This is a genomic window from Oxalobacter vibrioformis, assembly GCF_027118995.1.
In the GTDB taxonomy this organism is placed as follows: Bacteria; Pseudomonadota; Gammaproteobacteria; order Burkholderiales; family Burkholderiaceae_D; genus Oxalobacter; species Oxalobacter vibrioformis.
The window spans coordinates 1,657,501-1,713,266 of record NZ_CP098242.1 but is presented as its reverse complement, the minus strand read 5'-3'; the positions used below and the strand labels follow the sequence as shown (position 1 = coordinate 1,713,266).

Annotated in this window: 57 protein-coding genes, 1 tRNA gene, 2 rRNA genes and 3 pseudogenes (2 of these 63 only partly in view); 27 read left to right on the top strand and 36 right to left on the bottom strand. The window is 51.9% G+C overall.

Annotation, left to right across the window (positions count from 1 at the left end; translation table 11 throughout):
* Both fdx and iscX read left to right on the top strand, forming a co-directional pair.
* On the top strand, positions 1-239 hold the 3' portion of the coding sequence (gene fdx / locus NB640_RS08550; RefSeq protein ID WP_269308306.1) for an ISC system 2Fe-2S type ferredoxin. 100 nt of this gene lie to the left of the window's left edge; the window shows 239 of its 339 coding nt (coding positions 101-339); its start codon lies beyond the left edge, outside the window; the stop codon is at positions 237-239.
* Between the two features lie 21 nt (positions 240-260).
* Positions 261-455 (top strand): Fe-S cluster assembly protein IscX, encoded by a 195-nt coding sequence (iscX, locus tag NB640_RS08545; RefSeq protein WP_269308305.1) that lies wholly within the window; start codon positions 261-263, stop codon positions 453-455.
* A 5-nt stretch (positions 456-460) separates the two neighbouring features.
* On the opposite strand, the gene smpB is transcribed toward iscX, so the two are convergent.
* Positions 461-910 carry an SsrA-binding protein SmpB gene (gene smpB, locus NB640_RS08540; protein WP_269308304.1) on the bottom strand — a complete coding sequence of 150 codons (450 nt, stop codon included), beginning with the start codon at positions 908-910 and terminating at the stop codon, positions 461-463.
* A gap of 204 nt (positions 911-1,114) precedes the next feature.
* On the opposite strand from smpB, the gene NB640_RS08535 reads away from it, so the two are divergent.
* Positions 1,115-1,549: a type II toxin-antitoxin system RatA family toxin gene (locus NB640_RS08535; RefSeq protein WP_269308303.1), complete on the top strand. Its 435-nt coding sequence runs from the start codon at positions 1,115-1,117 to the stop codon at positions 1,547-1,549.
* Positions 1,542-1,916 (top strand): RnfH family protein, encoded by a 375-nt coding sequence (locus tag NB640_RS08530; protein WP_269308302.1) that lies wholly within the window; start codon positions 1,542-1,544, stop codon positions 1,914-1,916. The genes NB640_RS08535 and NB640_RS08530 overlap by 8 nt, the downstream gene beginning before the upstream one ends.
* Positions 1,917-1,930: 14 nt before the next feature.
* On the opposite strand, the gene NB640_RS08525 is transcribed toward NB640_RS08530, so the two are convergent.
* Complete coding sequence (locus tag NB640_RS08525) at positions 1,931-2,587, bottom strand: arylesterase (RefSeq protein WP_269308301.1); 657 nt, start codon at positions 2,585-2,587, stop codon at positions 1,931-1,933.
* Between NB640_RS08525 and NB640_RS08520 the strand changes: the two genes are divergently transcribed.
* Positions 2,586-3,269 (top strand): ABC transporter ATP-binding protein, encoded by a 684-nt coding sequence (locus NB640_RS08520; protein WP_269308300.1) that lies wholly within the window; start codon positions 2,586-2,588, stop codon positions 3,267-3,269. The genes NB640_RS08525 and NB640_RS08520 overlap by 2 nt on opposite strands.
* 19 nt (positions 3,270-3,288) lie before the next feature.
* Here NB640_RS08520 and NB640_RS08515 read toward each other — a convergent pair whose 3' ends face one another.
* The 3 genes from NB640_RS08515 to NB640_RS08505 are packed head-to-tail and all read right to left on the bottom strand — an operon-like array spanning position 3,289 to position 4,859.
* Positions 3,289-3,891 (bottom strand): DUF3106 domain-containing protein, encoded by a 603-nt coding sequence (locus tag NB640_RS08515; RefSeq protein WP_269308299.1) that lies wholly within the window; start codon positions 3,889-3,891, stop codon positions 3,289-3,291.
* A 3-nt stretch (positions 3,892-3,894) separates the two neighbouring features.
* A complete protein-coding gene (locus NB640_RS08510) occupies positions 3,895-4,296 on the bottom strand; it encodes a DUF3619 family protein (RefSeq protein WP_269308298.1) in 402 nt (133 codons plus the stop codon).
* Positions 4,293-4,859, bottom strand: a complete 567-nt coding sequence (locus NB640_RS08505) for an RNA polymerase sigma factor (protein WP_269310432.1) — start codon at positions 4,857-4,859, stop codon at positions 4,293-4,295. Before NB640_RS08505 ends, NB640_RS08510 begins: the two co-directional genes overlap by 4 nt.
* A 511-nt stretch (positions 4,860-5,370) precedes the next feature.
* Between NB640_RS08505 and NB640_RS08500 the strand changes: the two genes are divergently transcribed.
* The 5 genes and pseudogenes from NB640_RS08500 (at position 5,371) to NB640_RS08480 (ending at position 12,449) form a co-directional block, all read left to right on the top strand.
* Positions 5,371-7,086 (top strand): acetolactate synthase 3 catalytic subunit, encoded by a 1,716-nt coding sequence (locus NB640_RS08500; protein WP_269308297.1) that lies wholly within the window; start codon positions 5,371-5,373, stop codon positions 7,084-7,086.
* A 2-nt stretch (positions 7,087-7,088) separates the two neighbouring features.
* Positions 7,089-7,580: an acetolactate synthase small subunit gene (ilvN, locus tag NB640_RS08495; protein ID WP_269308296.1), complete on the top strand. Its 492-nt coding sequence runs from the start codon at positions 7,089-7,091 to the stop codon at positions 7,578-7,580.
* Positions 7,581-7,626: 46 nt separating this feature from the next.
* Positions 7,627-8,643 (top strand): ketol-acid reductoisomerase, encoded by a 1,017-nt coding sequence (gene ilvC, locus NB640_RS08490; protein ID WP_269308295.1) that lies wholly within the window; start codon positions 7,627-7,629, stop codon positions 8,641-8,643.
* 148 nt (positions 8,644-8,791) lie between these two features.
* Positions 8,792-11,453 (top strand): annotated as a pseudogene (gene mutS / locus NB640_RS08485) (DNA mismatch repair protein MutS).
* A 72-nt stretch (positions 11,454-11,525) separates the two neighbouring features.
* Entirely contained in the window at positions 11,526-12,449 is a 924-nt protein-coding gene (locus NB640_RS08480) for a hypothetical protein (RefSeq protein WP_269308294.1), read from the top strand.
* Positions 12,450-12,470: 21 nt separating this feature from the next.
* Here the strand turns inward: NB640_RS08480 and recQ are convergent, their stop codons facing one another.
* From recQ to NB640_RS08450, 6 genes are all read right to left on the bottom strand, one after another.
* Complete coding sequence (gene recQ / locus NB640_RS08475; protein ID WP_269308293.1) at positions 12,471-14,294, bottom strand: DNA helicase RecQ; 1,824 nt, start codon at positions 14,292-14,294, stop codon at positions 12,471-12,473.
* Between the two features lie 34 nt (positions 14,295-14,328).
* On the bottom strand, positions 14,329-15,162 hold the full coding sequence (locus NB640_RS08470; protein WP_269308292.1) for an undecaprenyl-diphosphate phosphatase: 834 nt from the start codon (positions 15,160-15,162) through the stop codon (positions 14,329-14,331).
* A gap of 95 nt (positions 15,163-15,257) precedes the next feature.
* On the bottom strand, positions 15,258-16,490 hold the full coding sequence (locus NB640_RS08465) for an ABC transporter permease (protein ID WP_269308291.1): 1,233 nt from the start codon (positions 16,488-16,490) through the stop codon (positions 15,258-15,260).
* Positions 16,487-17,227, bottom strand: a complete 741-nt coding sequence (locus NB640_RS08460) for an ABC transporter ATP-binding protein (protein ID WP_269308290.1) — start codon at positions 17,225-17,227, stop codon at positions 16,487-16,489. Before NB640_RS08460 ends, NB640_RS08465 begins: the two co-directional genes overlap by 4 nt.
* A gap of 13 nt (positions 17,228-17,240) precedes the next feature.
* Entirely contained in the window at positions 17,241-18,794 is a 1,554-nt protein-coding gene (locus tag NB640_RS08455) for an efflux RND transporter periplasmic adaptor subunit (RefSeq protein ID WP_269308289.1), read from the bottom strand.
* A 54-nt stretch (positions 18,795-18,848) separates the two neighbouring features.
* Positions 18,849-19,094 (bottom strand): hypothetical protein, encoded by a 246-nt coding sequence (locus NB640_RS08450; RefSeq protein WP_269308288.1) that lies wholly within the window; start codon positions 19,092-19,094, stop codon positions 18,849-18,851.
* Positions 19,095-19,231: 137 nt separating this feature from the next.
* Here NB640_RS08450 and NB640_RS08445 point away from each other — a divergent pair, with 137 nt between their 5' ends.
* The 4 genes from NB640_RS08445 (at position 19,232) to NB640_RS08430 (ending at position 22,946) form a co-directional block, all read left to right on the top strand.
* Positions 19,232-19,996, top strand: coding sequence for a protein-L-isoaspartate O-methyltransferase family protein (locus NB640_RS08445; protein WP_332880209.1), 765 nt, complete (start codon positions 19,232-19,234; stop codon positions 19,994-19,996).
* Positions 19,997-20,045: 49 nt separating this feature from the next.
* A complete protein-coding gene (locus tag NB640_RS08440) occupies positions 20,046-21,353 on the top strand; it encodes a TolC family outer membrane protein (RefSeq protein ID WP_269308287.1) in 1,308 nt (435 codons plus the stop codon).
* A gap of 94 nt (positions 21,354-21,447) precedes the next feature.
* Positions 21,448-21,523: transfer RNA gene (locus tag NB640_RS08435), tRNA-His, on the top strand.
* A 178-nt stretch (positions 21,524-21,701) separates the two neighbouring features.
* On the top strand, positions 21,702-22,946 hold the full coding sequence (locus NB640_RS08430) for a tyrosine-type recombinase/integrase (RefSeq protein WP_269308286.1): 1,245 nt from the start codon (positions 21,702-21,704) through the stop codon (positions 22,944-22,946).
* 278 nt (positions 22,947-23,224) lie between these two features.
* On the opposite strand, the gene NB640_RS08425 is transcribed toward NB640_RS08430, so the two are convergent.
* The 10 genes from NB640_RS08425 to NB640_RS08380 all read right to left on the bottom strand — a co-directional run bounded on the left by NB640_RS08425 (position 23,225) and on the right by NB640_RS08380 (position 29,779).
* Positions 23,225-23,872, bottom strand: coding sequence for a hypothetical protein (locus NB640_RS08425; RefSeq protein WP_269308285.1), 648 nt, complete (start codon positions 23,870-23,872; stop codon positions 23,225-23,227).
* Position 23,873: 1 nt separating this feature from the next.
* On the bottom strand, positions 23,874-24,173 hold the full coding sequence (locus tag NB640_RS08420) for a hypothetical protein (RefSeq protein ID WP_269308284.1): 300 nt from the start codon (positions 24,171-24,173) through the stop codon (positions 23,874-23,876).
* On the bottom strand, positions 24,170-26,602 hold the full coding sequence (locus NB640_RS08415) for a DUF3987 domain-containing protein (RefSeq protein WP_269308283.1): 2,433 nt from the start codon (positions 26,600-26,602) through the stop codon (positions 24,170-24,172). Before NB640_RS08415 ends, NB640_RS08420 begins: the two co-directional genes overlap by 4 nt.
* Positions 26,595-26,783: a hypothetical protein gene (locus NB640_RS08410; protein ID WP_269308282.1), complete on the bottom strand. Its 189-nt coding sequence runs from the start codon at positions 26,781-26,783 to the stop codon at positions 26,595-26,597. The genes NB640_RS08415 and NB640_RS08410 overlap by 8 nt, the downstream gene beginning before the upstream one ends.
* Positions 26,780-27,490 carry a Rha family transcriptional regulator gene (locus NB640_RS08405; protein ID WP_269308281.1) on the bottom strand — a complete coding sequence of 237 codons (711 nt, stop codon included), beginning with the start codon at positions 27,488-27,490 and terminating at the stop codon, positions 26,780-26,782. Before NB640_RS08405 ends, NB640_RS08410 begins: the two co-directional genes overlap by 4 nt.
* A complete protein-coding gene (locus NB640_RS08400; protein ID WP_269308280.1) occupies positions 27,487-27,726 on the bottom strand; it encodes a helix-turn-helix domain-containing protein in 240 nt (79 codons plus the stop codon). The genes NB640_RS08405 and NB640_RS08400 overlap by 4 nt, the downstream gene beginning before the upstream one ends.
* Before the next feature lie 10 nt (positions 27,727-27,736).
* Complete coding sequence (locus NB640_RS08395) at positions 27,737-27,958, bottom strand: helix-turn-helix transcriptional regulator (RefSeq protein ID WP_269308279.1); 222 nt, start codon at positions 27,956-27,958, stop codon at positions 27,737-27,739.
* 179 nt (positions 27,959-28,137) lie between these two features.
* Positions 28,138-28,857 carry a hypothetical protein gene (locus NB640_RS08390; RefSeq protein WP_269308278.1) on the bottom strand — a complete coding sequence of 240 codons (720 nt, stop codon included), beginning with the start codon at positions 28,855-28,857 and terminating at the stop codon, positions 28,138-28,140.
* 155 nt (positions 28,858-29,012) lie between these two features.
* Positions 29,013-29,471, bottom strand: a complete 459-nt coding sequence (locus NB640_RS08385; RefSeq protein ID WP_269308277.1) for a hypothetical protein — start codon at positions 29,469-29,471, stop codon at positions 29,013-29,015.
* A complete protein-coding gene (locus tag NB640_RS08380) occupies positions 29,468-29,779 on the bottom strand; it encodes a hypothetical protein (protein WP_269308276.1) in 312 nt (103 codons plus the stop codon). The genes NB640_RS08385 and NB640_RS08380 overlap by 4 nt, the downstream gene beginning before the upstream one ends.
* A 342-nt stretch (positions 29,780-30,121) precedes the next feature.
* Here NB640_RS08380 and NB640_RS08375 point away from each other — a divergent pair, with 342 nt between their 5' ends.
* Positions 30,122-31,270 carry a type I restriction endonuclease gene (locus NB640_RS08375; RefSeq protein ID WP_269308275.1) on the top strand — a complete coding sequence of 383 codons (1,149 nt, stop codon included), beginning with the start codon at positions 30,122-30,124 and terminating at the stop codon, positions 31,268-31,270.
* Between the two features lie 1,466 nt (positions 31,271-32,736).
* Here NB640_RS08375 and NB640_RS08370 read toward each other — a convergent pair.
* Positions 32,737-33,868 (bottom strand): annotated as a pseudogene (locus NB640_RS08370) (IS3 family transposase).
* Positions 33,869-33,975: 107 nt separating this feature from the next.
* Here NB640_RS08370 and NB640_RS08365 point away from each other — a divergent pair.
* Entirely contained in the window at positions 33,976-34,308 is a 333-nt protein-coding gene (locus NB640_RS08365) for a LexA family protein (RefSeq protein ID WP_269310430.1), read from the top strand.
* Between the two features lie 126 nt (positions 34,309-34,434).
* Entirely contained in the window at positions 34,435-34,623 is a 189-nt protein-coding gene (locus NB640_RS08360) for a hypothetical protein (protein WP_269308274.1), read from the top strand.
* Between the two features lie 282 nt (positions 34,624-34,905).
* On the opposite strand, the gene NB640_RS08355 is transcribed toward NB640_RS08360, so the two are convergent.
* The 6 genes and pseudogenes from NB640_RS08355 to NB640_RS08335 form a co-directional block, all read right to left on the bottom strand.
* Positions 34,906-36,054: a contractile injection system protein, VgrG/Pvc8 family gene (locus tag NB640_RS08355; protein WP_269308273.1), complete on the bottom strand. Its 1,149-nt coding sequence runs from the start codon at positions 36,052-36,054 to the stop codon at positions 34,906-34,908.
* 6 nt (positions 36,055-36,060) lie between these two features.
* Positions 36,061-36,276 (bottom strand): tail protein X, encoded by a 216-nt coding sequence (locus NB640_RS08350; RefSeq protein WP_269308272.1) that lies wholly within the window; start codon positions 36,274-36,276, stop codon positions 36,061-36,063.
* Entirely contained in the window at positions 36,276-37,193 is a 918-nt protein-coding gene (locus NB640_RS08345; RefSeq protein WP_269308271.1) for a phage tail protein, read from the bottom strand. Before NB640_RS08345 ends, NB640_RS08350 begins: the two co-directional genes overlap by 1 nt.
* Positions 37,190-39,175: a phage tail tape measure protein gene (locus tag NB640_RS08340; RefSeq protein ID WP_269308270.1), complete on the bottom strand. Its 1,986-nt coding sequence runs from the start codon at positions 39,173-39,175 to the stop codon at positions 37,190-37,192. The genes NB640_RS08345 and NB640_RS08340 overlap by 4 nt, the downstream gene beginning before the upstream one ends.
* Positions 39,176-39,358: 183 nt before the next feature.
* Positions 39,359-39,496: a phage tail assembly protein gene (locus NB640_RS13055; RefSeq protein WP_408637959.1), complete on the bottom strand. Its 138-nt coding sequence runs from the start codon at positions 39,494-39,496 to the stop codon at positions 39,359-39,361.
* A gap of 119 nt (positions 39,497-39,615) precedes the next feature.
* Positions 39,616-40,747, bottom strand: a pseudogene (locus NB640_RS08335) (IS3 family transposase).
* A gap of 484 nt (positions 40,748-41,231) precedes the next feature.
* On the opposite strand from NB640_RS08335, the gene NB640_RS08330 reads away from it, so the two are divergent.
* Both NB640_RS08330 and NB640_RS08325 read left to right on the top strand, forming a co-directional pair.
* The gene (locus NB640_RS08330; protein WP_269308269.1) at positions 41,232-41,495 is read left to right on the top strand and encodes a type II toxin-antitoxin system RelE family toxin; all 264 of its coding nucleotides are present in this window, start codon (positions 41,232-41,234) and stop codon (positions 41,493-41,495) included.
* Positions 41,479-41,808 (top strand): helix-turn-helix domain-containing protein, encoded by a 330-nt coding sequence (locus NB640_RS08325; RefSeq protein WP_269308268.1) that lies wholly within the window; start codon positions 41,479-41,481, stop codon positions 41,806-41,808. The genes NB640_RS08330 and NB640_RS08325 overlap by 17 nt, the downstream gene beginning before the upstream one ends.
* Before the next feature lie 165 nt (positions 41,809-41,973).
* On the opposite strand, the gene NB640_RS08320 is transcribed toward NB640_RS08325, so the two are convergent.
* Complete coding sequence (locus NB640_RS08320; protein ID WP_269308267.1) at positions 41,974-42,567, bottom strand: SGNH/GDSL hydrolase family protein; 594 nt, start codon at positions 42,565-42,567, stop codon at positions 41,974-41,976.
* A gap of 39 nt (positions 42,568-42,606) precedes the next feature.
* On the bottom strand, positions 42,607-42,852 hold the full coding sequence (locus NB640_RS08315) for a hypothetical protein (protein WP_269308266.1): 246 nt from the start codon (positions 42,850-42,852) through the stop codon (positions 42,607-42,609).
* 179 nt (positions 42,853-43,031) lie between these two features.
* Between NB640_RS08315 and NB640_RS08310 the strand changes: the two genes are divergently transcribed.
* Positions 43,032-43,250 carry a hypothetical protein gene (locus tag NB640_RS08310; RefSeq protein ID WP_269308265.1) on the top strand — a complete coding sequence of 73 codons (219 nt, stop codon included), beginning with the start codon at positions 43,032-43,034 and terminating at the stop codon, positions 43,248-43,250.
* Between the two features lie 569 nt (positions 43,251-43,819).
* On the top strand, positions 43,820-44,404 hold the full coding sequence (locus NB640_RS08305; RefSeq protein WP_269308264.1) for a rhodanese-like domain-containing protein: 585 nt from the start codon (positions 43,820-43,822) through the stop codon (positions 44,402-44,404).
* Between the two features lie 116 nt (positions 44,405-44,520).
* Here NB640_RS08305 and NB640_RS08300 read toward each other — a convergent pair whose 3' ends face one another.
* Positions 44,521-44,967 carry a 4-fold beta flower protein gene (locus NB640_RS08300; RefSeq protein WP_269308263.1) on the bottom strand — a complete coding sequence of 149 codons (447 nt, stop codon included), beginning with the start codon at positions 44,965-44,967 and terminating at the stop codon, positions 44,521-44,523.
* 415 nt (positions 44,968-45,382) lie between these two features.
* On the opposite strand from NB640_RS08300, the gene NB640_RS08295 reads away from it, so the two are divergent.
* Entirely contained in the window at positions 45,383-45,508 is a 126-nt protein-coding gene (locus NB640_RS08295; protein WP_269308262.1) for a hypothetical protein, read from the top strand.
* Positions 45,509-45,540: 32 nt separating this feature from the next.
* On the opposite strand, the gene NB640_RS08290 is transcribed toward NB640_RS08295, so the two are convergent.
* Positions 45,541-46,628 (bottom strand): IS3 family transposase gene (locus tag NB640_RS08290; RefSeq protein WP_269308261.1). Its coding sequence is split into 2 segments (ribosomal slippage): positions 45,541-46,376 and positions 46,376-46,628, totalling 1,089 coding nucleotides; the frame shifts between segments, so codons are not numbered across the junction.
* A 79-nt stretch (positions 46,629-46,707) separates the two neighbouring features.
* Positions 46,708-47,967: a 6-phosphofructokinase gene (locus NB640_RS08285; RefSeq protein ID WP_269308260.1), complete on the bottom strand. Its 1,260-nt coding sequence runs from the start codon at positions 47,965-47,967 to the stop codon at positions 46,708-46,710.
* Positions 47,968-48,232: 265 nt separating this feature from the next.
* On the opposite strand from NB640_RS08285, the gene NB640_RS08280 reads away from it, so the two are divergent.
* From NB640_RS08280 to NB640_RS08260, 5 genes are all read left to right on the top strand, one after another.
* A complete protein-coding gene (locus tag NB640_RS08280; RefSeq protein WP_269308259.1) occupies positions 48,233-49,168 on the top strand; it encodes a pseudouridine synthase in 936 nt (311 codons plus the stop codon).
* Positions 49,169-49,975 carry a fused MFS/spermidine synthase gene (locus NB640_RS08275; protein ID WP_269308258.1) on the top strand — a complete coding sequence of 269 codons (807 nt, stop codon included), beginning with the start codon at positions 49,169-49,171 and terminating at the stop codon, positions 49,973-49,975.
* A gap of 270 nt (positions 49,976-50,245) precedes the next feature.
* Positions 50,246-52,225, top strand: a complete 1,980-nt coding sequence (locus NB640_RS08270) for a beta-propeller domain-containing protein (RefSeq protein ID WP_269308257.1) — start codon at positions 50,246-50,248, stop codon at positions 52,223-52,225.
* Positions 52,226-52,418: 193 nt separating this feature from the next.
* Positions 52,419-52,838: an outer membrane lipoprotein gene (locus tag NB640_RS08265; RefSeq protein ID WP_269308256.1), complete on the top strand. Its 420-nt coding sequence runs from the start codon at positions 52,419-52,421 to the stop codon at positions 52,836-52,838.
* A gap of 71 nt (positions 52,839-52,909) precedes the next feature.
* Positions 52,910-53,272, top strand: a complete 363-nt coding sequence (locus tag NB640_RS08260; RefSeq protein WP_269308255.1) for a hypothetical protein — start codon at positions 52,910-52,912, stop codon at positions 53,270-53,272.
* A 174-nt stretch (positions 53,273-53,446) separates the two neighbouring features.
* Here NB640_RS08260 and NB640_RS08255 read toward each other — a convergent pair whose 3' ends face one another.
* The 3 genes from NB640_RS08255 to NB640_RS08245 all read right to left on the bottom strand — a co-directional run.
* On the bottom strand, positions 53,447-53,668 hold the full coding sequence (locus NB640_RS08255) for a DUF6882 domain-containing protein (RefSeq protein ID WP_332880239.1): 222 nt from the start codon (positions 53,666-53,668) through the stop codon (positions 53,447-53,449).
* Between the two features lie 390 nt (positions 53,669-54,058).
* A 5S ribosomal RNA gene (gene rrf / locus NB640_RS08250) occupies positions 54,059-54,171 on the bottom strand.
* Between the two features lie 136 nt (positions 54,172-54,307).
* A 23S ribosomal RNA gene (locus NB640_RS08245) occupies positions 54,308-55,766 on the bottom strand; it runs 1,598 nt beyond the window's last position.

The following is a 55,766-nucleotide window of genomic DNA, read 5'->3' as shown; positions in this document are numbered from 1 at the left end:
ACCAGGTGGAAATCGATCATGCCTGTGGTAAATGCAATGCCTGCTCTACCTGCCATGTTGTTATCCGGGAAGGCTTTGACTCACTTTCGCCACCGTCTGAAAGAGAAGAAGACATGCTCGACCGCGCCTGGGGGCTGGAAGACACTTCCCGCCTCTCCTGCCAGGCAAAAATCGGGGAAGAAGACCTGGTCGTCGAAATTCCACGATACTCGGTCAACCGTGTTCGGGAACGCGGCTAATTTCTGCGGGGAGATATTTCCATGAAATGGACAGACACCCTTCGCATCGCAGAGGAACTTTACGATAAATTCCCGGCTGTCGACCCGCTGACCATCCGCTTTACCGACCTGCATCAATGGGTATGTGAACTGGAGGGATTTGACGATGATCCCGAGCGGTCCAATGAACGTATTCTGGAAGCAATCCAGATGGCCTGGATCGACGAGACAAAATAGGCGCTCTATCGCCGGTTCTGTTTCATGATACGTTGCTGTTCACGCTGCCAGTCGCGGTCCTTGATCGTGTCTCGCTTGTCATACTGTTTTTTGCCTTTGGCAAGCCCGACCTCGCACTTGATCCGCCCACGGGAATAATGCAGGTTCAGCGGCACCAGGGTATAACCCGCGCGTTCGACCTTGCCAATCAGTTTGCTGATTTCAGACCCATGCAACAGCAGCTTGCGGGTCCGTACCGGATCCGGGTTAACGTGGGTAGATGCGGTGGGCAGCGGACTGATATGCGCGCCAAAAAGAAAAATCTCGCCATTGCGCACAATGACATAGGCTTCCTTCAATTGCACACGTCCCGCCCGGATCGATTTGACCTCCCAGCCGTCCAGGACCATGCCCGCCTCAAAGCGCTCTTCGATAAAATAATCATGAAATGCTTTTTTATTATCGGTTATAGTCATGGTCAAACCTGATTTACGTGTCAGCAGAAAAAGCGATTCTATCAAATGGAAACGCTGATTACATGATTTTGGGAGATGAAGTGCAAGGCAAACGGAGCAGCAACCAGGACATATCTTAAGATAGGCGAAGGTTGTGAGCAACGCATAACGCAGCAATTCGCTCTCAAAGCCATTTAATCCGCGTTTCCAAAACAAAGCGGGTTCATGAAAAACGTACACAAAACAGCCATTGTTGGTTACACCGCAGAAAAAATGTATGCCCTGGTCGAGGATGTTGAAAAATATCCGGAGTTTTTACCCTGGTGCATCAAGACATCCCTTGAACCACACTGCCAGGATCATACCGTTTCAGCCACCCTGTTTATTGATTTTCATGGCTTAAAGCACAGCTTTACCACCAGGAACCACAATATGCCGTCAACATCAATTTCCATGATCCTGGAAAAAGGTCCATTCAAACGGCTTGATGGCAAGTGGTCCTTTACACCGCTGCCGGAAGGCAGAAGCCGGGTAGACCTCGAGCTGAATTACGAATTTTCCAACCGCCTTTTTGAAAAAATGCTGGCGCCTATTTTTGACATGGTTTCCATCACCCTTGTTGATTCATTCCACCAGCGAGCAAGAACAGTCTATGGATAAGCAAAAACGTCCCCGATCCCTTATCCGCCGGCAATCGAAAAACCGCGACCTTTTTCCGGTGCAGGTCAGCTATGCCGGCCCGGACACCTCCATTATCCTGACCGTCAACGTCAAACCCGGAACAACCATCCGCGACGCATTTGAACTGAGCGGTATCCGGAAAATCGCAAAAAATATCCGCCTGGTCGAAGGCCGGGCAGGTATTTTCGGTGAAATCAGGCCGCTTGATACCCCGGTGAAGGAAAACGACCGTATCGAAATTTACCGCCCGCTTGTCGCCTCCCCCAAGGAAACCCGCAAAAAACGCATTGAACAGGGCAAAACCAAAACCGCATCAAAAAGCCAGGCAAGGCCGGGCGACACCTGAAAGCGGCATACAGCTTATTTCAGCATAGGCAAAAGGTGGGGCCACACATTATCCAGCAGGATGGGCTGTGCTTTCCCTGCGGGATGGATGCGGTCAGACTGGAGCAGCCCGTCATCGTCTGCCACACCCGCCAGGAAAAACGGTACCAGCGGCATATTGCTTTCCCTGGCCACCTGCTCATAACTCTCGGCAAACTGGGTCGCATAGGTCTGTCCATAATTGGGGGGAATCTGCATCCCCAGAATCAGCACCTGACAGTCAGCGCGGCGAGCCATACTGACCATCGCACGGAGATTCCGTTTGATCGAATCCACCGGGAGTCCGCGCAATCCGTCATTACCTCCCAGTTCCAGGATCAGTATCTGCGGCTTGTGCTGCCTTAACAGCTTGGACAAACGGGCGTTTCCGCTACTGGTGGTATCCCCGCTGATACTGGCATTAATGACCTTGACCTCTTTTTTATTTTCATCCAGCCGCTGCTGCAAAAGCGCAACCCACCCGGTTCCGCGTTCAATGCCGTACTCGGCTGACAGGCTGTCACCAAGCACAAGAATGTTTTTTGGTGCAGAATGGGCACTGACGCTGAAAAAAATAAAGCATAATGGCAACGCAAACAGGGAACGCTGAAACCATCGTCTGATCCAACCTGTTTTTTTATCCGAAGAGTGCATGTCAAACCTTTCCAGAAAAATCCCTGCCATTGAAGTGGTCCACCTTACCAAACGGGTCGAGGACGCCGCCGGCAGGCTGACCATATTAAATAACATCCATTTTACCGTAGATGCAGGGGAAACTCTTGCCATAATCGGTGCTTCCGGTTCGGGGAAGTCCACTTTGCTGGGTCTTTTGGCCGGTCTTGATACCCCGACAGAAGGCACTGTCATGTTAAATGGCACCGATATCTATGCGCTGGATGAAGATGGTCGCGCCCGGCTGCGTAAAGAAAACCTGGGGTTTGTCTTTCAGTCCTTCCAGTTGCTGCATCATCTCAATGCCCTGGAAAACGTCATGCTGCCGCTGGAACTTCTCCACGACCCGGAAGCACGGGAAAAAGCCGCTGCCATCCTGTCTCGCGTTGGCCTGTCGGAAAGGCTCCAGCATTATCCCCGTTATCTTTCAGGCGGCGAGCAGCAGCGGGTAGCGCTGGCCCGGGCGTTTGTGACCAATCCGCCCATGCTCTTCGCCGATGAACCGACCGGCAGCCTGGACGCCCAGACAGGGGAAGCCGTAATCAGGTTGATGTTTGATCTGAATCAGGAACATGATTCCACGCTGATTCTGGTTACCCATGATCTCGAGATTGCCGGACGCTGCATGAGGCAGATTGAAATCCGTGCCGGTGTGATGGCCTGATGCTGATGGCATACCGCCATCAGCGCCAGTAATCCGGTAATTCCTCTTTTTGGGGCGGCTTGGTTTCCTCAACCGGCTCAGGCTGGGCAACCGGTGCTTCTTCTTCCGGCTTGGGGTTGACGATGCTGCGTTTTTTACGGGCGGTTGCCGCAAGTTCCTTCTTTTTCTCTTCCGGCAGATTCTGGTATTCCAGCCACTGGAGTGACTTGTCCTTGACCCCCAGTTTTCTGGCGCTCAGGTAATTCTGCCGCGCTTCCTTGCGTTCCTCAGGCGTCAGGTTGGCCCACATCTGAATCCGCTCCTTTAAGCGCCCCCTTTCTTCCGGTGACATGCTTTCCATCCGCTCGGCGATTTCCAGCCATTTTTTCTTGCGGGCAGACGTGATCCTGTCCCATACATCTTCAAGCGGAGCAAGCGAATCTCTTTGTTTTTCGGTCAGTTTGGTCCAGTAGGGCCTGGTTCTTAATGTGGTGAGATGTTCATCATCGACCAGCCCGATTTTTTCCATCAGGTTCAGTTCGGGACTAACTGCCCTGAGAATACCAATAGCAACCACTGTCAGTACCAAAAAGGCAATGACAGCGAAAAAGAAAATCCGCGTACGATGGCTAAACCATCTCATTGATCAGGCCCCGTTGCGTTCAAGATAGGCATTAAAGCCAATATCCGTATACGCAGCCGGCGGCAGCTCATCAGAAAGAACAGCCATGTCAATGGCAGCCGTTTCCCTGATCTGGCGCTGTTCTTCATAATGAACAATACCCATCAGGCCGACGGCCAGGACAAGCGCCGGCAAACCCAGCCCCAACCGGCCAAACCATGATGAATGGCCGGATGCGCTACCGGTAATGCCGGCAAAAGCTTTCTTGAATACCGCGACATGGACACTCGCCTCCTGCTTTTTGCGTGAAACGGCAACACTGCGCACATGCGCCAGCCGCTCCGTCACACTGTCGGGCAAATCGTCCAATCGCTCGTTTAGCGCATGTCGCACTTTATATGCGAAATTTTTTTCTTGCGCGTTCATAACTCTATACCTCTTGATTTGAGTGCCTTGGCAAGCGCCTGCGTTGCCCGTGAGCAGTGTGTTTTCACACTTCCCGCCGAACATTGCATGGCCTGGGCCGTTTCAGCAACATCCATATCATTCCAATAACGCATAAGGAATGCTTCCCGTTGACGTGCCGGCAACTTTTGTAGTTCTTCTTCAATAATAACAAGAATCTGCGTGCGTTCCAGCTTATCTGCACTTGATTCCGCCATTCCTCCCGCAATTTCTGACTGATAGACCTCAAGCACATCAAAATCGTCATCCGATGATTTGTCCGACAGGCCGGAAAACAGCGTCACCCAGGTATTCCTGACCTTTTCACGCCGGAAATAATCGCGGATAGTATTTTGCAAAATGCGCTGGAAAAGCATCGGGAATTCAGACGCCGGCCTGTCCCCGTATTTTTCAGCCAGGCTGATCATGGCATCCTGAACGATATCAAGCGCGGACTCGTCCTTTCTCACAGCATAAACTGCCTGTTTAAAAGCACGGCGTTCAACTCCGGCAAGAAAATCGGATAACTCTTTATCAGTAGCCATCAAGCATTGCGAGTGATGCGGAGCCACCCGCAAAAAACAGACAAGAAATCCAAGGAAACGCTGATTAAATGATTTTGGGAGATGAAGTGCAAGGCACACGGAGCGCAGCAATTCGCTTACAAAGCCATTTAATCAGCGTTTCTGTAAAATTTCTCAGGCTATTGTAAATCCTAACAAATAACGGCTCGTTTGTGCAGATTAGGTGTAGAATGATTGGTTTTCAATATTCCTATACAATGGAATCAACATAGGATATTGCATGAATTAATCTGCCTGTTTCAGCTATCAGCCTGGAACAGGTATTTGCCTGACGGCCGCACACAATGCCGCCCGAAATTTGCGTTATAAAACTGTTTGTTCTGACCCGCGCCACAAGCGCGAGAAATCCGTTAAGAATAACCCGGTGCTTTCTGCCGCATGACTGTGCGTGTGGGAAGCAGTTGGCGTATCGGCGGGTTTCGACAGGAAAGGACATCCGATCAATTTCCAATGGACCTTGAAAGGAAGAAGTATGAGTTTAGAAATGACAGGCTCCGAAATACTGGTGCGTTGTCTGGCCGAAGAAGGTGTTGAACATGTTTTCGGCTACCCGGGTGGCGCTGTACTGTATATTTACGATGCCATCTACAATCAGGACAAATTCCAGCATATTCTGGTACGCCATGAGCAGGCAGCCATTCACGCCGCTGACGCCTATGCACGCAGTTCCGGCAAGGTAGGCGTAGCCATCGTTACCTCCGGCCCCGGTGTCACCAATGCGATTACCGGCCTGGCGACGGCTTACATGGATTCAATTCCCATTGTGGTATTCAGCGGCCAGGTGCCAACCCATTACATCGGGCAGGATGCTTTCCAGGAAAGCGATGCCGTCGGCATTACCCGCCCCTGCGTCAAGCATAATTTCCTGGTAAAGGATGTCAGGGATCTGGCCGAAACGATCAAGAAGGCCTTTTTCATTGCCTCCTCCGGCCGCCCCGGCCCGGTCCTGATTGACGTGCCGAAAGATGTCAGCATGCTGACAGCGCCGTATCATTATCCGAAAGAGATTGATATGCGCTCCTACAAGCCGATTGACAAAGGCCATACCGGACAGATCAGGAAAGCGCTGCAACTGATGCTCCAGGCGGAACGCCCGGTTATTTATGCCGGTGGCGGCGTCATCCTTTCCGATTCGGCGCCCGAGCTCAACCAACTGGTGGATCGTCTGGGCTATCCCTGCACCAATACCCTGATGGGTCTTGGCGGCTATCGGGCCAGCAGCGACAAGTATCTGGGCATGCTCGGCATGCACGGCACGTATGAAGCCAACCAGGCAGTACAGAATTGCGATCTCCTGATTGCGATTGGTGCCCGTTTTGATGACCGTGTCATTGGCAATCCGGATCACTTTTCCCAGTCCGGTCGCAAGATCATTCATATCGACATTGACCCGTCGTCCATCTCCAAGCGGGTCCGCGTGGATGTGCCGATTGTCGGCAACGTCAAGGATGTGCTGAAAGAAATGCTGGCACAGCTTGATGGCGCGCATCCGAAAAACAACGCCAAGGCACTGGAAGCCTGGTGGAAACGGATCAATGAATGGCGGTCGATTGAGTGTTTGCGATACGAAAAGACCGACCACATCATCAAGCCCCAGTTTGTGATCGAAAAGCTCTGGGAAGTCACCAAAGGCGATGCGTTCATCACCTCTGATGTAGGACAGCACCAGATGTGGGCTGCGCAGTACTACCCGTTTGACAAGCCGCGCCGCTGGTTCAATTCAGGCGGCCTTGGCACCATGGGGGTTGGCCTGCCGTATGCCATGGGCGTACAGCTGGCCAACCCGAAAGCCACTGTTGCCTGTGTCACCGGCGAAGCCTCATTCCAGATGAATATCCAGGAACTGGGGACCTGCAGGCAGTACGGCCTGACCCCGAAAATCATCCTGCTCAACAATGGGGTGCTCGGTATGGTACGCCAGTGGCAGCGCCTGGAATACGAATCCCGTTTCTCGGAATCTTACATGAACGCGCTGCCTGATTTTGAAAAACTGGTCGAATCCTATGGCCATGTCGGTATCCGGGTAGAAAAAGCCGCCGATGTGGAAGGTGCCATGAGAGACGCGTTTGCCGAAAAAGGCAAGCTCGTTGTCGTCAACATCCAGACCGACCCGGATGAAAATGTCTGGCCAATGGTTCGTGCCGGCCAGGGATTGACTGAAATGATCTTGAGCATGGAGGAACTGTAATCATGCGACACATTATCTCTATCCTTCTGGAAAACGAAGCAGGCTCGCTGGCACGGGTTGTTTCCCTCTTCGCCGCACGGGGTTACAACATTGAAACCCTCAATGTCGCCCCGACCGAAGACCCGACCCTGTCACGCATGACCATTGTCACCACCGGCTCTGACGATGTGATCGAACAGATCACCAAGCACCTGAACCGGCTGATTGAAATTGTCAAGATTGTCGATCTGACCGACGGCTCCTATGTCGAGCGGGAAATGATGCTCATCAAGGTCCGTGCTGTCGGCAAGGAACGCGAGGAAATCAAGCGCACCGCCGATATTTTCCGCGGCAGTATCGTGGATGTCAGTGACCGTTCCTATACAATCGAACTCACCGGAGACAAGGCCAAGCTGGATGCCTTTATCGAATCCCTTGACCGCACAGCCATTTTGGAAACCGTCCGTTCAGGCGGATCCGGCATTGGCCGTGGCGAACGTATCCTGAAACTTTAAACCGCTCTTATCAACCACAGATCTTTACGAAAAATTAGGAAAAATCATGAATGTTTTTTATGACAAGGACTGCGACCTCTCCCTGATCAAAGGAAAAAAAGTCGCCATTATCGGTTACGGCTCACAAGGCCATGCGCATGCACTCAACCTGAATGATTCCGGCTGCGACGTGATTGTCGGCCTGCGCAAGGGTGGCGGTTCCTGGAGCAAGGCAGAAGGTGCCGGCCTCACCGTTGCAGAAGTCAATGACGCGATCAAGGTCGCTGACGTTATCATGATCCTGCTGCCGGATGAAAATATTGCCGATGTCTACAATGACAGTGTGGCGCCCCATGCCAAACAGGGTGCTGTTTTGGCATTTGCCCACGGTTTCAATGTCCACTACGGCCAGGTTATTCCCCGTCCGGACATGGATGTCATCATGATTGCGCCGAAAGCACCAGGTCACACGGTTCGCTCCACCTATACCCAGGGCGGTGGTGTCCCTCACCTCATTGCGGTTTATCAGAACCGTTCCGGTGTTGCCCGCAATATCGCCCTCTCCTACGCCATGGCTAATGGCGGCGGCCGTGCCGGCATCATCGAAACCACCTTCAAGGAAGAAACGGAAACTGACCTCTTCGGTGAACAGGCTGTCCTGTGCGGCGGTGCCGTTGAGCTGGTCAAGGCCGGTTTTGAAACCCTTGTGGAAGCCGGCTATGCGCCTGAAATGGCCTATTTCGAGTGCCTGCATGAGTTGAAACTCATTGTTGACCTGATTTACGAAGGCGGTATTGCCAACATGAACTATTCCGTTTCCAACAATGCGGAATATGGCGAATATGTCACCGGCCCGAGAGTCATTACCGATGAAACCAAAAAAGCCATGCGTGAATGCCTGAAAGACATCCAGACCGGCGAATACGCCAAGAGCTTTATCCTGGAAAGCAAGGCCGGCGCGCCAACGCTTATTTCCCGTCGCCGACTGAATGCCGAGCACCCCATCGAAGTCGTCGGTGCGAGACTGCGTGGCATGATGCCATGGATCACCCAGAACAGGCTCGTTGACCAGAGCAAGAACTGATCCTGCCATATCAGATACAAAGCCCGGCTTCTGCCGGGCTTTTTTTGTGTTTTTCCCGACCACCCTTCTTTATGGGCACATCAGGCATTACAATGTATGTTTAGCCCAAGGCTCAGCCTAAACTCAACCATAACCAGAACACTCATCCATGGCGAAACCGTCATCCGATCAGGCGAAACACACGCCCATGATGCAGCAGTATCTGCGCATCAAATCCGAGCATGCGGACAAACTGCTGCTTTACCGCATGGGTGATTTTTATGAGCTTTTCTATGACGATGCCGTTCATGCCGCTCGCCTTTTAGGCATCACTCTTACCCAGCGCGGTTCGTCCGGCGGCAAGCCCATTCATATGGCGGGGGTACCCTTTCATTCCATTGAGCAGTATCTGGCCAGGCTGGTTGCTGCGGGTGAGTCAGTTGCCATCTGTGAACAGATCGGAGATCCGGCTGCCAGCAAGGGACCCGTTGAGCGCAAGGTCATGCGCATTGTCACACCGGGCACACTAACCGACGCGGGACTCCTTCCGGAAAAAGCCGACCGCCCCCTTTTGGCCCTGTCTGTCGCACGGGAGCGGAAAAATCTGACCCTGGGGCTTGCCTGGCTTTCTCTTTCGGGCGGTATCATCCGACTCCTGGAGATCGGGCTGGATGAAAAGCAGTTGCCCGCACGCCTCCTGCAGGAAACCGAACGCATCGGCCCGGCGGAAATCCTGCTGGCAGAAGGGACCACCGAATGGCTTCCCGACGCCATACCGGGCCGTATGGTTACGCTCCCGGACTGGCACTTTGACAGTGACAGCGGACAGAAATCCCTCCTGGTGCAATTGGGTGTTGCCACACTGGATGGCTATGGCGGCAGCGGATTGACTTCCGCCGCAGGGGCTGCAGGCGCCCTGCTCCGCTATGCGGCTTCCACCCAATCACAGGGATTGCAGCATATCAGGCAGCTTGTTGTGGAAACGGAAGGGGATTTTATCGGCATGGATGCCGCCACCCGGCGCAACCTGGAACTGACAGAACCCATTCGCGCCAGTGAAAACGGTGCCCTTTCCCCGACACTTTTTTCCCGAACTGGACCACTGCTGCACGGCAATGGGCTCCCGGATGCTCAGGCACTGGCTGCATCACGCCAGCCGCAGCCAGCCGGTGGCACAATCCCGGCACTCGGCTATTTCGGCCCTCCTGGAAGCCAGTGTGACAGACGGACTGCGCAGCACCCTGTCCCATTTTCCGGATATTGAACGGATTGCCGCACGGATTGCGCTCCTGTCAGCGCGGCCCCGCGACCTGGCCGCCCTGCGGGATGGACTGAAACAGCTGCCGCATCTGCGCTCCTACCTGGCACAATGCGCCATGAATGATGGGGCGCCTCTCCTTTTTTCCATCCATGAAGCCCTGGCAACCCCAACCGAATGCCTGGATCTTCTGGAGCGCGCGATTGCAACGGAACCGGCTGCCCAGATCCGGGATGGCGGCGTCATCCAGCAGGGTTTCAGTGCCGAGCTCGACGAATTGCGCGAACTGGCCGACAATGCCGGGCAATTCCTGATTGATCTGGAAACCCGTGAACGCGAACGAACCGGCATTGCCAACCTTCGTGTGGAATACAACCGCGTCCACGGCTTTTATATCGAGGTCACCCACGGGCAAACGGCAAAGGTGCCGGATGACTACCGCCGCCGCCAGACACTCAAAAATGCGGAACGCTATATCACGCCGGAATTGAAAACCTTTGAGGACAAGGTGCTTTCCGCACGCGAGCGGGCACTGTCACTGGAAAAAACACTGTATGACAGGCTGCTGATTGATCTGGCACCTTTTATCGACCCCTTGCAGAAAATCGCACGGCAGGCCGCCCAGCTTGATACGCTGATTGCCCTGGCAACCCATGCGCAGCGCAACAACTGGTGCGCGCCGCAGCTCGTAACCGAACCCGGCATTCATATCATCCAGGGTCGCCACGCGGTGGTAGAGGCCCGCATTGAACGCTTTATTGCCAACGATTGCGACCTGTCAGACACCCGCCGTTTTCTCCTGATTACCGGCCCCAATATGGGCGGGAAATCAACTTACATGCGGCAAACCGCCCTGATCGTGCTTCTGGCTTACGTGGGCAGCTTTGTCCCGGCCAATGCCGCTATTATCGGGCCGATTGACCGGATATTTACCCGTATCGGCGCAGCAGATGATCTGGCAGGAGGACGCTCAACCTTCATGGTGGAAATGACCGAATCCGCCGCTATCTTAAATAGTGCGACCGGCCAGTCACTCGTCCTGATGGATGAGGTCGGGCGCGGTACCTCGACATTTGACGGCCTGGCACTTGCCTGGGCAATTGCCCGCCACCTGATTGAAACCAGCAAGAGTTTCACGCTTTTTGCGACGCATTATTTCGAGCTGACCCAATTGCCCGAAACCCATGAAACCGCAGAAAATGTTCATCTCTCTGCCGTTGAGCACAAGGACAATATCGTTTTCCTGCACGCTGTCGAGCCGGGCCCCGCTTCACAAAGTTATGGCCTCCAGGTCGCACAGCTTGCCGGCGTTCCCCAGTCGGTCATCCGGATCGCACGCCGCCATCTGGCCACATTGGAATCCCACTTTATACCGACCCAGTCCCAGATGAACCTTTTTGTCCCGCCTGCTCTCAAAGCGGACGATGCGCCTGCGCATGCTTTACCTTCTCCGGCAAAGGAAATGGCAGACCATCTGGAAAACATGGATATTGACTCCCTTTCACCCCGGGAAGCCTTGAACACCCTGTACCGCCTGAAAGAACAACTGGCAGACAGTAAAAAACAGGAATAGTCTTTAGCCCTTTCACCGCAAACAGAAAAACAGAGGCCATCGGATAAAAACAAACAACGCTCACCTGAAACCATGAAAAAACCGTTCCTGCTTTTTCTTCTTGTTTTTGGTTTCATCACTGCACTTCACGCCGCCCCGGCACATGAAATGCAGGGGTTTTACTTTGCCGTCATCGACCAGCCAACGGTGAGCAACGATATTCATCTGCAGGCGGAAATCGACCGTATCCGCCCTCAGCAGCTGGCTTTTGTGATTGCCAACGGTGTCCGCGCAGAAGATGAACCCTGCACCGATGCCCTGTACCGCGAACGGAAAAGTCTCCTGGAAGAATCTGACAAACCGCTTTTCCTGTCACTGGCAGGCAGCGACTGGATCGGCTGCAAAAACGAGGACGGCAGCGATATTCACAGTGACCGCCTGCGGCGCCTGCGTGAAATCCTCTTTGAAAACGATACGGCATTCGGCATGGTCAGCATGCCGCTCACGCGCCAGTCCCACATCGCAAAATACAGTGACTACCCGGAAAACACCTACTGGCAGCAGGATGCTGTTCTCTTTGCAACAGTCAACCTGCCGGCTGACAACAACCATTATCTCAACGCCGCAGGCAGGAACAATGAATTTGAGGAAAGACTGGTTGCCAATCGTTACTGGCTGCATCGACTCTTTACCCTGGCTTCACGCAATCGCATGGATGGCATCGTGATTTTCTGCGATGGAAATCCGTTTGAAAACGACTCTGCCAGAAAAACGGGAGCACGTGACGGTTTTCAGGAAATCCGCCAGCTGCTCACCAAGCTTGCTGACGGTTTCTCCGGAAAAGTCCTGATCATTCATGGTGAGGCGAGGCAGAAAAACCAGGCAATCACCTGGAAAAACAATCTTGGTATCGCCGCTGCCGGTTCAAAATGGCTGGAAATTCATGTCAATCCCGGGAGCCGACAACTTTTTTCCATCGCCAAACCACCCGCTGCCAAAAAGAAAAAAGCCTGGTGATCTGCGGGGAAAAACAGGCAATTATTCTTCCTGTATCAGCGCCAGTACCGCATCTCCCCATGTTGCCAGCCGTTTTGCGCCCATACCGGGAATCGCCGCCAACTCCTCAAGTGAACGCGGCCTGGCATGGGCTATTTCACGCAAAGTGGCATCCTGAAAAATCACATAGGCAGGCACATTCTGCTGCCGGGCAGTTTCGACACGCCACCAGCGCAGCCGTTCATACAGTGGCTGGTCATCGGCATGCAGTGTTTTTTCCGTATAGGTTTTCCGGGAGGCGGCTTTTTTCTTTCGCTGCGGTTTCTCATAGGGCCTCAGCCAGATTTCGGCTTCGCCTTTCAGTACCGGCCGGGCCTTTTCTGTCAGCCGCAGCATATTGAAATTTTCCGCATCCACGGTCACCAGCCCGCGTGCAATCGCCTGCCGCAGCACCGAGCGCCATGCGGCGTCACTTTCCTCACTGCCAATGCCAAAAGTGGATAGCGTATGGTGCCCCCACTCTTCAATACGTTCTGTTTTTTTCCCCCGCAGCACGTCAATGACATGCATGGCACCAAAACGCTGTCCTACGCGATAAATCGTCGACAGCAGCTTTTGCATGATGACCGTACCGTTCACGGAAACCGGCGGCGAGAGACAGACATCACAATTCCCGCAAGGCCCGGCACTCTCTCCGAAATATTCCAGGAGGCGAATCCGCCGACAGGTCAGGATTTCACACAATCCCAACAGGGCATCGAGCTTGCCGGACTGAATCCGGCGGTACTCCGGATCGGCCTCCGATTCGTCGATCATCCGTCGCTGCTGCACCACATCCTGCAGGCCATACGTCATCCAGGCATTGGACGGCAGCCCGTCTCGTCCGGCACGCCCCGTTTCCTGATAGTACCCCTCGATATTTTTCGGCAAATCCAGATGCGCCACAAAACGCACATCCGGCTTATCAATCCCCATGCCAAAGGCAATTGTCGCCACCATCACGATACCTTCCTCACGTAAAAACCGCGCCTGGTTTTTCGTCCTGTCTGCATTACTCATGCCGGCATGGTATGGCAGTGCAGAAACACCGTTACGGTTCAGGAAGTCCGCTGTCTCTTCCACCCTTTTCCGTGAAAGGCAGTACACAATCCCGGCATCGTTTTTATGCTCGGTATGGATAAAATCCAGCAGCTGCTGCCGGGGATTATCCTTTTCAACAATCCGGTAATGAATATTCGGCCGGTCAAAGGAAGAGACGAATTGCCTGCCTGACTCCAGCTTCAGGTGATGCAGGATATCGGCACGGGTAAGATTGTCCGCTGTGGCGGTGAGCGCCACCCTGGGCACATCCGGAAACACGTCCGACAGAACAGACAGGCGTACATATTCCGGTCGGAAATCATGCCCCCACTGTGAAACGCAGTGCGCTTCATCAATGGCAAAAAGGGCTATCTTCAGTTGCCTGAGCCACCCCATACAGTGCTCGGTCAGCAATCGCTCGGGGGCAATGTAAACCAGATCAATCTCCTGGTTGAGCGCAGCGCGTTCTACTGCTGCCGATTCGGCGCGAGTTTGTGATGAATTCAGAAAAGCGGCCTTCACCCCGATTGCCGCCAGTGCATCCACCTGATCCTGCATCAGGGCGATCAGGGGAGAAATAACAATACCGACACCCTCGCGGATCAGCGCGGGGATCTGGTAACACAATGATTTGCCGCCGCCTGTCGGCATCAGGATAAGCGCATCCTGCCCGGATGCGACATGTGAAATAATGGCCGCCTGCTGGTCACGAAAAGCGGGATAACCAAAAACCGTCTGAAGGAGCGTTAACGCCTCGCGGTTTACCTGATGCTGATTTTCCGGCATGCCTGCTCCTGTCCTGCTTCTTGCCGCCTATAGACTAATCCACCCAGCTTACCCATCCGAAATGGGCGCTGGTGATGACGAAAATACCGAAGACAATCCGGTACCAGGCAAAAATGGTGAAATCATGCGTACTGATATAGCGTAAAAGCCAGCGCACACACAAAAACGCTGAAATAAATGCCCCGACACTGCCGATCGTGAAAAGGGGGACATCCGAGAGGGAAAAAATATGCCACTCTTTCCAGACAGAATACACGCTGGCGCCAAAGAGTGTCGGCATGGCAAGAAAAAAGGAAAACTCCGTTGCTGCCTTGCGTGACATGCCAAAAAGCATGGCCCCCATGATGGTCGCCCCGGAGCGGCTTGTCCCGGGAATCAGGGCAAATGCCTGGGCAAACCCGACTTTCAACGCATCCATTGCACTCATGTCATCCACTGAATCAATCCGTGCCAGCGACGGATTCAGACGATTCCGGCGTTCTACCCACATAATGATCAGGCCACCTACGATAAAGGCCGTGGCAACCGGAACCGGAGAGAAGAGCGCTGACTTGATCATGCTGCTTAAGAGCACGCCCAATACCGCAGCAGGAATAAACGCAATCATCAGGTTAATGACAAATTTCCGGGATTTTGGGTCCGTGGTAAAACCCCGGATCACATTAATGATACGTTCGCGATAAACCCAGCATACCGACAGCATGGCGCCCGACTGGATGGCAATCTCGAAAACCTTGACCTTTTCCCCGGTGAAGTCCAAGAGGCTTCCCGCTAAAATCAGGTGGCCGGTGGATGAAATCGGCAGAAATTCAGTGAACCCCTCAACCAGCCCCATGATGAAGGCTTTGAGCGCGTAGATCGTTTCCATGAAGGTGTCAGGTGAGAACAGGCAACAAAAAAGCCGTATTTTACCCGTTTAACACCCCCGAACCCAGCCTTTTCGGGCAGAAGCCGGAAAAAAAGCTATTCGTACCGGAGCGCTTCAATCGGTAACAGCTTGGATGCCTTGTGTGCGGGATAAAAACCGAAAAAGATGCCGATAGTGGCTGAAAAGCCCACCGCCAGGAAAATCGAATCCACTGACAGTTTCGTTGCCCATCCGGCAAAATGGGCAATCAGATAAGAGCCGGCAATACCGACAATAATCCCGATAAAGCCACCTATCAGCGACAGCGTGATTGCCTCTACCAGGAACTGCGTCAGGATATCCCTTGCTCTTGCACCAATTGCCATACGCAGACCGATTTCCCTTGTCCGCTCCGTCACCGATACCAGCATGATATTCATGATGCCGATACCGCCCACAAGCAGCGAAACAGATGCCACGGCGGCCAAAAGCAGCGTCATCACCTTGGAAGACGCTTCCTGCGCCTGCAGGATTTCCGTCAGGTTGCGCATGGTGAACTGGTCGTCCTGGCCGGGCTGTGTGCGCTGACGCTGGCGCATCAGGTCGCGGATGCTCGCCTCGGCATCTTTCATGCTCTGGCCCTCCCACACCTTGATCTGGATGACATTCACCCGGCGAAGCTTGCCCTGCTGGTTACCAAAGACACGGTTACGGTGCGTGGAAATCGGGATAACCGCCGTATCATCCTGGTCGGTTCCCATCATGCTCTGGCCCTTGCGCGAGAGCACGCCAATGACGGTAAAGGGAATATTCTTGACCCTCACACTCTGGTTAACGGGGTCTTCATCGCCAAACAACTCCTGTGCAACCGTCTGCCCCAGAATAATCACCTTGGCCGATCCCTGCATTTCCGTCTGCTCGAAAACCCGGCCCTCTGACAGCGGCCAGTCACGCGCCTCAAACCAGTCCGGCGTGACACCATACACTTGCGTGGCCCAGTTGTTTCCCCCGGCCACCACCTGTGCCCCTCCCCGGTTCATCGGAGCAGCCAGTTGGACTTCGGGCACCTCCCGTGCGATGGCAATGGCATCATCCTCTGTCAGATTCAGATTGGCCCCCGCTCCCATTCGCACACCGGAAGCCGTCGTCGACCCCGGCAGGATGATGATCAGGTTTGATCCCAGGCTCTTGATCTGGCTCTGTACGCGCTCGCGCACGCCACCCCCGACCGCAATCATCGTAATCACCGCGCCAACACCGATGATTATGCCCAGCATGGTCAGCATGGAACGCATCTTGTTCAAGCGCAGCGCATTGATGGCAATCCGGAAAGTGGCAAGCAGATTCATGTGCGCACCTCCGGTTTCGGATATTTTTCCAGCTCTTTCTCGGCATCATTCGACGTATTGGGCACATCCGAGAGCACCTTCCCGTCACGGAAGGTAATAATGCGGTCGGCAAAAGCGGCGATCTCCGGCTCATGGGTAACGATCACAATCGTCATTCCCTCACGCGAAAGCTTCTGCATCAATGCCATGATTTCGATACTGGTACGGGAATCCAGCGCCCCGGTCGGTTCGTCAGCCAGGATAAGGGAAGGGTTATTGACCAGCCCCCTGGCAATCGCCACCCGCTGCTGCTGGCCCCCCGAGAGCTCAGCCGGCGTATGGTCAACCCGACCGCCAAGCCCCACCTCCTCCAGGCGGGCCATCGCCCGTTCCTTGCGTTCTTCAGCCGGCACACCGGCATACAGCAGCGGCAGCTCGACATTTTCGAGTGCCGACGTCCGGGGCAACAGATTGAACTGCTGGAAAACAAAGCCGATCTGCTGGTTGCGGATCAACGCGAGCTGATCGCCATCCATGTCGGATACCTTGGCCCCCCCCAGAAAATACTCGCCTGAAGTCGGGATATCCAGACAGCCAATCAGATTCATGAACGTGGATTTGCCGGAACCCGACTGCCCCATAATGGCGACAAATTCCCCTTCCTCAATACTGATGGACACATCATCCAGGGCAAAAACGCTGTTTTCCCCTGTCACATACTCCTTGACCAGATGATGTGTTTCCAAGAGTTTTGTCATGGGAACCTGTTTATCAGAACATGCGCGGCCCGCGCGGAACCGAACTGCTGCTGCCTGAGCCATTTTCACCGGCTATCGCAGTACCGATAATCACTTCGGCCCCTTCCGGCGGATTAGAGCTCATCAGCTCGGTCATGGAGCCATCAGACAGCCCCAGTCGCACATTCATTTCCACGGGTTTTTTGTCTTCCAGCACATAGATACGGCCTGTCGTGCTGCTGCTGCGCCGTTCATCATACTCACTGCTGATTTCTTCAAACCTGGCCCGCTGCTCATCATTGAGGATTTCAGCAATCTGCTGGCGCATCTCGATTCGTGCCGCCTCAATCTGTTTTTTACGGTCTGCCTCAGGCGCCTGGTGTGCCACGGCAATCTTGTTTCGCATCGTGGTCAAAATGGCTTCTGCCCGCGTCTTTTGCTCTTCATTCAAGGCCAGCTCGGTCGTCATCCGCTCAAGAAACGCCGGAATCCAGTTGCCACGTGAAGTGCGGGAAGAGCCCTTGCCAGCCGTCTCGGTACTGGGCAAACGGTAACGCATGGCGGCATTGGGAATCAGTTTCACATCATGCCGCGTGTCCAGGATAATCCGCACATTGGCCGTCATGCCCGGCAACAGTTCCTTTTTGGGATTGGGTGCGCTGACAATCACAATATAGGTGATCACATTGGACACATTCTGCGCTGCCAGGCGAATCTGCCTGACCTCCCCCTCAAAAGTGCGCCCCGGATAGGAGTCCACCGTAAAGGTGGCTTTCTGGCCCACGCGCACACGGCCGATTTCCGACTCATCAATGGATGTTTCCACCTGCATGTCTGTCAGGTCTTCCGCAATCACAAAAAGCTCCGGCGCCTGCAGGCTGGCGGCCACAGTCTGCCCGGCCTCAACTGTCTTCTGGATCACCGTGCCATTCACGGGTGAGCGAATAGATGTTCTCTCAAGATCGACCTTGGCCTGGGCTAAAAGCGCCTCTTTCTGCTTGACTGACGCCTGTGCATTTTTCACATTCGCTTCACCCACCCTTACCAGTTCCAGTTGGGCTTCGTAGGTGGTCTTTACCGTATCGCGCTCTGCCGGGGACAAAAAGCCCCTGTCGACCAGTTTCAAGCGGCGCTCCATGTCAATTTTTGCATTGGCCAGATTCACCTTCTGACGCGCCAGCTCGGCACGCTGCATCATGGCCTGCGCCTGGGCAGAATCCACATCCGCCTGCATCTGCCTGACCTTGTATTCAAACGTTTCCGGATCGATTCGCGCAATCAGCTGGCCTTCGGTCACTTCGCTGTTGAAATCGATGAAAATTTCCTTGATCTGGCCGGATACCTGGGAGCCGACCTGCACCGAAATAACCGGATTGACCGTACCGGAAGAAGACACGCTGGCGGTAATGGTGCCTTTTTCGATCTTTGCTGTCTTGTACCGGACCTGGCCATTGCCACTCATCATGATCCAGGCCGCCACAATGATCACCAGGACAGCGACACCGCCAATCAGCACGAGCCGCTGTTTTTTGGGCATATCCGCCCACTTCCCTCTTATGCCCTGCCAGTTGAATTGCTTCAAATTCATGCCATATCCGGAAACAAATAAAATCGATTTTACTGTTAATTGTCACAAATGGGCTCATCTTTTGTAACAACTTGTTTGCCAGCGCCAGCCGATCTTCCCTCTGAGCACAGCAAAAATACCACCATCACCATGGATGAGCAGGCAAAGACTTCCCTTTTCTTGTTTTTTCTCAGGTGAAGGAAAAACGTTTTGTCCGATATTTTTCCGCCGGACAACCGCTGTTGCACATAAGCCACACCATTGAAAGAAACCATGAAAGCGCGCAAAAACAGGCGTCTCTTTTGTAACAACTTGTTCCATATCATGCCACCTCATCCGTAAACACATAAATTAGATAGACGACAATTTTTTTCAGGACAGGCTGGAAATCCCGAACCCTGGACAGGGCGCCTGTATGCGATACCGCTTCGGTTTATTTTCAAAAAGAGATGACACTGATGAGTGAGGAAAGAACGATGCTGATTCCGACACACGAAACATCAACCGGCTTTTATGTGGACAGGGAAGTGGAAAACATGGCGGCTACCCTCTACAGAAAAACACCGGCCATGGATATCCGTCAGGCGCAGATCAACATGATCGAAGGCCAGATTCGCGCAACAGGCGTCAATTCCCCGGATGTATTTGATGCCTTTACTGCTGTGCAGCGGGAAAAATTTGCCCCGGAAGCCTACCGCGACATCGCCTACGCCGACACCGAAATCCCGCTGATCTACAATGAATGCATGCTAACCCCCCGCACAGAAGCCCTCGTTTTGCATGCGGCAGGCATCAAGGGCACGGACAAGGTGCTCGAAATCGGCACCGGCTCCGGCTTTATGGCCGCTCTCCTTGCCTACAAGGCGCTCCATGTCACCAGCGTGGAAATCAAGCCCGAACTGAAACGGTTTGCTGAAGAAAACCTGAGACAGGCAGGCATAACCAATGTCACGGTCGAATTGGGCAATGGCGCCAATGGCTGGAAAAGCGACACCATGTATGATGTGATCATTATTTCCGGGGCGCTTCATGAGCTGGCTGATTCATTTCGGATGATACTGAACTCTGGCGGGCGAATCGTGGCGTTTATCGGAGACGCGCCTTTCACCCAGACCCAGCTGATCAGAAAAATCCACGATGCCCACTATGAAATCATCAGTCTTTTCGGTACATCGGCACCCCTTCTTCGTGAACAGCGAAAAATTTCCCGCTTCCGATTCTGAAGCAGCCTGAACTTGGCTTATACTACTGGCATCATTGCATGGGAAAGATATGCGTAACCGTTTCATCATTTCACTGATTGCCAGCCTTGGGTTCATGCTGAACGCGTCAGCGGCCGACCTGATGCAAATTTATCAGGAAGCGCTGGTCAATGACCCGCAATATGCCAGCGCCCGCGCATCACTCATGGCCGGACAGGAGCAAAGCGTCCAGGGACTCTCACAGCTGCTCCCGCAAGTGACAGGCTCAGGCACCTACAGCCGGACGAAATATGAAAGTGTGCAGCATACTTCCGAAACCCGCTATGGCGTCAACCTGACCCAGCCGCTTTTCAACTGGGGAAGCTACCAGAACTACGAAAAAAGCAAGCTGGCCGTCTCCGTCAGCGAAGCCCAGTTTGCCGCCTCGCAGCAGGAACTGATCATCCGTGTCACCCAGGCTTATTTTGATGTCCTTACCGCGCAGGATGTGCTCGTTTTTGCCCAGGCGCAGAAAGTCGCCATTGCCGAGCAGCTTGAATCTGCCAAACGCAGCTTTGAAGTGGGCACAACCACCATTACCGACGTACACGAAGCACAGGCACGCTACGACCTTGCCGATGCACAAGAGTATGCGGCTGCGAGTGATCTCGAAATCAAGCGTGCCGCATTGCAGCAGATCATCGGGCGGCTGCCCGACCATCTTTCCCCGCTTCGCAAGGGCATCAATGTCGCGGCACCGGAACCCAACAAAATGGATACCTGGGTCAATTATTCCGAAAGGCAGAATTACGCTGTCGCTGCTTCCGAGTTGGCACTGGAAATGGCCAAGCGGGATATCTCGATTAACCGCGCAGGCCACTACCCCACGGTTGACCTGGTAGCGGGTTACAACCACACCAACCAGGAGCGTGAATTCCAGCGCAGCGGCGGTGGCACCATCCGTTCGGATAATTACAGCACCGTTGGTGTGCAAATGAGCATCCCGATCTTCTCCGGCTTTGCCATCACCAGCAAGGTGCGGGAATCCATAGCCCTGGAAGACAAGGCCAGAAATGATCTGGTTGCCTCCCGGCGCAATGCCGCTCAGCTCGCACGGGAAGCCTACCTGGGCTTGAACAGCGGCCTCTCACAGATCAGGGCGCTCGAAGCCGCCGAAATCTCGAGCCTTTCCGCACTGGAATCCAACAAGCTCGGTTATGAAGTCGGCGTGCGAATCAATATCGACGTCCTGAACGCCGAACAGCAGGTCTTTTCAACAAGAAGGGACCTGACAGTCGCGCGTCATGACGCCATCATGAATGCACTGAAACTGAAGTATGCGGCGGGTATCCTGAACGATAACGATGTCCAGCAAATCAATACGCTGCTGGACAGATAAAGGCTCCTTGCCAGCGCCAGACAAATTCCTTATAATCATCTGCTCAGCGCTCGGGTTATACTGGCGTTGAAAAGCAGTAAATCTCTTCCCAGTGGTGACTGTAGCTCAGTTGGTAGAGTCCAGGATTGTGATTCCTGTTGTCGCGGGTTCGATCCCCGTCAGTCACCCCATTACCCCCTCCAATAACATCCGATAAAGTCCAGAAACCCTAGAGAATATGCGGCTCTTAGGCCATTTTGCGTCTTTTATCGTCCGATAACGTCCGTTGACATACAGAAAATATAGGGGTAATGTTAGGGGTAATTACCCCATTCCGAAAAGTCATTACCCCTAAAAGGAGTTACCCCTATGGCTCGGATCGTCAAACCCTTATCACCCGTACAGATCAAGAATGCCAAGCCAAAGGAAAAGGCATATAAGCTCTTTGATGGTGGCGGCCTGTACCTTACCGTTTACCCTCATGGAAGCAAGCTGTGGCACATGAAGGTGAAACAGGACAACGGCAAGGAAAACATCCTGTCGTTCGGCAAATACCCGGATGTCTCGCTTGAACAGGCCCGCAAACACCGCGAAGAAGCCAGAAAGCTGAGTGCTGCCGGTATTAACCCTATCCAAGCAAAGAAGGCACAGCAAGCCGCCAGCAAAGAACGAGCGGAGAACAGCTTTGAAGTTATTGCAAGGGTATGGCATGAAAAGCGCTCCAGCGGCGACAACCACACAAAGCCCTGGACGCTAGGTTACTCGCAGAAGGTATTGAGCCGCTTGAGCCGCTATGTCCTTCCATGGATTGGAGGCGTCCCTGTATCAGAAATTGCTGCGCCGGACTTCAGAAAGGTTCTGCTTAAAATCGCAGATCATTCATCTGCGGAAGCCATCGCTATCAAGACCCTGTGCAGCCAGATCATGGACTATGCCGTAGATATGGGCCTTGCTACCGGCAACACTGTGCCGAAAATGAGAGACGCATTGCAGCCTCCCAAAGTAAAACACTATGCAGCAACAACAGAACCCCAACAAGTTGCAGAATTATTGCGAGCCATCGACACCTACAAAGGCACCTTTCCGGTCGCCTGCGCCCTTAAAATCGCGCCATATGTGTTCGTTCGTCCCGGTGAGTTACGGGCTGCTCAATGGGCTGACATCGACCTTGAGGCGGCTGAGTGGCGATACACCGTCACCAAAACAGATACCCAGCACATTGTCCCGCTGGCACGGCAGGTGGTCGCTATCCTGAAGGAACTGCACCCACTGACAGGGTATGGTCGTTACCTTTTCCCCAGCGCAAGGACAGAAGAACGCCCCATGAGCGATAACGCCATTCTGGCCGCGCTGCGCCGCCTGGGAATCGGCAAAGAAGAAATGACCGGCCACGGCTTCCGTGCAATGGCGCGAACCATCCTTGACGAAGTGCTGGGGGTGCGGCCTGACCTGATCGAACACCAGCTTGCCCATGCTGTCCGTGATCCGAATGGCCGCGCTTACAACCGGACGGCACACCTTCCGGAGCGCAAGAAGATGATGCAGCAATGGGCCGATTACCTGGACAGGCTGAAAGCGGGAGCAGACATTATCAGCTTGAGCGCATATCGCTGATTGTCCTTGCGCACCAAACTGCCACTTGCCGCCTGATTTTTGCGCTAATTTTCAGTGGCAACCCCATGTATTAAAACAGGATTATTTTTTACTAAGTGCGGAGTTACTGCGCACTAAAGGGCGCTCTCCAAAATCTCCAAAAACTATCACTACCGAATCAGGCTATGCGCTTCAGTGCTTCTCTGTGCTGTCGTAACAAGTCATTGATATGCTTTCTGAGTGCCTTTGCTTCAGCAGAATATTCGCCATGTTTCAGAGCGTTCATTTTGCTACGCGCTTTACCTTCCGGTGTTTTTACCCCGGCCTGTTTCCACGGTTTCCAGCGGTGTATCGCTTCTGCCTGCCTGGCCTTTCGTTCTGGTGTCCAGCCGTTTGCCATCGAGTACCTCCAATAATTCGTTAGATTCAATCACTTTTTCCTCGCGTGCGGGCGTGGCAGCCACAGGCACACCGTTATTCACTTGCTGATGTCCCTGGGAGATATTGGCCTGGCGGGCGTAGACCACAGGTGGGTTTTTGATATTCGCCAGTGTTTCCAGTGTCATGCGGCACTGGTTCTGTGCCCGTAGTGCCATGCGCATCAGACTTTCAATATTATCCAGCCGTCCATCCTGCGAATCAGCGCGTATGGCAAGATTCGTGAACATGGTTTGCAGTGCCATGGCCTGCCCAAGCAGCATGTTCTCAACTCTTTTCATGTCGCCGTTATTAATGTCTGTCATGGCCTGAGAGAGTGATTCGACAAGCTCATCCTGCCCCAGGTTGTCGCCAAGGAGGAATTTACCGTATTTACCCACAATACCTGCTGCATTGGCACTTGGCCGGATGGCGTAACGGGCATAAAACTCCTTTTTTTCTTTTTCGGTCAGCGCCGGTTTTTTAGGTGCTGCCTTTTTCTTTGCCACGCTGGTTTTCTTCTTCATCATGTCATTCCTCCAATAATGGAACAGCCGATACCGCACCAGGAAACCAGCAAACTTCTTTCTCCGTCATGGGTTCGCTGCATATCACCTTGACTGTCCCCCGATTTGAAGTGAAAACTTCCCATTGCATGAATGTTTCTGGGGGCATGTCTTCATGGTTTGCTACGGCTACACTTGCTACTTTTGCTACACTTGCCTCATTTCTGGGCATTTCTTTCTCATCTGTAGCAGATGTAGCAACTGTAGCTGTAGCAACTGCTCTGGTCTGGGACTTCAGGCTTGCCCAAAGATCGATTAAATTCATGACATCCCCTCCAGCAATGCAGGGTTTACCAGAATCATTTTCTGCTTGCCATCTCGTTTGACAGATAGACGATCCAGTTCCTGTAAATTATCCAGTGCGGCATTAAGTTCGCTGTTTTTCCTGACGGGGCCAAACTGTTGCGCCCGGCGGGTTGAAACACCACTGGTTTTGTTTTCCCGGCAATACCGGATGAGCCATTCATCCAGGCGAGCCATATTTGCCATTTCCTCCGGCAGGGCCATTTCACCAAAGAAACGCTTCGATTCGTTTAAATGCCAGGTAATGATCGTTGCGGCCTTTCTGAAGCAGTCCGCGCATATCGGGCCAACACCATGCTCAAAGACATGAAACAGTGACGCCAACCGGGCCGCGTTATCTGCTGCTTTACTGGAAACATCCCGGATGTCATACAGATCACCACCACTTGTCAGCATGGACTCCACTGCATCATGAAAGCCAATCCATGCTTTTTTGGCATCGGCAGAAAGCGTGATGGTCGATAGTGACAGGGAGCCGTTCTCATCAATATCAACCGGGTTTTCCAAAATGGTGGTCAATTTCCGGTTGAAAGCCCCAAGAGCAGGCCAATCATCCGGTGCTTCGGTGAAATGGCGAGTACCCTGTGTTGATTCTGGCCATGCAATGAGAAACCTTGCCATGAAGCCGGTTCCCCTTGCCAGCGCGCCGGTATTGTTGAAGAAGCCGCGTAAGGTGGCTTCCTGTATCTGTAAGGCGACTGTCAGCCTTGCCCCTGACACGGTGAATGATTCCGATGTTCTTCGATCCACTGATATCTGGCCACCATCCCATAGCTGGTTCAGCAGTGACAGATTGCGCATGATGGAATCTTTGCCCATGCCATGAGAACCCAGCACGGTGCCGCCTTCAGCGGATATGACACCACCAGAAGGCCAGTTCCTGACAAGGCCATAGGCCAGCGCTTCGGGGGTAACATCGGCGTACAGCAGACGGGGGAATTTGGGCTGTTCGGGTTTTTCTTTCCCCAGCTCACGAAAATCGTTTTCTTGTTTGCTGGAGTCTTTCCCATCTTTTTCCAGCGCCCTGATCTTGTCCTTTAATCCGTTTCTTCTGGCTTCCCACACAGCAAGGTCAGATTCATAGCTTTGCAATGCCGGTTTTGCCAGTTCCCGCTGTGATTCTTCGTAACTGCGAATTGCCGTCATGAAGAAGCTGTCACAGGTGGATTTTCTTTCGCCTGAATCGGCAATGGTCAAAAGGAATAATCCGGAAGGCCCTTTCAGCCCGGTAGCCCTTTCCACGTCAATATGGCCTTGTACGGCAAGAGACAATGCGCCAATAGCTGATGCCGCCACCAGTGAAACGGGAGCCTTCACGAAGTGCTGTACCTCGGTAACCGCCTGCCTGATGGTGTCGGGCAACTCTTCCACTGGATAGGGCATGGGATCAGTCTTTGTTTCCAGCGGCTGTGGATCAGGCCATAAAAACGATTCTGGTGCTGTACTGCCTTCCCCTGAACCGGTAATGCCATAAGCAGCAGACAATTCAATAGCCTGCCGGATAGCCTCCTGAACGGCCTCAAGTCCTTTGTGCTGATGCAGGTCATTGAAGTCTGTTGCACCATCGGGCCGATCCTCTCCAAAGTCAGGAATGGCAACAATACCGTTGACAGCCCTCGCAGCTTCTGTTGCCTTGGCGATACCGGGATTGCCGTCTGTGCGGTAATCATCATCAGCACAGATCACCAGCCGCTTGCCCGGAAAAAGGGTGCGTATAGCCTTGGCGACCGGCTCAAGATTCCCTGCATTGAAGGCAACTGTAACCGGGTAGCCCGTGGCTTCATGGACAGATGCGCCGGTAGAGAAGCCCTCAGCCAGGCAGAGGATATCCGACTGGTCCGGTTTGCCGATACTGTAATAGCAGCCGGATATGCGGCCACCAGTCAGGAAGCGTTTATCACCGTCAGCGCGGATGGTTTGCAGGGAATGGATATCAGAGCCGGTACGCAAGGCGATGATGAGATTGCCGTCATGCTCCTTGATGCCGTGTGCCAGGACACCTTTCTTCGCGAGATAGGGATGGTTGTCAGAAGCGGGTAAAGCGTCTTCCCATCGCGCTTTGGCCTTGGTGGCGACCTCTGCACGCCGGGCGGCTTCTTCTTCCTTCCTCTGCTGCTGGATGGCGGCAATACGCTCTTTGTGTGCGGCGTCTTCTGATGGTGTCAGTTTCTTGCCGGTGTCTGCACGCCATGTCTGGTTGACGCCTGTCCGCCAGCAGCCGAAACCACCAGCGGGGACTGTATCGCCATAATAGACATACCAGCCTGCCGTATCGCGAGGATTGCCGTTACTGGCAAATCGGTGCAACATGCCGTCTGTCTCGATGGTTTCCGGTACGGTCAGGCCAGCAGCGGCAATGGCGTCCCTGAATTGGGAAATGGGATCAATCATGTGTCAGCCTCCATTGAAACAGAAGCCATACAGCACGGTCTTTGCTGATGATTTCCCGTGCTGCCAGCATGACGATAAAGCGCTTGAAAAGGGCGGGAAGCGGGTTATAATTGGAACTGAGAGTTATTTTCTGCCCCGCTTCGGTTGCTGCCTTGGCGGGTCTTTTTTTGTCCGTGATCATGCCGCCTCCAATTGTTTTATGTTGGCGTTCGCTATTGGTAACGCATTCCAAAGGCGAACGATTTCATTGATCTCTGATTTGACGGCCTGATAAATTTCCCTGTAGTGAACATTCCTCGCCACCAGCTTCAATATCTCCGTGGCGGCGCTCACCTCAAGAACGCTTATCTTCGCCAGAACGTGCGCAGGAAGGGAATCGCGCTTGTCAGAACTGGTGCAGGATTGAACCAGCCGGGTATAACTGACAAACATCATTCCGTGGTTCCTGCTGCCCTGGGATATGGCATAAGGGATAAGAACATACTGTATTGCGTCTGTGAGTACCCGGCGGCCTGTCTTGTTCTCAATCCTTGCTGCATTCCATTCTGAACTTGAGCGCATGACAAGTGTTGCCCCCATTTTCCTGAAGGCATCAATGAAGCATTCCTTCCACCTTGCCGCTTTTTTGCCTGTGAAACCCATCGCCAGAAACATGAAGCCGTCACGGGTTATGTGATACATGGGCTGCTTTTTGTTCTGCTCATTTCGGTATGAGGACTCCCCAAAATTGAGGAGTCGGAACCCGTCTGAACACTCAAGATTTTGGATCGCCCTCAAGACATGGTCATGGCGCTTATTGAATTTCTCGGCAACAATCAGGCTGGTTGTGACTGGCTCCTGATTGTTCACAGAGACCAGCTTTTCATTTTGGATTGCGAGCGCATTCATGATTGCACCCCCTTGCGACTCAGCAGAACATATTTCGCCACCCGGTGCATGTGCCCCTGGGCGTTGGGTTCTTTTGTCCAGTGAGTCAGAATGTCATGGCCTTGCCTGCGGAGTTCCATGACACGCCCTGCAGGATGAATTACAGCGATTTGCTCTCTCGCTTCGTGCGTGGTCATCGGCCCCTCGGCGAGACGATGCAGGACGCGCTCGCGTTGCGCTTGAAAATTGTTCCTCATGGCGGCCCCCTTATGCAGCTTTTTGGCGGCTGGCCGCGATACGCTCATCTATCCAGGCGTCGACTTCAGATTCGATCCAGCCAACGCTGCGGGTCGAAATTCTTATCTGAGCCGGGAACCGCTGGGCAGCTATCATTTCGTGCAGGGTAGCGTTTGACAGACCCGTACGATGAAGAACCTCTCGCTTACGCAAGATTCTTTTTGATTGATGGTGAATTTGTTGCAGTGTCATCTGATTACCTCCGAAAAAATATGATCGGCTTCATTGCCGTCCACGAGGTAATCTTCTGTGGGGAAATTTTTCCCCGCTAGATGAGGATTTGTTTTTTGCAAAAACCCTCAGGTTGCTGTTTTTACTGTATTTTTTTCATTTTTCTTTTTTGGGGAAATGAGTTGGGGAAAAAACAATAATTATTCCCCCACTTCCCCAGTGCGTTTTTCTTCAAGAAACGATCGCACAAAGTCTTTTCTGATGTGTTCTTGCGAATAAAAACCGGCATTACTTTTTTTGCTTTTTCTTATGTTTTTTGCTCGAAGCTGTGCATCGATTCTTCGCGTCATGTCCGCTTCAGTAATATCAGGGTTGTCCTCAAAAAGACCGTCGGCATAAGGTCTGATTTCATCTTTCCATGTGAGCGTGACTTCAGCTTGCTCATCATCTACGCCATTCTCTAATTGCTTTTTTTGCAGGTCGGATGGCGAGGCAGCAGGGGCAGTCTCTTGAACCAATGCTTCAAAAGAAGGCAGCAACTCATTTAGACGATCTTTATCTCTTGGAAAGTAATTCTCGAACATAGTCGAAAAGGAAGAAACACTGATGAGATGCAAATAATGGGGATGCTCTTTCGCCGACAAAATTCCTTTTTCTATCAGACTTTCCAGGAATTTTCCATTCTCAAGAATATCCTTTTTTTTTCGCTCTCTTTCTTCCGGGGTTTCAACACGCTGTTTGAGCGTCAGGCCTCCCCAAAATTGCTCTACCCCGGATTTTTCTACCCCATTTATCTGCTCGATGAGGAGATTAAGCCCCTTTACCCAGTTCACCTTTTTCTGGCGAAGGTTTTTGTTTTGTCCTGTGATAAATGCCGCAGCAAATATGATGGGAATATACTCATATTGTGTTTTACTCATAACGCACCTTCACGTCAGCCTTGTTGGGGAAGCCGCGCCAGCACAGCAAGGTAACTGTGTTTTCTCCTCGCGAAGGATAGGCGCAGCTTATACGGTATCGTCCAGAATAATCCGGTATAGCACATTATACCGAAAGCACTGGGTTTATTCACAGGTCAACGAATGATCCGGCGTAAATGCTCCTGGCGGCCTGTCAACTCATCGTCTTGGTAAAAGCGAGTGTGTTGCACCAGCAGCGCACCGGGCAATGTCCTCCTGATGCTCCGCAATGCTCGAACTGCTTTAAACCGACTGCCAATCATCCCGGAAATATTCTTCGGCAGCGTTTTACCCTGGTACGGCACTCTGATCGCTACTTGGTAATAAGTAACATCCAGCTTGTGGCGTTCATTGCTTTCTCTGGCGATTGCTTTCGCTTCTTCCAGTGTCCTGTGCCGGATAATGAAAAGCTGGTCTGCCGGGTACTGTCCGGACAGATTCGCCTTTGCCACCTGTGCCTCATGCTCCGTCATGAAGTAATCGGAAACCGCGTTTGAGAACATGTCTCGGTCTGAATGAACGACAAACCACATGCCGCCATATTTCCTGTGGTGCGCTATTGCTTTTGGGTTCATGACTGCGCCTCCTTCATTGCAATGTAAGCCTGATGCCGCCTGATGCTTCTTTGGCATGTGGAATTGCAACCGGCAGTATTTGCGTGATAGCCGATACATTCCTCCAATGAGAAGGCAAGATCAGCGATAGCCTTAAACGCTTGTGCCAGACTTTCAAGGTGAAATGAAGGCGTTTCCATTGCCAGCAAAGCCAGATTTGCAATGGCCATGATTTTGGCGGTGCTTTCTTGTGATAAGCCGTCTATCCATTCTATGGTGGCTCTGAGGTCTTTTACTGATTGGGTTTCCCCGGACTTGGGTTGATTCATGGCATTTCCTTACGTTGCGATTATTCATCACCCGCCCGCTCTCAAACGGGTGGGCAAACCGTGAAGGTTGAGAGACCGGAACGCAAGTAAACCGGCGCACCGAAGTGCCCCTCACGGCTGCCCATAGGAAACCATGACACTGATACAAAAAAACCGCACTGATGGCGGTATATCAGTCTTGCGTGTATTTTCAGGCTCTCACCCCTGGCCGCCTCTTTTTCAGCAGCACTTGTATTTTATCATGATCTGTACGCTATCGGACGTCTGCGATATATACTGTACGACGTATTATCAACGTGCAGCGCGCATAGACAATGAACTAATATTCAAATGGGAGAGGAAATGAACGAGTTTATAAGCAAGGTGCATAAACATGCCGAACACATCAAAAATGTGGCCGAGCATTGCAAAACAGAAGAAACAACCAAACAGGCTCTTATTCTTCCCCTGCTGGATATTCTCGGTTTCAATGCTTACGATCCAACAAAAGTGCAGGCTGAATACCGTGCTGAATATCGCGGTGTAAAACAAACTGATCGCATTGATTATGCCCTGATGCTTAAAGGAACCCCTGTTTTGTTTATTGAGGCAAAGCCTTATGGTGAGATGTTGATAAATCATGAAGGCCAGCTTGAAAGGTATTTCAATTCTGCGACAAATGTTCTTATCGCAGCCATAACAAATGGTGTTGAATGGCGATTTTTCACGGACCTGAATGAAAAAAACACCATGGATGCAGAACCATTCCTTGTGGTGGATTTTGAAAAACTGGATGAGTCACAAATATCCCGCCTCTACAATTTCAGGCACGATGATTTCAAGCCGGATCAGATCAAAGAGATCGCAGAAGAAAGCGTTTATCTGAACCAGTTTACCGATGTCATTAGAAACAACCTAAGAGACCCCGGCGCGGATTTTGTCCGATTTGTGGCTGGACAGGCCAATATTCAGCGGCAATTTAACGCAAGGTTCATTGAAAGTATCACGCCAATCGTCAAGCGATCTGTCGGCTTGGCGATAAGCGATATGGTCGTTACCGGTCTTTCGGCGAAGCCGGAGCCAGAAAAGCCAAAAGAATCACCAACTGTGGTTGATGAATTTGCAGATCAGGTTGACCCGGACAACCCGAAGATCGTTACGACGTACAAAGAGCGGCAGATGTATGAGATCACAAAATCACTGCTGCCAGAAGCAGCTGATAGTCTGGTCGCCAGGGACACCGAGAGCTACTACACTGTACTTTATGATGGGAAAACGAATCGCTGGTTGTTCCGATACAACGGTGACAGGCGTGAGCCGATTATTACCCTGCCGATCGACATTACAGATGAAAGGCGCCGGGAAATTGAACGAGCCGGCCTTGAAGTTGGTGCTGGCAATACGGTGAAAATCATGCAGCCAGAGCACCTCATGCGAATCCCTGGAATTCTTCGTGATTCCCTTCAATACGTCACAGATGATGAAAACTTCAGATTAAAGCGAAGCGAATAAGGCCTCAATGCTCCATCAAAGCCCACCCATGCTGGTGGGCTTTTTACGGTAAGCAAATCATTTTGACAGTGTGTTGAAAAGTGAAAAATGATAAGCTCATTATTTATGCACCTTTCGGCGGATTATGTGATTCCTGCCAGCTTAATGAAAACACGCGGAGAAATTCCCCACGTTGAAACAACTATCGACTCACTAGGTCACGAACAACCACGCCACCGCAAGCCAGTCAGCATATTCAGCAGCAGAAGCCAACAGGGCAAGGTCGGAGGCTGCGAAGGAACAGCCAAGAACAGAAACCGGCGAATTTGAAACACGGGTTCAGCCTCACATTGAGGCTACACCCGATAGACCAGACTACCACCAGACAAAAAGCGCCGCCAAGAAAGCCGAGCTATTAGGCGTATCACGCCCGGTAGACCCTACGCTGAAATCAGTAGAAGGTTCAGGTGAAAATCCCCGTTAGTCAGAAATCAGACGAACGGGAAACCCTAGATTCCATGTGTCGCAAAAGTCGCAGGTGTCGCTGTCGCAAACCCCCTGGCTGATTCCGTCAATACGCCATTTTGTGCATTTTCAGCCCCAACTGTAGCAAGTGTAGCAACTGTAGCCGTAGCAAAGTGTCCGGGTGAAGTCACCTTTGGCGATTGCACGGGCGATCTTCAGCGGTGGCACCGTTAAAGGAATGGCGGTCAATCTTTCAACTTCGTGCGCCAATGCTTCATCTGTGGCACCGTTAAAGCCTTGGTGGGATATTTGGTGATAAAATGTCTGGGCACGATCAAAATGCGAAAACAAATCAGGGGAGAGGCCGGTCAGTGATCGGCTTTTTCTTTGGCTTAACCCTTTTCCGTCCCCATGGCTTTTAATGAGTAGCAAATCATAATAGGGGTAATTTTAGGGGTAATTTCAAAAATCGAAATACGCATATCGGCTATTCATAGGGATCACAGCCATTTGTTCGATCCCCGTCAGTACCCCACCCAGCCTAGCTTTCCCGGTTAGTAACCACCAACCAACATCTGCCATCTTCCAAAATTTGGAAGATAAATCGCATTTTTTTGGAATATAACTTTTGCGTTCGTCCAGAATTTGCAAAAGTTATCCACAATTTCCGGGTATAACCCTGTGTATCTTTTCCCCCTTTTTGCATCCTCTGTATCTGTGCCTGTGATGCTGAAAATTTAGGCAATGTTGCGCCCGCTTTCCTTTTCTTCAAGCCGGTACTATACTGTACGCCCATACAGTTAAAACACTTGACCCCATGAATGCAATACAGATACATCCAAACCCCATCTGCATAACAATGAGTGAAAGCCCGGTACCGGCTGGCTTAGAAGTGGCTCCGATTGTTTGGACAGGATTTTGTCCTGCTTAAGTGTGTTCCTTGCGGTTAAAGGGTTATCCACGGTGCCGCCTTCAGCAATAAAGGTGCTGGAGGCGAGTGCGGTGGGTAACCCGTTCATCACCTACGCTGCCATTTCCGGCTGGTGCAGGTTGTCATAGTAAAACCGATCCGGTGGTATGCCGTCAAGCGATTGGTGTGGCCGTTTCCGGTTATAAAAATCAAGATAGCGCCCGATCCCCTGTTTTACCGCGCTTACCGTGTCATAGGCACGCAGATAAATATCCTCATACTTGAGGGTTTTCCACAGGCGCTCAACAAACACGTTATCCCGCCAGGCACCCTTGCCATCCATGCTGATGGCAATCTGATGGGCTTTGAGCAGCTGCGTAAATTCCAGGCTGGTGAACTGACTGCCCTGGTCGGTATTGAAGATATCCGGCCTGTCATGGCGGTGGATTGCTTCCTCGAGTGCTTCGATACAGAAGTCCGCTGTCAGGGTGTTCGATATACGCCAGGACAGCACTTTGCGGCTGGCCCAATCCATCACGGCGAACAGATAAACAAACCCGCGTTTCATCGGAATATAGGTGATGTCTCCTGCCCACACATGATTGGGACGGGTGATCTCCAATTGCGCAGCAGGTACGGATAAACCGGATGGGCCGGATGACGCCGACTGGTATTGGGCTTCCTGTAGATCGCCGATATCCCCATCTTCTTCATCAGCGTGCCAATGCGCTTTCTGCCAACTTCATACCCCTCAAAACGCAACAGGTCGCGCAGCATCCGGCTGCCCGCAAACGGATACTCAAGATGCAACTCGTCCATTCGGCGCATGAGAGCAAGGTCTTCCGGCCTTGTCTCACAGGATCGGTAGTAGGCCGTCGATCTGGAAAGTGACAATATCTGGCATTGCCGGACAACCGACAAGTTGTGGGTACGGTCTATCATTCTTTTGCGCTCAGCAATCCCGCCTTGGTGAGCGCGCCGCTTAAAAAATCGATTTCCAGCGCCTGTTGACCAATCTTGGCATGCAGTACCTTCAAATCCGGATCTGCCTTGCCAACGGGCTTCTTGCCTTCAAAAACATGGCCAGCGTTCTCTTGCAACTGTCGTTTCCATTCGGTGACCAGGTTGGGGTGAATTTCATACTGTTGTGCTATCTCGGCTATCGTCCTGTCTCCCCTGAGCGCCGCCAGCGCCACTTTGCCCTTGAATACGCTTGAATGGTTTCTTCTGCTTCTTTTGCTCATGATTTCGCTCCCTTTGACTGCTTCGCAGCCACTATTGTGAAGCAAAAAACTCACTTATAAATCTGTCCTAATTCCCGGGGCCACTTCTCTTCCCCGTCCAGGAAGCAATTGGCGGGAACGGAAAACAGATTGATTTAAACGACCAGATTTTCATAAATCGCAATTCATCTTTTCTCTTCCGCGTTGCCGGCGACAGCATGGAAGGCGTAGGAATATTTGATGGTGATGTGATTGTGGTCGACAAGTCCATCGAACCCAGGCATAACATGATCGTGGTTGCCGTCATTGATGGCGGCTTCACTGTGAAGCGATTATTCAAAAAGGAAAAAATCGTGCGCCTTATCCCTGAAAACCCGAAATATGATCCGATTGATTTTCACGAAGGGCAAGAAATGCAGGTTTGGGGGGTTGTTACGTCCTGTATCAGAAAATTATTCTGATTTCCCTGGATCCGGCCTTATCGAAACCCGCATAAATACATGCTGCAGGGCCGAGATGCTTGCATTCTCACCTGCTTTTTTTGGGTACTGATACCGTTTCAACCTTGGCGGGGGCAGGATACCTACTTGATAGACAAAATCGCCACATTGCGCAACGCCGCAAAAATAAAGCGATTCCACATCTTCGCCTTGTTTCCAGCAAATAAAGAAAAAGCCGGTCAAGTGACAGGCTTCCCCTATCTGATCTGTTTTCTACATGGCATTTTAGCACCAGCTAACTTAGCGCATGTAGGAATAGGTGCGGCTACACAATGAATCTTATGTCATTGGGGTCAACCATTTTGACCTGCCCATTAGCTTCCTCAATAATGGCCACCGATATAACCCCAACAACTTCGCCGGATTTATCGCTGTAAACAGGTTTTGTACCAAATTCGTGAAAATAACAGTCACGAGTTAAGTAAACACACGCCCTCAAATTGGAATTTTTCGCCATCACATCACCATAAATAAAATTTCACAGGTACCAATTTTAACATCTGCCGAAAATCTGAAATAAAAGGCATCGTAACGAAAGAAACCGCCCGGAATTTAAAATTAGCTGCGAACCTTTTTTGGTACTGTCACCGTTTCAACCTTGGCCGTGGCAGGATCATCCGGCAATTCAGCCTGTATGCTCATCGTCCATCCGCCTGCCGGGTCCAGGTTATGATCCACGCTTGAAATAATCCAATCCGTTGGCACATCCTGCCGCCATTGTGAAAGTTGCAATGGGGCTTCGGCAATCACATCACCCCGCCCAGTCATTTCAAAAGTCAGCTTCGTGCCTTCGCGCTGGCGTTTGGCATATTCCGCCTTGGCAGCTGCTAATGCCGCCTCTTCTGTCTGAAAAAGCTGCTTTATCCTGTGGACTGGCTCACCGGTACCCACCTTGATCTGATGCTTTCTGGCAGATTTTGGAATATGCCAAGTCGCCACAACAAGCCCGGCAGAATCCCGCATGGTCAAAGTCACATCCCATGATGAAACATCTTTTTCGATTAATGGCACCGGTGGCAATTGCTCCCCGCCCAGGGTCTTCATTTCCCCGCGTTTGGCAAAAATCAATTTGCCACCGGACGGTTTCACCAGGGCATCATACTTTTTTCCGATACGTAAAAGCAGATTGATATCACTTTCGTTTGACTGGTCAATGGTGGGCAACGGCACTTTAAGCAGGGATGCCGAAACGGCATATTCCATGCCGTGTTCTGTTGCTATCGTAGCGACCATATCACCAATGCGGGTTCCCTTTTTCCAGATCCTGCGCTTTTGTGATTGCAGTGTGCTTTTGCCTCCCTTGCTGCGGTCAAAAGGGGTTGCGCGTGCCCTTATCGCCATGCGGCCAGGCCGTGAAGTTCCCCGCCCAAGGTTAAGTTCATCGACAATAAAAATGCCTTTCAAGTCCGCCACATCGTCATAGCCCAGGTAAAGCTGCAATTCAGCGCCAGTTGGCGGCAGTTCGATCGGTTCCGCTTCAATATGGTCTGATAATTCGATTTCCAACACATCAGATTCAAACCCTACTGCATCGGTATATCTGAGTGATATAAACCGGTCCCGGATCAAATCGGTAATGTCCTGGTTATTGGCCACCAGCCGGTAAGAGGGTTTTACAGGGGTTTCCTTGATAGGTGGCGTTGAAAGTTCATCCGGTACCGCTTGCAGGTTTCTGGATTCATCGACAAAGGAAAAGGGGGTGGCCATGGCGCATCAGTTCCATAACTTAACGGATTTATGAACGGCAGGCTGTGGCAGTTCCGGCAGTTTTACCTTGATGCCAGGCGGAAGCACAGGGCCATAATCAGCCAGCCCTGGATTGGCGGAAAGCACGTTTTCCAGGACACTACCGGCACGCGTCTGGTATTGCCTCCATGTGATGCTGTCTACCGTATCACCTTCTTTGGTTATGTAAGTGAGCATTGCCATTATTCAAAACTCCGGGCTGTATCAATCAGGGAACCAAAAGAACGCCCCATGCCGGTGGCCAGCGTTCCCGATGCTGAAACAGCAGTAGATACCGCTTTCCACGTTTCGGGGTCTGATGCCTGGGTGATGGTGCCCAGCAAATCGGTTGCTGCACGGGAAGCGATTGTGCCGGCATTGGCTGCTGTGGCCACCGTGCTGGAAATGTTGTAAAGCTGCGCTCCCAGTGTCTTTAGATCATTGATATTTTTCAGGCTGTTTTTCAGCTGCTGGGCGGTTTCGCGTACATTGGCCGCCATACGGATGCCATTGTTTACCGTGTTCATAACCGGCAGCACGATCGCGCTGGTAGTCTCTGCAACCGCTTTCAGGCCATCCATGGCAGTATTCAAGGAACCAATTGCCGTACCTGCTGCGCTGGTCGTGGATTGCAAAACCCCATCAGCATCATACTTTGCTATTTCGAGCGCGTTTGTCGCTTCGGGGTCAAAGAAGTTTAAAAGGCTTTCCAGCGCATCCAGCAGGCCCGCCTGTTGGCCGGCATCGAAATACTGGATGGAAATGGTGAAGCCCTGCTTTCTGGCGATACCGTATCCCGCAAAGATGTTTTGCCGTTCGTCGATCTTATCAATAACCCAGCGCCCCAGGACCGCGCCAACACCTGAAACCAGCAAAAGCGGTTGCCCCCGTGCTGCAAGTGATCGCAGGTTATCCAGCTGAAAACGTGTGCTTCGCCATTCGGGGTAAATAACCCCCGTCAGTGACATGGAATCATCACCGGGCCCGGTAAACTGCTTTGCGGCCGGCTGGGCCAGTCGATCGTGTGACGCCCAGCGATAAGCGGTTGATCGCACCAATTCCTGATACGCCGCAGTATTAAGCGAAAACTGGAAACCGCCAAGGGAAAGCATGATATTCATAATCCAGTCCCGTCTGCGTAGGAACTGCGCGCGGATACACCGGCACGCTGCGCCCGCCGTTTTTCCATCTCATCTGCCAGTGCTTTCGGATCCTGGCCTGGTTGCTGGTAAATGTTGGTGGTGTTTTGACTGTTATCGTTTACCACCTGGCCGGAACGTGCGCCCGCCATGGCAGGCTGTGGTAAATCCTTGCGCCCGAAGTTCTGATAGGTTTCCGAACTGATGCCGGCACTTTCACCGCCAAAGGCATCCGCATTGGCCTGGCCAGCTTTTTCAAACCAGTTAAGCAGTGTTTTAATCTTGCCGACAATGAAGTCATAGGACTTGGTAAAAATGAAGGTAATACCTTCCCATAGCTTCTTGAAGAAAATGCCCACCTTGTCCCAGTATGCAATCATCAGGGTGGCGCCCAGCGCAATGCCTAGAATTACCAGGCCGACGGGTGTTGTCGTGAATATGGTGCCCAGGACGCGCATGGCAGTGCCAACCTTGCCAATTGCGCCAGGGATTGCCAGGATGTTTCCGTACAATTTGAGCCCGGCACCTATCAGCGAAAGGACACCCCAGCGGGCAGCAGCTGTTGCCACATTAAACGCCAGCAGGCCGCCACCAACGGCAATGATGGTTTTAACCAGCTTCGGGTTTTCCTGGGCGAATTTGGCAATGCTTCCAACAATCGGGGTGACTACAGAAAGCGTATCATTGAGCATGGGCAAAAGCAGGCTGCCTACCGTAATGCCCAGCCGTCCGGCCTCATTCTTGAAAATCTCCATCTGCATCCGGGATGTGGTCATGATCTTTGCAAAATCTTCATCCACAACACCGGTAGCCGTCAGCGCCTTATCCTTGATGCGCCGGTATTCGTCCCAGTTCTGCGAAGCCGCCCGGAAGAAATTCTGTACCTGGGTATCATTGAACAATTCACCGATTTTTTTCTGATCGCCCTGGGTGGCTTTCATGGCCGCTTCCATGGCGGCCTCAAACGGGTTTTGTCCCTTTGATTGCGCGTCAGAAATCACCTTGTAAAGATCAATACCAAAATTCTTCTGAGCCCGTTTCAGTGTTACCGGGCTCACGATCTTCTGCATGAAATTCTTCAGGTTGTTGGCCGCCTCGTTGGCATCCCCTGCGCCCTTTCTTGCCACTTCCAGGGCCGCGCCCATGGTTGCTGCCGCTTCGCGTCCGCCCATCTGCATAGCCTTGAAGCTGGCGCCCAAAACCGGCAGCTGCGCGGCCATGTCCTTCAGTTCTACATTTCCCTCTTTACCCGCCACAGAAAGGGTATCCAGGGCATCCTGCAACTCCTGGCCCGGTTTGATATTCAAGGAATCAACCAGGGTGAATGCCGCTTTTGCCACATCCTCAATTTCGGCGCCGGCAGCCGTTGCCGTTTTGCCGATATTGAAAAGGCTGGCTTCTGCTGTTTTGGCGTCCATACCGGCAACCACCAAAAAGCCCATGGCCTTCTGTACGTTCTGTGATGATTGTCCGGTTTGGGAACTTAACTCAAGGATGGAATTGCCAAGGGCAAGGATTTCGGCGCTTGTCATATCGGCTGTATTGCCGATCATCTGCATTTCATACTGGAAATCAGATGCTACCTTTGCGGCACCAACCAGGGGGGCGGCAGCTATCGCAAAACCCACGGTTGCGCCAACCATTTTTGAGCGGGCTTCTGATACCCTTGCCGCGTTGGCCTGGCGGGCTTTTTCAAGATTGTTTATGCGGGTGAGTTTGGCAATCTGTTTATCAAGTGCCGCCAGTTCCTTCTGTGCATACTGGACTTTGAGTGCGGATCCTGCGCGCCCCAGCTGCTCCTGCTGTTTGATGACGTTATTGAGTTCTTTTTGCCTGGCAGTCAGCTGCTTAACTTTACTGCCAATCTGGTCTACACCCCTTTCGGTTTGCCCAAAAGCGGATTTAAGGGAACTTCCAACAAGTCCCCCTATGGTGATGGTTGCTGATAGATTTTTAGTTGCCATTTTTTGGCAGCCCCCTTACCCACCAGAGAAATTCAGAAATGCCTAAAGCGATGATTTCGGCACGGCTCCACCCGGTATGACTTGCCAGGGCCAGTATGCAGTGCCTTATGTGGTCAAGCGGTAAAAGCGCCTGGTAAAGTGCGCCTGCCGGAAGGGGTGCCTTAAACTCATCAACCGGCAGGATTATGCCAAAAAACCTAAAAAAGCCGTCTGCAAAAGTTTGTAATCCTTCAACGGCAGGTCATAAAGGGTGTCCTGGGAAATCCCGCACAGGTTTGCCAGCAGCATGCTTTCACTTTCTGCAGGAGAAGTGGCTCCGATTGTTTGGACAGGATTTTGTCCTGCTTAAGTGTGTTCCTTGCGGTTAAAGGGTTATCCACGGTGCCGCCTTCAGCAATAAAGGTGCTGGAGGCGAGTGCGGTGGGTAACCCGTTCATCACCTACGCTGCCATTTCCGGCTGGTGCAGGTTGTCATAGTAAAACCGATCCGGTGGTATGCCGTCAAGCGATTGGTGTGGCCGTTTCCGGTTATAAAAATCAAGATAGCGCCCGATCCCCTGTTTTACCGCGCTTACCGTGTCATAGGCACGCAGATAAATATCCTCATACTTGAGGGTTTTCCACAGGCGCTCAACAAACACGTTATCCCGCCAGGCACCCTTGCCATCCATGCTGATGGCAATCTGATGGGCTTTGAGCAGCTGCGTAAATTCCAGGCTGGTGAACTGACTGCCCTGGTCGGTATTGAAGATATCCGGCCTGTCATGGCGGTGGATTGCTTCCTCGAGTGCTTCGATACAGAAGTCCGCTGTCAGGGTGTTCGATATACGCCAGGACAGCACTTTGCGGCTGGCCCAATCCATCACGGCGAACAGATAAACAAACCCGCGTTTCATCGGAATATAGGTGATGTCTCCTGCCCACACATGATTGGGACGGGTGATCTCCAATTGCGCAGCAGGTACGGATAAACCGGATGGGCCGGATGACGCCGACTGGTATTGGGCTTCCTGTAGATCGCCGATATCCCCATCTTCTTCATCAGCGTGCCAATGCGCTTTCTGCCAACTTCATACCCCTCAAAACGCAACAGGTCGCGCAGCATCCGGCTGCCCGCAAACGGATACTCAAGATGCAACTCGTCCATTCGGCGCATGAGAGCAAGGTCTTCCGGCCTTGTCTCACAGGATCGGTAGTAGGCCGTCGATCTGGAAAGTGACAATATCTGGCATTGCCGGACAACCGACAAGTTGTGGGTACGGTCTATCATTCTTTTGCGCTCAGCAATCCCGCCTTGGTGAGCGCGCCGCTTAAAAAATCGATTTCCAGCGCCTGTTGACCAATCTTGGCATGCAGTACCTTCAAATCCGGATCTGCCTTGCCAACGGGCTTCTTGCCTTCAAAAACATGGCCAGCGTTCTCTTGCAACTGTCGTTTCCATTCGGTGACCAGGTTGGGGTGAATTTCATACTGTTGTGCTATCTCGGCTATCGTCCTGTCTCCCCTGAGCGCCGCCAGCGCCACTTTGCCCTTGAATACGCTTGAATGGTTTCTTCTGCTTCTTTTGCTCATGATTTCGCTCCCTTTGACTGCTTCGCAGCCACTATTGTGAAGCAAAAAACTCACTTATAAATCTGTCCTAATTCCCGGGGCCACTTCTCCTCTAGATGATTTATTTCATCTAACACGCTGAATCTGCAAAAATATGGATTGGATCGATCCAGCAATTTAAACGCAAGTGCACGACTAATACGATCAGACCATACCCCACCAAAGGCTGCCTCGGTTTTGATTTCTCTTATTTCTTCCTGGTCTAGGTTCACCCATTCACCCACGACTTGTCCCCTTATATACTGGTTATCATCGATTATTCTATATCAGCAAATGCTTTCATTACCTTACGGGATAAGCGTCAAGCCAATCGGTCAGGCTTCATTGATGTGACCGAATGAGGGAGGGTCTTCCTCAAAAACCACCACTCCGAAAACCCGGCATTTCTGATGCAAATATAACCATTTTCCCTTATTAAGGTTATATTTGGGATATAATGGCGAACATGAACACGATTGAATGGCAGCCAAAGGCATTTCGGCAGTTACGCAAAATCCAGAGCAAGGGCTTGCGTGAAACGATCTATGACGCTGTTCAGCTTCTTGCCACATGGCCCTCTTGCAATGCCGATATCAAGAAATTGCAAGGCCGTGATGGTTATCGTCTTCGTGTTGGAGACTTTCGGGTTATCTTTGAAATAGACCAAAGCGGAAGCCCTATCATTATCAATATTGTGCAGGTGGGAAAACGAAATGAAAGCACGTACTAATGTTCAAATTCTGAAAGGAAGCGACGGCCTTCCTGCTTTTGCCGTTATTCCTTACCATGAGTATGTCTCTTTGACTGGAAAAAAGTCCCCTACCATTCCCAATGAGGTTGTCGGAAAAGTCATTAAGCTGGATATGACGCCTATTCGTGCCTGGCGGGAATATCTTGGGCTTACGCAAAGTGAAGTGGCTGAAAGGCTTGGCATATCCCAGGCTGCTTACACCAAACAGGAAAATAGTCTGAGATTGAGAAAGGCATCAAAAGAGAAAATCGCTGTTGCGCTTGGCATTGAAATCGAACAGCTTGACGTATGAAGCGCCGTTGTTTCCATGTCTTGTTTACCTGAGTAGCAATACTTTTTTACAGTATTTTTTGCAGTATTTCCAAAAATCGAAAAGCGCAAACCAAGCGCCAAAGCGGACTACAGCAAATCGTTCGATCCCCGTCAGTGATAAATTGAAATTTCGGGCGCGAACATCTCAGAGCGACCATTCAAACACGGGCAGCAGAAAATTAGCGTAGACGCGGTTACCCTGAGAGCTCAAGTGCACGCCATCGGCTTGCAGAAGGGGAACGAGCGCCTCTCTGCTGCCGAGCCCATCCCAGTGCGCCTCGGCGTCCGCCAGAGATACGCGTTCCGGCGCCAGTGCAAAACGGCTCCGCAAGCTGGCATTGAAATGCCGGACACGTTGCGGATAATCGGCGGCGCCGTATACGTCCTGTCCCGCCCACACGGGATGGTTGGTTCCCACCACCACGGCCCGTACGCCGCTTTCCAACGCCCGGAACACGATCTCCCACATCATGTCCGTGTATTCCTCGGCAGAGCAGATGTTGATCCAGGCGTCGTTAAGTCCGAACTGCACATAGAGCAGATCCGGTACAAGCGGCACCAGGCATTCGGACAAACGCCACAGGCCGCCCTGTACCGTTTCGCCATTAACGCCCGCGTTATGTACCCGCACTGCGGGGTGACGCTGCGCCAGTTCCGCAGCCAGCAGGGATACCCAGGCCTGATCCGGGTGCACCCCGTCGCCGTAACAAATGGAATCTCCTAAACACAAAAGATGCATACACGCTTCCAGACATTTTTAAGCACTACCGATAGCACCTCAGTAAACAGGGAAGAACAAGGCGTCCTCTTCCGTTGCATAGAAGACGCCTTGTTCAATTTCTCCTGCTGTAGTGACAAATATATATTTGGTCCGGTCGATGAAGCTGCCGGGCTCAATGATGCCCGCACCGGAAATGTTTCTGACAGTGCCGATTGTTCCAACAGGTTTTCCTTCGGCAGTGCGCAATACAAGCAGGCCTGTTTTTTCATCTCTTACGGATTGCAGCTTTTCGCCTTCCACCATATACCCCCCTGGATCCCTTGCCGTATATTCACTTCAATACCCTATATTAACCATAGACCGTTCATCATCAAAGAAGGGGCGCAAATCAAAAACCTGTGAGCAATAATCCCTGGCCCTATAATGACGCTATACAAACTCCGCTGCGCCTGTTTTGATGGCGCACATTAAAAGGACAAGACATGAGGGTTTTCTGTATCAATGAAATGCGGCACTGTGACGGACACCTTGAAGAGGTAAGATTTGTCGAATTCCCATATGAAAAGCATGGCGAGTCAGCGGAAATTCCTGTTGGCAGCGAGAAAGTCAACATATGGAAAGAACCGTTTTTGACTCCCTGTGGCGTCATTTATGTATGGGCGACCGAACAGTATGATTTGCTGAAATCGGCCGGTGATTGAGCCCGAATATTTTGGCTGTTATGCAATAGCCCTTGCCAGGCATAATGACCGAATCCAATTGGCTAAACGCATGCTTTCCTCCTGAAAAATGGGGAGGATACTGAAAGGGCGGCAAGGGAATAAGTAACGCGGACGTTCAAGCCCCATGCAACGGCTTTTGCGGGCTTTGCATGCGGGAATCATCCGGTACTTGTGGTTTTGGTTTGCTGGATGGCATGACGTATGTTTTTCTGTCCCGGCTTGGGCACTCATCCAGTGAACATACTTTCATTTTGCAGTAAAAGCACATATCCCAGTTACTCATTGATCCCCCATTGCATTGTGGTGCGTGTGTTTCATGCTTCTATTGTAATCCGCGCCATCATTCAGCGGATATTTTTTTGTTCTCAATACTCGGGGCAAAAACAGCATCGGCGCATTTCTGCGCATCCTGGCAATCCCCCTGAGCCGCTCCGGGTCTGATCAGATGATATATGGTATGGTTAAGCGCATGTCGTCAAACCGTCAGGCAGAGTGACCGGTTTGATTTCCCGCCCCGCACGGCAAAACACCGACTTTAAAAGGAAGAAATGATGAAAAGACTGATCATACTGTTTTTTTTGGGTATGGGAATCCTGGCCCAGGCCTTGGCCGCAGATGCGCCGAAAGACCCGGCACAACAGACATCCTGGGGACTTTATGTGGATGCCCGTGAAGCCTATGAGATGAAAACCGGTGCGCTAGGCAACAACATACTGCTGGTCGATGTCCGTGATCCGATCGAGATCATGTTTACCGGATTTTCTGATGTCGTTGACATTAATATCCCGTATATGACGGCCAACCGCCAGAAATGGAACGACAAAAAATCCGTTTTCATGATGGAGGTCAACCCGGCTTTTGAAGCAGGCATTGCCAGGGCACTGGCATCCAGAAACCTGACGAAAAACAGTCCCGTCATATTGATGTGCCGATCCGGCGGTGAACGTGGTGCGCCGAGTGCAAAAGCACTGGAAGGCAAAGGCTATGCAAAGGTTTACATCGTCACCGACGGATTTGAAGGCGTCGCGCTCAAGGAAGGGGAGAAAAAAAACTGGCGTCTGGTCAATGGCTGGAAAAACAGCGGTTTACCCTGGGGTTATACCCTTAACAAGACAAAAGTTTTCCACGAATAACCTGACGGTTTTCACCTGATGCGGGGTTGCCCCCTCCTTCCGGTCACCCCGCGTGAATCACTCTGACAATCGCCTGATATAGCACATTGGACGCCTGCTGTTGTGGACAGACGTCTTTATTTTTTGACGTCATGCCCTTTCATCATGACATCACGGATATCAATAAACTGCCAGTTAGGCTGGACTTCATATTCCATGGGTGTTCCCAAAACATCCCCTGCTGCCTGCTTTGACCAGGTGGTGATTTTTGCGGGTATGGTATTCGTCGGCTTTCTCTCCGGAGCCGCCGGGACAGGCTTCCTTTCTTTTTTGGGGGGATCCGGCCGCATGCCCGGCTTCGGGATCGCCTGCATACTGGAACCCCTGCTGTACAGAATGGCTTTGCCGTTCACGTCGGTTACCCAGCCATCGAAAAACCATCCGACATGGTTTCCCTGCAGGTCATACACTGCACTATCCAGCACGGATGCAACCGGTGTTCCCCCATACTGGTAAATATAATTGTCATTGTTCAGGTACACGAGGGCACCGCCTGATTTGTCATAGAGGTTAAGTTGGTCCATAAAGCACCTGTTGAATTGTGTGTGGAAGATATTGTGATGCGATATTTTTTGGCCGCCTGACAGGATGACTCTAGGCAGGGGATAAGACAAACTACAGCTTGCGAATAACAGGAGGCTCGTTAATCGCATACTGCATGATTATAGAATACCTCAAAATTTCCGAACATGTCACTTTTTTTAAAATTTATTTTTTGTTATCAGGCAAACGCATCATTTTATTTTTCATTGTTTTCATACCGTTACAAAAGCTCTCATTCTTCTTTTCTGAAAATTTATATATTCTCAACCATTTAAAAGGCAAGTGTTATTTCCTCTTGCACCAAGCCAAAAGTTTAGCTTTCAAACTTAATTGTAAATATCGCTTACAATAAGGATTGTTTCTTTCAGGCAATTTTCACCCCTGAGGAAAAAAGAAATGACAATCAAAACCCGTATCATTGCTACCTTATCCCTGTTGTTCATTATGATGCTGGGCATCAGTTCTTATGGCCCGGCTGTCAATATGATCCAGTCTGCATCCATTGAAGATGCCCTGCGGTAATCCCCCCTTTTTAGGGTGGATCGGAAGTAGCGTTATGCGGTCATGGCCAACCGGTGTTTAGGTGTGATGCCGCCCAAGGCCATGTTTGGGCGTTCATGATTATAATGCCAGACCCATCGGGTAGCGAAATCCTGTACCTCTGCAATTGAGGTAAACAGATATTGAGCCAGCCATTCATATCGCACTGTCCGGTTAAAGCGCTCCACATAAGCATTTTGTTGGGGTTTCCCCGGCTGGATATACTCGATTCGGATGCCTCTTTTATGTGCCCAGTTCTGCAATGTGGCGCTGACGTATTCCGGGCCGTTATCGCAACGGATCACTTGAGGCGACCCTCGCCATGAAATGATTTGTTCCAGACAGCGAATAACCCTTTCTGAAGGCATGGAGAAGTCGGCTTCGACACCCAGCGCTTCCCGGTTAAAGTCATCAATGAGGTTCAATAACCGAAAGCTTCTGCCATCTTCCAGTTGGTCATGCATGAAATCCATCGACCAGACCTGGTTGCTCTTTTGGGGAACACTCAGGATTTCCGGCTTTTCCCCTGTCATGCGCTTTTTGGGACGGATACGAAGGTTTAATTCAAGTTCACGATAAATGCGATAGACGCGTTTGTGGTTCCAGCCAAATCCTTTGACGTTGCGCAGGTGCAGATAACACAGGCCAAATCCCCAGTTGCGGTTGTTGTCTGTCAGTCGCATCAGCCATTGGGCAATCTGTTCGTTTTCGGCATTTTTCCGGCTTTGATACCGGTAACAAGTTTGACTGACCCCGAATGTCTCGCAGGACAGACGGATGGATATCCTCTTGTCGGCAACGGCTCGCCTAGCCATCTCCCGCCGTTGAGATGGCCTTACCACTTTTTTTCGATGGCTTCTTTGAGTATCTCGGCTTTGAGGCGCTCTTCAGCGTACATCTTCTTGAGACGGGTATTTTCAGCTTCGAGTTCTTTCATCCTGGTTATCATGGCAGTGTCCATGCCGCCATATTTGGCTCGCCATTTGTAAAACGCTGCTGAACTCATCCCATGTTCCCGGCATAACTCCGGTACGGGAATCCCGGATTCGGCCTGCTTTAATATCGCCATGATCTGGCTATCGGTAAATCTCGACTTCTTCATGTAGAACCTCCTTCATAAGAAAATTCTACTTCCAATTCAAACTATTCTGTGGGGGGATTACCAATGGAGACTGGCTTTTTTAGGCGATCTGAAAGGGCGGCAGTTTTCGGGGAACCAGTTCGTTTTTCAGTGTGATGTACTGCGGCAGGCCATTGCTCCCATATGGCGGATAATCCTCGCCCTGTATGAGGGGAAGCAGGTAGTGCCGGCACGCCTCGGTAATGCCAAAACCATCATCGCTGATAAAACTCATGGGCATGTGCTTTTCCACATTGGCCACATTTTTCAGGTCTGCCATGCCAATCCGGTACTGATAAGGCGCATCGGATACGCGCTCAATGGTCGGCATCACCGAGTTGCAGCCTTCCAGTGCCAGATTGACGGCAGCACACCCCAGCTCATAGGCATGCTGCACATCCACCGCTGACGCCAGATGACGGGCCGCACGCTGCAGGTAATTGGCTACCGCCCAGTGAAAAGGATGACCCAGTTTGTTGCGGATCATGTTTGCCAGGATCGGCGCGGCCCCGCCCAGATGCGCATGGCCAAATACATCACGTGCCCCCTGATCGGCAATGAATTCACCATTCGGGTATTTGCATCCTTCTGACACAACGACCGTACAGTAACCGAAACGCCTGACGTTTTCATCCACTCGCGCCAGGAATTTTTCCTCATTAAATTCGATCTCGGGAAACAGGATCACAACAGGAATACCATAATCCATTGCCAGCCCGCCAGCCGCAGCGATCCACCCGGCATGCCGTCCCATCACTTCAAAAACAAAAATCCGGGTTGAGGTTTTTGACATGGCCCGCACGTCAAAAGATGCCTCGAGTGTGGACACCGCAACATATTTGGCAACGGATCCGAATCCCGGGCAATTGTCTGTCAGCGGAAGATCATTATCAATGGTTTTTGGCACATGGATCGCCTGTACCGGATAACCCATCAGTGTGGAAAGCTGGGATACCTTGAAACAGGTATCGGCAGAATCTCCCCCGCCGTTGTAAAAGAAATACCCGATATCGTGTGCCCGGAAAACATCAATCAGACGCTCGAAACCCCGGCTGTCGACCTGCGGGTCCGCCAGCTTCAGGCGGCAGGAGCCAAATGCCCCGGCAGGGGTATAACGCAGCTTCGCAATATCGGCATCCGTCTCAATACTGGTATCAACCAGCTCTTCCGTCAGCGCACCCACGATGCCATTCAAACCGGCGTAGACCTTGCTGATTTTGTCCGGATGCTTGCGCGCCGTTTCAATCACCCCGCAGGCTGAGGCATTGATCACAGCCGTTACACCACCGGACTGCGCATAAAAAGCGTTCCTTCCTTTCATGACATTCTCCCATCCCCCGAAACCACCGGTTGTTTATTCGCATGAATGACTGATTTCCTGTTAGGTTACCGCCATCTGCGCAAATGACCAAACCGATTGCAACAACCTGTGAACATTTTTTCCCTGACTGTTGTATTCAGCACCATCATGTCGCCATTTTTTCATAACGCCGCCAGCCTGACACGAATGACTTTTGACGTCGCTTCCTCAGGCGCAATATGTAATAATCCCGTGTAACACCAGAACCGGACCATCCCGCACAACAATGCAGACGCCCCGCCAACAGACACGTCAGGCTGCACCACCGACACGCGATGGTATCAGCCCCAGCCGTGTCTTTCTTCCGGCAGGGTCATGGACAAGCTATGAGGATTTTCTGGCAGCACGTTTTCCGGCAGTCAGCCGCAATGACTGGCAATCACGCATCCGGCAGGGGAAGGTACTGGATGCCAGCGGCAGACGCATCCAGCCAGGGCAATCGTATGCGCATGGCAATCTGCTTTACTATTACCGGAGTCTGCCCGCAGAGACACTGGTTCCGTTTACCGAAACCGTTATTTATCAGGATGAGTGGATTGTCGTTGCAGACAAACCCCACTTTTTACCCGTCATCCCCTCGGGCCGCTATCTACAGGAAACCCTGCTGGTACGCCTGAAGCGCCGCCTGAATATCAACACGCTTTCCCCCATACACCGTATAGACAGGGAAACCGCCGGCCTGGTGGTTTTTTCTGTCCAGCCCGCCACACGTTCACGCTATCAGGTACTTTTTCATGGCCGGCAGGTGGAAAAACATTATGAAGCCATTGCGCCACACCGTCCGGATATCCCCCTGCCCTCTCTTTATCGCAGCTGTCTTGTCCAAAGCGGGGAGTCCTTCATGCAGATGAAAGAAGTCCCGGGAAAGCCCAATGCCGAAACGACAATCCGTTTGCTGGAATCAAAAAACGCGCTGGCACGATATGCCCTGCAACCACTGACAGGGAAAAAACATCAGCTGCGGGTTCAGATGATGGGCATGGGTCTTCCTATTCTCAATGACCGGATATACCCTGAGCTGTGGCCGGAAGAAGCCGATGAAAAAAGCCGGAATGACGCTTTTGCCAGTCCGCTGCAACTGCTGGCAAAAGCCATTGCCTTTACAGACCCGGTCACCGGGGCACAACGCTATTTTGAAAGCACACAGCAATTGAGACTTTAAATGCGGAAAAAAAAGAAAAACAAACAAAATACCGGAAGTGGTAAAAACTATTACCCCAAAGCGACCTTGTCTGAGCAGGATGGCCTGCTTGTCCTGCATCTGGGTACCGAATGGATTCAGGGAGCCATGCGCATAAATAACCCGGTGGAAATCGTGCTCGAATACATCCAGCAGATGATGATGTGGATGCTTTTTAAGAAACAGCCTGCGCACATCGTCCAGCTCGGTCTTGGCAGCGCCGCTCTTACCAAATTCTGCTATCACAACTTCCCGGAAGCAAAAGTAACCGCCGTCGAGCTCAACCCGCATGTCATTAACATCTGCCATGAATCCTTTTACCTGCCCCCCGATGATAAACGGCTTCGCGTGATTGAGGGCGATGCCATGGATTATGTCCGGTCACAGGCAAGAAAGAACAACATCGATATCCTGCAGGTGGATCTGTATGATGAGCACGCCCTCGCACCGGCTATCGATACCCCCGAGTTTTACAAGGCCTGTGCCAATTGCCTCACCCCGGACGGGATGATGACAGTGAATATTTTCGGTGCCGACTCAAACCGGCACAAAAGCCTGGAAGCCATATACGGCGCTTTTGACGCAGTTATCTGGATGCCTGAAGTGCATGGTGCGAACATCGTCGCCCTTGCCTTCAAGCAGGCGCCCGGTATCGCTTTTTCCGAACTCTACGACAAGGCAGATATCATCCGCCTGGAAACCGGCCTTTTGGCTAAGCGCTGGGTTGACGGGCTGCAGGAATGGATGCGCCAGCAGATTGAAAATGTCCAGGCAGAAGAACAGCTGTAACATTTTGTAAACCGGCCAGCGGGTATTTTCATCCTCCACTGTCCATACAGGAGGGAAGGCATGGTCTTCGCCCCGTTATCTTTTGTTACAAATCCCCGCAGCTCATCAAGGGGGTTCGAAAAATTTTATGCTGTAATGGCGGTGGCGTTTTCTGCCGTGTCATGCAGATCGTGACGCCTGTGCCATCCTGAAAATGTTTTACCTTCCGCCCGGACAAACATGCAGGAAGTATCCACAAAAAAACAGAATAACCCGCATACAGGAGCCACCATGACCCGTTCTTTGTTTTCCCGTCTATTCCTGAAACCTGCCCTGATTATCGTGGTCGGTTTCACCGCTGCGTCTCCGGCAACGGCTTGGAGCATCTTCGGCGGCAAACAGAATAATACCCTTACCGCATTCAAATCAGAGGCCGAGCTCAACGAATGGCTGGCCGGCAAAAAGAGCAAGATCGATGCACAGCCGACACGCAGCCAATCCGAAATGGCAATGACAAAAAAAGAATCAGCCGTAGCCGCAGCGCCAATGGCCATGATGGCGCAGGATTCTGTTGCTGCGGATAAGGCACAAGAGGAATCCGAATCCGTCACCAATACGCAGACCGCCGGCGTGGATGAAGGCGGTATCGTCAAGGTGCACGGCAATCATCTAGTCGTTCTCCGTAGGGGACGGCTTTTCACGGTTGATGTCGGCAACAGCCGTCTCGCACCGGTTTCCATGATTGACGCCTATGCGCCCGGCTCATCCGGACATGCCTGGTACGATGAAATGCTGATATCCGGCAACACCATTGCTGTTATCGGCTACAGCTACAGCAAGGGCGGCACGGAAGTGGTGCTCTTCACTATCGACCGTAACGGCCAACTCAGCTACAAGTCCACGCATGTGCTGCGCTCGAACGATTATTACTCGTCACGCAACTATGCAAGCCGCCTGATCGGAGACAAGCTGATCTTCTATACACCGCTTTACCTCAATTTTCATGCGGCCAATCCGCTGGATTTTTTCCCGGCCGTGCGCTCCTGGCAGGACGGCAAAGCAGGTGACTTCAAACGAATCGCGCCGGCAACACAGATATACCGCACGGATGAAGACCTTGATCCGACCCGGACCCAGATTGCCCTTCATACCGTACAAGTCTGTGATCTTTCAAAACCGGATATGCAGTGCACGGCAACCGGTGTACTGGCGCCTGCCGGCCGTGAGTTTTATGTCTCAAAAGATGCTGTCTATATCTGGACAGCGTCTTATGCCCGCTATAACCACCGCACTGCCAATACGGCTCCTCCTGTAAGCGCTTCTGTTTTCAGGCTGCCGCTGGATACCAGGCAGGCTCCTACCGCGATCAAAACAATGGGCAGCCCGATTGACCAGTTTTCCTTCCTGGAAAGTGACGATGGCTATCTGAATGTCATGCTGCGCTCAGAAGGCCCTGCCGCTTCCATGTGGTCATCCGAAGGCAGCAGCAAGGATCTGGCGCTTTTACGTGTGCCTGTCAGCCAGTTTGGCAACGGCACCGAATCCGCCCCTGTTGCCAATTACCATCCGCTGCCCTCACCACAGGGAGGACACAGCATCCAGAACCGGTACATCGGCAACTATCTCCTCTATGGCGCAGGCAATACCTGGGGACGTAGCCAGTCCACAGAAAATACCGCCTATGTACTTGCCTGGAAAAACCCGCAAAGCGGGTCCGTCAAACTCACGCCGTCACACAGTGTCGACCGCATTGAGGCACTCGGCAAAAACGCGCTTTTGGTCGGCACCCAGAATACCAGCCTGGTTTTCACAACCATAGCACTGGGCGGCACTGACCGGATGGTGTACGCCAATCCTGTCAGCACTTTCCAGTTGGCCAATGCGGCCCAGGGAGAAACCCGCAGCCATGGTTTCTTCTATAAGCCGGAAAACGAGAAAAACGGTATCCTCGGGCTGCCCTTCAGGGAAAGCGGCTCTTCCGGCTGGAAACAGCTTCGCAATGTGTCAAGCGGCATTGTTTATGTAAAAAACAATAACCTGTCACTTTCCGAAATGGGCATACTGGGCGCTTCACCGAACCCGAACACCAACGACAACTGCAAGGCATCCTGCGTGGACTGGTATGGCAACTCCCGCCCGCTCTTCCTGAAAGGCCGGGTTTTCGCCCTGATGGGTTACGATCTGGTCGAAGGCAAGGTCAGCGGCAACAGCATCAGCGAAGTCCACCGTATTGATTTCAGCCCCGTGCAAAGCCAGCCGGTAAGGCGCTAGCAAACCATTACCCCTTCTGAAAGAAGATGTCTTTCAGAAGGGGAGTTCCATAATAAAAAACAAGGCCAAAGGGAAAGAGGCGGTATAAAATAAAGCTGCCAGTTTCCACAGAACCGTGGCAAAATTAACGTGAATAAACTTTTTAGAGCACCGTGATCATGAAAACCCGATTTTTATTACTGATTGCAGCCCTTTGCCTTGTCACGGGTGTACACAAAATATCAATCCGGACACCTACTCTGTCGAAGGGGCCGGTAAAGTCAGCAAAACCGTACCTGGTGTTATTGTCAGCTCGCGGCAGGTTGCTGTTGCCGGCACAAACAGTACCGGTAAAACGGTTGGTGTACTGGCAGGCGCAACAGCAGGTTCTGCCATTGGTGGTGGCACACGCTCCCACATTCTGGGGGCAATAGGCGGTGCCCTTTTGGGCGGAGTTGCCGGTGGTGCTATTGAAGAAGGCGTTACCTCACAGGGCGGTATTGAATATGTCGTGGAAACAGAAGGGGGCTCACTGGTGACCCTGACACAGGGAGCGAGTCCCGTTTTTTCGAAAGGCCAGAAAGTGCTGATCCTGTATGGTTCAAAAGCCAGGATCATCGCTGACGAACGATAGTACCTTACGCCTGTGCCAGAAACAATACAGGCAAAACAGCCTATCCGCTTTTCAGGCCGGACAAATGAGATATGGATACAAGAATCGAAGCAGACAGGGTATTTGAGAATAATGAATATATCGAAAATATTCAAAAATGCCACGATGGCTACCTATTCAACATGAAGGGCTTGCAGACCCGGATACGGCTGATTCTGACCGTTAATCCGGAAGGCGGGTACAACTATTACATGAGCCACTCCATCTGTACGCAGACGCAACGTGGCAACCATCTTGAGGACCCGGCCTGGGCCAAAGACATTCCCTCCACGATTCAGCTCGCGCTGGATTCACTCACCTTTCATTTTCAGGAAGCGGTTGACCGGGGATACCAGCCCATTGAAGAATGGATGATCCTCAATCCCTGGGCGGAAACCATGGCCAAATTTTTCTGAAAAAACCGCTTATCCCTTCAGACTGGTCAGCCTTCCAACGTCATCAAAATCCGCCTGAATCTGCTGTGAACCCTTTGTAGCAACCACTCCTTTATCGGCTGTTACCTCATAGCCCAGTGCCTGCAGATAATTCACCAGTGCGGATTTATGGTCCAGCTCAAAAGTGCTGATAACCTACGGAAAAACCAGCAGTGCCCGCTGATGATCCGGTTGCCAACCTGAGCTGACCAGGTCGCCCGTCAACACTGCGACCAGCATACCATCACCATAATCAGCCACATAAAAGGCGTCAGCCTCCCCGATACCGCAAGCCAAGATACCAAAGGCATGGAGATCAATGGGGTCCGCCGAAAAAGTTGGTGCTACCAATTCCCTAATATTTTCTGTCTCGCCCAGCGCATGAAGCTATCGTGCAATGGCGGACATATTCTCCGGCAAACCGGTAGAGACGGCAATAAGGCCTCACAGATTGACCGTCAACTGCGGGTGATACAACTACTGCATGAGCCACTCTATCTGCACCCAGCCCCAGCGCGGCCACCATCTGGAAGAACATCCCTGTGCCGAGGCCATGAGCAAATTCTTCTGACGCACAGCGCGCTGCTTCCGCAATACCAGGCCCCTTCCGGCACACCGGCATCCACTGGCGCCCCCTAAAATAAAAAAAATCCACTGCTTTATGGGCCAGTGGATTTTTTGGTGGTTAACACATCATGGGGATGTGTGAAGGGAGCTTTAAAAGTAAAACCCCCACATCCTTACGGATATGGGGGTTTTCATATAATTGCCTGACAATAACCTACTTTCACACTGGTTTCAGCACTATCATCGGCGCAGAATCGTTTCACTGTCCTGTTCGGGATGGGAAGGAGTGGTACCAACCTGCTATGGTCATCAGGCATAACTTGTTGACCACCTGAGTATAAATCAGATGATCCAATCTGGGAATAAAGTAAAGAAGCTTAGGCGTGATGCATAACGACATACGCTTATATTTTTTATGTAAGCTTAGCTTCCTACAACAATCAATGTTATAGGGACAAGCCTCACGAGCAATTAGTACTGGTTAGCTTAACGCATTACTGCGCTTCCACACCCAGCCTATCAACGTCCTGGTCTCGAACGACTCTTTAGGGAGGTCAAGCCTCCGGGAAGTCTCATCTTGAAGCAAGTTTCCCGCTTAGATGCTTTCAGCGGTTATCTTTTCCGAACTTAGCTACCCGGCGATGCCACTGGCGTGACAACCGGTACACCAGAGGTTCGTCCACTCCGGTCCTCTCGTACTAGGAGCAGCCCTCCTCAAACTTCCAACGCCCACGGCAGATAGGGACCAAACTGTCTCACGACGTTTTAAACCCAGCTCACGTACCACTTTAAATGGCGAACAGCCATACCCTTGGGACCGACTACAGCCCCAGGATGTGATGAGCCGACATCGAGGTGCCAAACTCCCCCGTCGATATGAACTCTTGGGAGGAATCAGCCTGTTATCCCCAGAGTACCTTTTATCCGTTGAGCGATGGCCCTTCCATACAGAACCACCGGATCACTATGTCCTACTTTCGTACCTGCTCGACTTGTCAGTCTCGCAGTTAAGCACGCTTATGCCATTGCACTATCAGCACGATTTCCGACCGTACCTAGCGTACCTTCGAACTCCTCCGTTACACTTTAGGAGGAGACCGCCCCAGTCAAACTGCCTACCATGCACTGTCCCCAACCCGGATAACGGGCCAAGGTTAGAACCTCAAACAAACCAGGGTGGTATTTCAAGGTTGGCTCCACGCAAACTAGCGTTCACGCTTCAAAGCCTCCCACCTATCCTACACAGATTGGTTCAAAGTCCAATGCAAAGCTACAGTAAAGGTTCATGGGGTCTTTCCGTCTAGCCGCGGGTAGATTGCATCATCACAACCATTTCAACTTCGCTGAGTCTCGGGAGGAGACAGTGTGGCCATCGTTACGCCATTCGTGCAGGTCGGAACTTACCCGACAAGGAATTTCGCTACCTTAGGACCGTTATAGTTACGGCCGCCGTTTACTGGGACTTCAATCAAGAGCTCTCACCCCATCATTTAATCTTCCAGCACCGGGCAGGCGTCACACCCTATACGTCCACTTTCGTGTTTGCAGAGTGCTATGTTTTTAATAAACAGTCGCAGCCACCTTTTTATTGCAACCCCTTCTCCCTCCTGGCGCAGGCCAGTCAAGATACAAGGGCGTACCTTATCCCGAAGTTACGGTACCAATTTGCCGAGTTCCTTCTCCCGAGTTCTCTCAAGCGCCTTAGAATACTCATCTCGCCCACCTGTGTCGGTTTACGGTACGGTCTCGTTAGACTGAAGCTTAGAGGCTTTTCTTGGAACCACTTCCAATTGCTTCGCGGCACATGGCCACTCGTCTCAACCCCTTGGATTACGCTGCCGGATTTGCCTGACAGCCTCCTCTAAGTCAAGAACCGGGATTTCCAACACCCGGACAACCTTCCGCGATC

Excerpts from the sequence above, each read along its gene's own strand:
- NB640_RS08380 (WP_269308276.1), bottom strand. The coding sequence starts at position 29,779 with ATGAATCAACCCAAGTCCGGGGAAACCCAATCAGTAAAAGACCTCAGA.
- NB640_RS08445 (WP_332880209.1), top strand. The coding sequence starts at position 19,232 with ATGAGTGAGGAAAGAACGATGCTGATTCCGACACACGAAACATCAACC.
- NB640_RS08270 (WP_269308257.1), top strand. The coding sequence starts at position 50,246 with ATGACCCGTTCTTTGTTTTCCCGTCTATTCCTGAAACCTGCCCTGATT.
- NB640_RS08420 (WP_269308284.1), bottom strand. The coding sequence starts at position 24,173 with ATGAATTTAATCGATCTTTGGGCAAGCCTGAAGTCCCAGACCAGAGCA.
- NB640_RS08345 (WP_269308271.1), bottom strand. The coding sequence starts at position 37,193 with ATGAATATCATGCTTTCCCTTGGCGGTTTCCAGTTTTCGCTTAATACT.
- iscX (WP_269308305.1), top strand. The coding sequence starts at position 261 with ATGAAATGGACAGACACCCTTCGCATCGCAGAGGAACTTTACGATAAA.
- ilvN (WP_269308296.1), top strand. The coding sequence starts at position 7,089 with ATGCGACACATTATCTCTATCCTTCTGGAAAACGAAGCAGGCTCGCTG.
- NB640_RS08430 (WP_269308286.1), top strand. The coding sequence starts at position 21,702 with ATGGCTCGGATCGTCAAACCCTTATCACCCGTACAGATCAAGAATGCC.
- NB640_RS08385 (WP_269308277.1), bottom strand. The coding sequence starts at position 29,471 with ATGAACCCAAAAGCAATAGCGCACCACAGGAAATATGGCGGCATGTGG.
- NB640_RS08450 (WP_269308288.1), bottom strand. The coding sequence starts at position 19,094 with ATGGAACAAGTTGTTACAAAAGAGACGCCTGTTTTTGCGCGCTTTCAT.
- NB640_RS08510 (WP_269308298.1), bottom strand. The coding sequence starts at position 4,296 with ATGAACGCGCAAGAAAAAAATTTCGCATATAAAGTGCGACATGCGCTA.
- NB640_RS08330 (WP_269308269.1), top strand. The coding sequence starts at position 41,232 with ATGAACACGATTGAATGGCAGCCAAAGGCATTTCGGCAGTTACGCAAA.
- NB640_RS08340 (WP_269308270.1), bottom strand. The coding sequence starts at position 39,175 with ATGGCAACTAAAAATCTATCAGCAACCATCACCATAGGGGGACTTGTT.
- NB640_RS08375 (WP_269308275.1), top strand. The coding sequence starts at position 30,122 with ATGAACGAGTTTATAAGCAAGGTGCATAAACATGCCGAACACATCAAA.
- ilvC (WP_269308295.1), top strand. The coding sequence starts at position 7,627 with ATGAATGTTTTTTATGACAAGGACTGCGACCTCTCCCTGATCAAAGGA.
- NB640_RS08300 (WP_269308263.1), bottom strand. The coding sequence starts at position 44,967 with ATGGACCAACTTAACCTCTATGACAAATCAGGCGGTGCCCTCGTGTAC.
- NB640_RS08480 (WP_269308294.1), top strand. The coding sequence starts at position 11,526 with ATGAAAAAACCGTTCCTGCTTTTTCTTCTTGTTTTTGGTTTCATCACT.
- NB640_RS08440 (WP_269308287.1), top strand. The coding sequence starts at position 20,046 with ATGCGTAACCGTTTCATCATTTCACTGATTGCCAGCCTTGGGTTCATG.
- NB640_RS08505 (WP_269310432.1), bottom strand. The coding sequence starts at position 4,859 with ATGGCTACTGATAAAGAGTTATCCGATTTTCTTGCCGGAGTTGAACGC.
- NB640_RS08280 (WP_269308259.1), top strand. The coding sequence starts at position 48,233 with ATGCAGACGCCCCGCCAACAGACACGTCAGGCTGCACCACCGACACGC.
- NB640_RS08535 (WP_269308303.1), top strand. The coding sequence starts at position 1,115 with ATGAAAAACGTACACAAAACAGCCATTGTTGGTTACACCGCAGAAAAA.
- NB640_RS08425 (WP_269308285.1), bottom strand. The coding sequence starts at position 23,872 with ATGATGAAGAAGAAAACCAGCGTGGCAAAGAAAAAGGCAGCACCTAAA.
- recQ (WP_269308293.1), bottom strand. The coding sequence starts at position 14,294 with ATGCCGGAAAATCAGCATCAGGTAAACCGCGAGGCGTTAACGCTCCTT.
- NB640_RS08295 (WP_269308262.1), top strand. The coding sequence starts at position 45,383 with ATGACAATCAAAACCCGTATCATTGCTACCTTATCCCTGTTGTTCATT.
- NB640_RS08325 (WP_269308268.1), top strand. The coding sequence starts at position 41,479 with ATGAAAGCACGTACTAATGTTCAAATTCTGAAAGGAAGCGACGGCCTT.
- NB640_RS08355 (WP_269308273.1), bottom strand. The coding sequence starts at position 36,054 with ATGGCCACCCCCTTTTCCTTTGTCGATGAATCCAGAAACCTGCAAGCG.
- NB640_RS08530 (WP_269308302.1), top strand. The coding sequence starts at position 1,542 with ATGGATAAGCAAAAACGTCCCCGATCCCTTATCCGCCGGCAATCGAAA.
- NB640_RS08520 (WP_269308300.1), top strand. The coding sequence starts at position 2,586 with ATGTCAAACCTTTCCAGAAAAATCCCTGCCATTGAAGTGGTCCACCTT.
- NB640_RS08415 (WP_269308283.1), bottom strand. The coding sequence starts at position 26,602 with ATGATTGATCCCATTTCCCAATTCAGGGACGCCATTGCCGCTGCTGGC.
- NB640_RS08400 (WP_269308280.1), bottom strand. The coding sequence starts at position 27,726 with ATGAGGAACAATTTTCAAGCGCAACGCGAGCGCGTCCTGCATCGTCTC.
- NB640_RS08350 (WP_269308272.1), bottom strand. The coding sequence starts at position 36,276 with ATGGCAATGCTCACTTACATAACCAAAGAAGGTGATACGGTAGACAGC.
- NB640_RS08390 (WP_269308278.1), bottom strand. The coding sequence starts at position 28,857 with ATGAGTAAAACACAATATGAGTATATTCCCATCATATTTGCTGCGGCA.
- NB640_RS08515 (WP_269308299.1), bottom strand. The coding sequence starts at position 3,891 with ATGAGATGGTTTAGCCATCGTACGCGGATTTTCTTTTTCGCTGTCATT.
- NB640_RS08410 (WP_269308282.1), bottom strand. The coding sequence starts at position 26,783 with ATGATCACGGACAAAAAAAGACCCGCCAAGGCAGCAACCGAAGCGGGG.
- NB640_RS08395 (WP_269308279.1), bottom strand. The coding sequence starts at position 27,958 with ATGACACTGCAACAAATTCACCATCAATCAAAAAGAATCTTGCGTAAG.
- NB640_RS08320 (WP_269308267.1), bottom strand. The coding sequence starts at position 42,567 with ATGCATCTTTTGTGTTTAGGAGATTCCATTTGTTACGGCGACGGGGTG.
- NB640_RS08460 (WP_269308290.1), bottom strand. The coding sequence starts at position 17,227 with ATGACAAAACTCTTGGAAACACATCATCTGGTCAAGGAGTATGTGACA.
- NB640_RS08500 (WP_269308297.1), top strand. The coding sequence starts at position 5,371 with ATGAGTTTAGAAATGACAGGCTCCGAAATACTGGTGCGTTGTCTGGCC.
- NB640_RS08405 (WP_269308281.1), bottom strand. The coding sequence starts at position 27,490 with ATGAATGCGCTCGCAATCCAAAATGAAAAGCTGGTCTCTGTGAACAAT.
- NB640_RS08315 (WP_269308266.1), bottom strand. The coding sequence starts at position 42,852 with ATGGTGGAAGGCGAAAAGCTGCAATCCGTAAGAGATGAAAAAACAGGC.
- NB640_RS08310 (WP_269308265.1), top strand. The coding sequence starts at position 43,032 with ATGAGGGTTTTCTGTATCAATGAAATGCGGCACTGTGACGGACACCTT.
- NB640_RS08275 (WP_269308258.1), top strand. The coding sequence starts at position 49,169 with ATGCGGAAAAAAAAGAAAAACAAACAAAATACCGGAAGTGGTAAAAAC.
- NB640_RS08260 (WP_269308255.1), top strand. The coding sequence starts at position 52,910 with ATGGATACAAGAATCGAAGCAGACAGGGTATTTGAGAATAATGAATAT.
- NB640_RS08305 (WP_269308264.1), top strand. The coding sequence starts at position 43,820 with ATGATGAAAAGACTGATCATACTGTTTTTTTTGGGTATGGGAATCCTG.
- NB640_RS08470 (WP_269308292.1), bottom strand. The coding sequence starts at position 15,162 with ATGGAAACGATCTACGCGCTCAAAGCCTTCATCATGGGGCTGGTTGAG.
- smpB (WP_269308304.1), bottom strand. The coding sequence starts at position 910 with ATGACTATAACCGATAATAAAAAAGCATTTCATGATTATTTTATCGAA.
- NB640_RS08455 (WP_269308289.1), bottom strand. The coding sequence starts at position 18,794 with ATGAATTTGAAGCAATTCAACTGGCAGGGCATAAGAGGGAAGTGGGCG.
- NB640_RS08285 (WP_269308260.1), bottom strand. The coding sequence starts at position 47,967 with ATGAAAGGAAGGAACGCTTTTTATGCGCAGTCCGGTGGTGTAACGGCT.
- NB640_RS08525 (WP_269308301.1), bottom strand. The coding sequence starts at position 2,587 with ATGCACTCTTCGGATAAAAAAACAGGTTGGATCAGACGATGGTTTCAG.
- NB640_RS08465 (WP_269308291.1), bottom strand. The coding sequence starts at position 16,490 with ATGAATCTGCTTGCCACTTTCCGGATTGCCATCAATGCGCTGCGCTTG.